The sequence below is a fragment of the Anaerolineales bacterium genome, assembly GCA_003105035.1.
Taxonomy (GTDB): Bacteria; Chloroflexota; Anaerolineae; order Anaerolineales; family UBA4823; genus FEB-25.
Window position 1 is genome coordinate 1 of the sequence record PQAL01000032.1, and the last position, 57,671, is coordinate 57,671.

Annotated in this window: 51 protein-coding genes and 1 riboswitch (1 of these 52 running past the window's edge); of the genes, 44 read left to right on the plus strand and 7 right to left on the minus strand. The window is 47.2% G+C overall.

What is annotated here, in order from left to right; genetic code table 11:
* The 4 genes from C3F13_12735 to C3F13_12750 form a co-directional block, all read left to right on the plus strand.
* The coding region (locus C3F13_12735; protein ID PWB51771.1) for an amidohydrolase at window positions 1-1,338 on the plus strand (1,338 nt) is incomplete at its 5' end.
* On the plus strand, window positions 1,338-2,555 hold the full coding sequence (locus C3F13_12740) for an MFS transporter (GenBank protein PWB51772.1): 1,218 nt from the start codon (window positions 1,338-1,340) through the stop codon (window positions 2,553-2,555). The genes C3F13_12735 and C3F13_12740, both read left to right, overlap by 1 nt.
* 7 nt (window positions 2,556-2,562) lie before the next feature.
* On the plus strand, window positions 2,563-3,345 hold the full coding sequence (locus C3F13_12745; GenBank protein PWB51773.1) for a hypothetical protein: 783 nt from the start codon (window positions 2,563-2,565) through the stop codon (window positions 3,343-3,345).
* A 114-nt stretch (window positions 3,346-3,459) separates the two neighbouring features.
* Window positions 3,460-4,452, plus strand: coding sequence for an aldo/keto reductase (locus C3F13_12750; GenBank protein PWB51774.1), 993 nt, complete (start codon window positions 3,460-3,462; stop codon window positions 4,450-4,452).
* Between the two features lie 71 nt (window positions 4,453-4,523).
* Here C3F13_12750 and C3F13_12755 read toward each other — a convergent pair whose 3' ends face one another.
* Complete coding sequence (locus tag C3F13_12755) at window positions 4,524-5,138, minus strand: hypothetical protein (protein PWB51775.1); 615 nt, start codon at window positions 5,136-5,138, stop codon at window positions 4,524-4,526.
* A 304-nt stretch (window positions 5,139-5,442) separates the two neighbouring features.
* On the opposite strand from C3F13_12755, the gene C3F13_12760 reads away from it, so the two are divergent.
* From C3F13_12760 to C3F13_12830, 15 genes are all read left to right on the plus strand, one after another.
* On the plus strand, window positions 5,443-7,206 hold the full coding sequence (locus C3F13_12760; GenBank protein PWB51824.1) for a protein kinase: 1,764 nt from the start codon (window positions 5,443-5,445) through the stop codon (window positions 7,204-7,206).
* Between the two features lie 10 nt (window positions 7,207-7,216).
* On the plus strand, window positions 7,217-8,167 hold the full coding sequence (locus C3F13_12765; protein ID PWB51776.1) for a hypothetical protein: 951 nt from the start codon (window positions 7,217-7,219) through the stop codon (window positions 8,165-8,167).
* 11 nt (window positions 8,168-8,178) lie between these two features.
* On the plus strand, window positions 8,179-9,663 hold the full coding sequence (locus C3F13_12770; protein PWB51777.1) for a hypothetical protein: 1,485 nt from the start codon (window positions 8,179-8,181) through the stop codon (window positions 9,661-9,663).
* The gene (locus C3F13_12775) at window positions 9,660-10,169 is read left to right on the plus strand and encodes a hypothetical protein (GenBank protein PWB51778.1); all 510 of its coding nucleotides are present in this window, start codon (window positions 9,660-9,662) and stop codon (window positions 10,167-10,169) included. The genes C3F13_12770 and C3F13_12775 overlap by 4 nt, the downstream gene beginning before the upstream one ends.
* 16 nt (window positions 10,170-10,185) lie before the next feature.
* On the plus strand, window positions 10,186-10,428 hold the full coding sequence (locus C3F13_12780; GenBank protein ID PWB51779.1) for a hypothetical protein: 243 nt from the start codon (window positions 10,186-10,188) through the stop codon (window positions 10,426-10,428).
* An 8-nt stretch (window positions 10,429-10,436) separates the two neighbouring features.
* Window positions 10,437-11,207, plus strand: a complete 771-nt coding sequence (locus C3F13_12785; GenBank protein PWB51825.1) for a DNA-binding response regulator — start codon at window positions 10,437-10,439, stop codon at window positions 11,205-11,207.
* 24 nt (window positions 11,208-11,231) lie between these two features.
* A complete protein-coding gene (locus tag C3F13_12790; GenBank protein PWB51780.1) occupies window positions 11,232-11,888 on the plus strand; it encodes a DNA-binding response regulator in 657 nt (218 codons plus the stop codon).
* A gap of 145 nt (window positions 11,889-12,033) precedes the next feature.
* Window positions 12,034-12,531 carry a hypothetical protein gene (locus tag C3F13_12795; protein PWB51781.1) on the plus strand — a complete coding sequence of 166 codons (498 nt, stop codon included), beginning with the start codon at window positions 12,034-12,036 and terminating at the stop codon, window positions 12,529-12,531.
* A gap of 39 nt (window positions 12,532-12,570) precedes the next feature.
* A riboswitch (glycine riboswitch) is annotated at window positions 12,571-12,674 on the plus strand.
* A gap of 205 nt (window positions 12,675-12,879) precedes the next feature.
* Entirely contained in the window at window positions 12,880-13,266 is a 387-nt protein-coding gene (gene gcvH, locus C3F13_12800; protein PWB51782.1) for a glycine cleavage system protein H, read from the plus strand.
* 11 nt (window positions 13,267-13,277) lie between these two features.
* Window positions 13,278-14,627, plus strand: a complete 1,350-nt coding sequence (locus C3F13_12805) for an aminomethyl-transferring glycine dehydrogenase (GenBank protein PWB51783.1) — start codon at window positions 13,278-13,280, stop codon at window positions 14,625-14,627.
* Window positions 14,620-16,083 carry a glycine dehydrogenase (aminomethyl-transferring) gene (locus tag C3F13_12810; protein PWB51784.1) on the plus strand — a complete coding sequence of 488 codons (1,464 nt, stop codon included), beginning with the start codon at window positions 14,620-14,622 and terminating at the stop codon, window positions 16,081-16,083. Before C3F13_12805 ends, C3F13_12810 begins: the two co-directional genes overlap by 8 nt.
* Before the next feature lie 168 nt (window positions 16,084-16,251).
* A complete protein-coding gene (locus tag C3F13_12815; protein ID PWB51785.1) occupies window positions 16,252-17,994 on the plus strand; it encodes a nucleoside kinase in 1,743 nt (580 codons plus the stop codon).
* Between the two features lie 24 nt (window positions 17,995-18,018).
* The gene (locus tag C3F13_12820) at window positions 18,019-19,368 is read left to right on the plus strand and encodes an NAD-dependent malic enzyme 1 (protein ID PWB51786.1); all 1,350 of its coding nucleotides are present in this window, start codon (window positions 18,019-18,021) and stop codon (window positions 19,366-19,368) included.
* Window positions 19,369-19,430: 62 nt separating this feature from the next.
* On the plus strand, window positions 19,431-21,725 hold the full coding sequence (locus C3F13_12825) for a hypothetical protein (GenBank protein PWB51787.1): 2,295 nt from the start codon (window positions 19,431-19,433) through the stop codon (window positions 21,723-21,725).
* Window positions 21,726-21,795: 70 nt separating this feature from the next.
* The gene (locus C3F13_12830; protein ID PWB51788.1) at window positions 21,796-22,368 is read left to right on the plus strand and encodes a peptidylprolyl isomerase; all 573 of its coding nucleotides are present in this window, start codon (window positions 21,796-21,798) and stop codon (window positions 22,366-22,368) included.
* Window positions 22,369-22,422: 54 nt separating this feature from the next.
* Here C3F13_12830 and C3F13_12835 read toward each other — a convergent pair whose 3' ends face one another.
* The 6 genes from C3F13_12835 to C3F13_12860 all read right to left on the minus strand — a co-directional run bounded on the left by C3F13_12835 (window position 22,423) and on the right by C3F13_12860 (window position 32,290).
* Complete coding sequence (locus C3F13_12835; protein PWB51789.1) at window positions 22,423-23,652, minus strand: aminotransferase; 1,230 nt, start codon at window positions 23,650-23,652, stop codon at window positions 22,423-22,425.
* Between the two features lie 76 nt (window positions 23,653-23,728).
* Window positions 23,729-26,848 (minus strand): glycine cleavage system protein T, encoded by a 3,120-nt coding sequence (gene gcvT, locus C3F13_12840; protein PWB51790.1) that lies wholly within the window; start codon window positions 26,846-26,848, stop codon window positions 23,729-23,731.
* Window positions 26,849-27,038: 190 nt separating this feature from the next.
* Window positions 27,039-27,998, minus strand: a complete 960-nt coding sequence (locus C3F13_12845) for a D-2-hydroxyacid dehydrogenase (protein PWB51791.1) — start codon at window positions 27,996-27,998, stop codon at window positions 27,039-27,041.
* 3 nt (window positions 27,999-28,001) lie between these two features.
* Window positions 28,002-29,273, minus strand: a complete 1,272-nt coding sequence (locus C3F13_12850) for an AAA family ATPase (protein PWB51792.1) — start codon at window positions 29,271-29,273, stop codon at window positions 28,002-28,004.
* 231 nt (window positions 29,274-29,504) lie between these two features.
* On the minus strand, window positions 29,505-30,149 hold the full coding sequence (locus tag C3F13_12855; GenBank protein ID PWB51793.1) for a DNA-binding response regulator: 645 nt from the start codon (window positions 30,147-30,149) through the stop codon (window positions 29,505-29,507).
* Between the two features lie 8 nt (window positions 30,150-30,157).
* Window positions 30,158-32,290 (minus strand): hypothetical protein, encoded by a 2,133-nt coding sequence (locus C3F13_12860; protein PWB51794.1) that lies wholly within the window; start codon window positions 32,288-32,290, stop codon window positions 30,158-30,160.
* A 297-nt stretch (window positions 32,291-32,587) separates the two neighbouring features.
* Between C3F13_12860 and C3F13_12865 the strand changes: the two genes are divergently transcribed.
* From C3F13_12865 to C3F13_12985, 25 genes are all read left to right on the plus strand, one after another.
* Entirely contained in the window at window positions 32,588-33,325 is a 738-nt protein-coding gene (locus C3F13_12865) for a hypothetical protein (protein PWB51795.1), read from the plus strand.
* Window positions 33,326-33,523: 198 nt separating this feature from the next.
* Complete coding sequence (locus C3F13_12870; GenBank protein PWB51796.1) at window positions 33,524-33,952, plus strand: hypothetical protein; 429 nt, start codon at window positions 33,524-33,526, stop codon at window positions 33,950-33,952.
* A 207-nt stretch (window positions 33,953-34,159) separates the two neighbouring features.
* Complete coding sequence (locus tag C3F13_12875) at window positions 34,160-34,414, plus strand: GlsB/YeaQ/YmgE family stress response membrane protein (protein PWB51797.1); 255 nt, start codon at window positions 34,160-34,162, stop codon at window positions 34,412-34,414.
* 110 nt (window positions 34,415-34,524) lie between these two features.
* Window positions 34,525-34,743 carry a hypothetical protein gene (locus tag C3F13_12880; GenBank protein ID PWB51798.1) on the plus strand — a complete coding sequence of 73 codons (219 nt, stop codon included), beginning with the start codon at window positions 34,525-34,527 and terminating at the stop codon, window positions 34,741-34,743.
* A 48-nt stretch (window positions 34,744-34,791) separates the two neighbouring features.
* Window positions 34,792-34,989, plus strand: a complete 198-nt coding sequence (locus C3F13_12885; GenBank protein PWB51799.1) for a hypothetical protein — start codon at window positions 34,792-34,794, stop codon at window positions 34,987-34,989.
* Between the two features lie 138 nt (window positions 34,990-35,127).
* Window positions 35,128-35,364, plus strand: coding sequence for a hypothetical protein (locus tag C3F13_12890; GenBank protein ID PWB51800.1), 237 nt, complete (start codon window positions 35,128-35,130; stop codon window positions 35,362-35,364).
* Window positions 35,361-35,888, plus strand: a complete 528-nt coding sequence (locus tag C3F13_12895) for a hypothetical protein (protein ID PWB51801.1) — start codon at window positions 35,361-35,363, stop codon at window positions 35,886-35,888. Before C3F13_12890 ends, C3F13_12895 begins: the two co-directional genes overlap by 4 nt.
* A gap of 409 nt (window positions 35,889-36,297) precedes the next feature.
* Window positions 36,298-36,618: a hypothetical protein gene (locus tag C3F13_12900; GenBank protein PWB51802.1), complete on the plus strand. Its 321-nt coding sequence runs from the start codon at window positions 36,298-36,300 to the stop codon at window positions 36,616-36,618.
* A 292-nt stretch (window positions 36,619-36,910) separates the two neighbouring features.
* Entirely contained in the window at window positions 36,911-38,440 is a 1,530-nt protein-coding gene (locus tag C3F13_12905) for a hypothetical protein (GenBank protein ID PWB51803.1), read from the plus strand.
* A gap of 12 nt (window positions 38,441-38,452) precedes the next feature.
* Window positions 38,453-39,496 (plus strand): oxidoreductase, encoded by a 1,044-nt coding sequence (locus C3F13_12910; protein ID PWB51804.1) that lies wholly within the window; start codon window positions 38,453-38,455, stop codon window positions 39,494-39,496.
* A gap of 2 nt (window positions 39,497-39,498) precedes the next feature.
* A complete protein-coding gene (locus tag C3F13_12915) occupies window positions 39,499-40,104 on the plus strand; it encodes an N-acetyltransferase (GenBank protein ID PWB51805.1) in 606 nt (201 codons plus the stop codon).
* Entirely contained in the window at window positions 40,101-41,219 is a 1,119-nt protein-coding gene (locus C3F13_12920; GenBank protein PWB51806.1) for an aminotransferase DegT, read from the plus strand. Before C3F13_12915 ends, C3F13_12920 begins: the two co-directional genes overlap by 4 nt.
* A 5-nt stretch (window positions 41,220-41,224) precedes the next feature.
* Window positions 41,225-42,094: a hypothetical protein gene (locus tag C3F13_12925; protein PWB51807.1), complete on the plus strand. Its 870-nt coding sequence runs from the start codon at window positions 41,225-41,227 to the stop codon at window positions 42,092-42,094.
* 11 nt (window positions 42,095-42,105) lie between these two features.
* Window positions 42,106-42,780 (plus strand): UDP-phosphate galactose phosphotransferase, encoded by a 675-nt coding sequence (locus C3F13_12930; GenBank protein ID PWB51808.1) that lies wholly within the window; start codon window positions 42,106-42,108, stop codon window positions 42,778-42,780.
* A gap of 72 nt (window positions 42,781-42,852) precedes the next feature.
* Window positions 42,853-44,328 carry a hypothetical protein gene (locus C3F13_12935; GenBank protein ID PWB51809.1) on the plus strand — a complete coding sequence of 492 codons (1,476 nt, stop codon included), beginning with the start codon at window positions 42,853-42,855 and terminating at the stop codon, window positions 44,326-44,328.
* Window positions 44,325-45,821 (plus strand): hypothetical protein, encoded by a 1,497-nt coding sequence (locus tag C3F13_12940; GenBank protein ID PWB51810.1) that lies wholly within the window; start codon window positions 44,325-44,327, stop codon window positions 45,819-45,821. The genes C3F13_12935 and C3F13_12940 overlap by 4 nt, the downstream gene beginning before the upstream one ends.
* Before the next feature lie 161 nt (window positions 45,822-45,982).
* On the plus strand, window positions 45,983-47,272 hold the full coding sequence (locus C3F13_12945; protein PWB51811.1) for a hypothetical protein: 1,290 nt from the start codon (window positions 45,983-45,985) through the stop codon (window positions 47,270-47,272).
* Between the two features lie 34 nt (window positions 47,273-47,306).
* A complete protein-coding gene (locus C3F13_12950) occupies window positions 47,307-48,356 on the plus strand; it encodes a hypothetical protein (GenBank protein ID PWB51812.1) in 1,050 nt (349 codons plus the stop codon).
* 162 nt (window positions 48,357-48,518) lie between these two features.
* Complete coding sequence (locus tag C3F13_12955; GenBank protein PWB51813.1) at window positions 48,519-50,897, plus strand: hypothetical protein; 2,379 nt, start codon at window positions 48,519-48,521, stop codon at window positions 50,895-50,897.
* Between the two features lie 118 nt (window positions 50,898-51,015).
* Window positions 51,016-52,263 (plus strand): hypothetical protein, encoded by a 1,248-nt coding sequence (locus tag C3F13_12960; GenBank protein PWB51814.1) that lies wholly within the window; start codon window positions 51,016-51,018, stop codon window positions 52,261-52,263.
* A 73-nt stretch (window positions 52,264-52,336) separates the two neighbouring features.
* Window positions 52,337-53,638, plus strand: a complete 1,302-nt coding sequence (locus C3F13_12965) for a hypothetical protein (GenBank protein PWB51815.1) — start codon at window positions 52,337-52,339, stop codon at window positions 53,636-53,638.
* Between the two features lie 112 nt (window positions 53,639-53,750).
* Window positions 53,751-54,833 carry a hypothetical protein gene (locus C3F13_12970; GenBank protein ID PWB51816.1) on the plus strand — a complete coding sequence of 361 codons (1,083 nt, stop codon included), beginning with the start codon at window positions 53,751-53,753 and terminating at the stop codon, window positions 54,831-54,833.
* Between the two features lie 24 nt (window positions 54,834-54,857).
* Window positions 54,858-56,063, plus strand: coding sequence for a hypothetical protein (locus tag C3F13_12975; GenBank protein ID PWB51817.1), 1,206 nt, complete (start codon window positions 54,858-54,860; stop codon window positions 56,061-56,063).
* A gap of 44 nt (window positions 56,064-56,107) precedes the next feature.
* On the plus strand, window positions 56,108-57,232 hold the full coding sequence (locus C3F13_12980) for a hypothetical protein (GenBank protein PWB51818.1): 1,125 nt from the start codon (window positions 56,108-56,110) through the stop codon (window positions 57,230-57,232).
* Window positions 57,229-57,671: the 5' portion of a hypothetical protein gene (locus C3F13_12985; protein ID PWB51819.1), read on the plus strand. 121 nt of this gene lie beyond the right edge of the window; 443 of the gene's 564 nt are visible here — the first part of the coding sequence; the start codon lies at window positions 57,229-57,231; the stop codon falls past the right edge of the window. The genes C3F13_12980 and C3F13_12985 overlap by 4 nt, the downstream gene beginning before the upstream one ends.

A 57,671-nucleotide genomic window follows, 5' to 3' on the forward strand; every position in this document is an offset into this window, starting at 1 on the left:
ATCCACTTATCAGAGACCCGGCAAGAGGTCGAGAACAGCCGAAAAGAATTTGGGATGCCAGTGATCCCCTATGTTAAAAAACAAGATGTGTTTGAAGCCAGGGTCCTGGCAGCCCACTGCGTGCATGTTGATGATGGAGAGGTGAAGACCCTTCAGCATCACCACATCGGAGTGGCTCATAATCCTTCATCCAATATGAAATTAGCATCCGGATTCGCACCAGTGAATAAAATGCTGGCTGCTGGGCTGCATGTTGGCATCGGAACGGATGGTGCTGCTTCTAACAACGACCTGGATATGTTCGAAGAGATCCGCCTGGCTGCTTTCCTTGCGAAAGGTATCAGCGGAGATCCGACCACCTTGCCGGCGCCGGTAGCATTAACCATGGGTACCCGCATGGGCGCCGACGCCCTGCAATTGGGTAAAATCACCGGTTCTTTGGAACCGGGTAAACGGGCTGATTTGATCCTGGTGGACATCTCGCGGGCTCACAATACCCCTCGCTTTAAAAGAGAACCAGAGGCTATCTACGCACAATTGGTATACGCTACCCATCCATCAGATGTGACGGACGTTATGGTGAATGGGAGATGGCTAATGCGGGATCAGCAATTACTGACCATTAACGAGCCTGAGCTGCTTGCTAAAGCTGAGATATATGCCCGAAAGATCGATGCATTCCTTCATGAACGTGAACACTCAGTATTGTCGAAACTGATCGCCATCGGTGGAGCATCTGAAGAGGAAAGTTACGAGGTGCAGGTAAAAGTTGCCCTTGAGGATCCTCAGATCGTTATCAATGCAGTGCATCAACCCGGCATTGAGGTTCTCCATCACCGCCACTACCATGAATACGATACGTATTTTTCTTTTTCAGATGCTTCTCAGGGTTACTTACGCTACCGTGAAGATGAAGCCATCGATGTCAATGACAAGATCAGCAGTATACGGTATCGCCTCACCTTGCTTGGCCCTACTCGAGAAGGAAACTTATCCAGTGACGCCTTATTATCTCGTAGCCGGTTTATTGCGCCTGCCAATCATAGCTTGCGTTTTTATCGCGAATATTTCAAGCCTGCTCACGAAACCGTGATCGAAAAACATCGCCTGAGATGGCGCATCCTCTATCATGGTCTGGAATTTTTTATAAACCTGGATCGAATGGACCAGCCTGCGTTGGGCCATTTCCTTGAAGTAAAAAGCCGGACCTGGAGCCGCAGAGACGCAGAGCATAAAGCCCAGGTATCCCGTGAATTAATCAAATCACTTGGAATGACCAACGAGCCTTCAGTTTCGCAGGATTATATAGAGCTCGTCAGCTCAAGCCCCACCGGATAATGGGAGAAATTACTTCATCTCCATTGACCCTTGATCATCCGCAAGTATCAAGGTTTCGGCTGGATCGCGTCTCGGTAATTGTCGGCGGTCATCTCGTCCAGGATACGTATTCGGCATTTCTGGCTCCCCTGCTTCCAAGCCTGATTGAAAAACTAGCTCTATCCTATACTCAGGCTGGTGTACTATCAGCGGTTACCCAATTGCCTTCCCTCCTAAATCCGTTGATCGGCTATTTGGATGATAAAGTAAACCTGCGCATCTTCATCATCCTCGCTCCGGCGATCACTGCCACGATGATGAGCTGTTTGGGTGTTGCTCCAACTTATCCCAGCTTGTTATTCCTGCTTCTGATTACCGGGGTAAGCATTGCTTCATTCCATGCGATTGCTCCCGCGATGGTCGCCCGTGAATCGGGTAGCCAGGTGGGTAAAGGGATGAGCCTTTTCATGGCAGCAGGTGAGATGGGCCGAACGATTGCCCCATTGGTTGCTGCCTGGGCACTACTCACCTTAACCCTGGAGCACATGTTCCCATTAGCTGTGTTTGGTTGGATTGCCTCGTTGATCATCTTTATCCGCATCAAGGGAATTCCCGTCCATATTGGAAATCGGGTTCAACTTAAAGCGGCTCTGCCGGTTGCACGGCGCTTATTTATTCCCCTGTTCGCATTTTTGTTTTTTCGTAGTTTCCTGATCACCGGAATGGGTGTTTATTTGCCCACCCTTCTGCAAGGTCAGGGTGCCAGCATATGGATGGCCGACATCTCTCTGACGATCTACCAGCTGGCAGGTGTATTTGGAGCCTTATTCGGAGGCACCATCAGCGATCGGTATGGACGAAAACCAGTACTTTTCATTGCTTCTCTCCTTGCCCCTTTAACAGTGATGTTCTTCCTCAGAACCAGTGGATGGCTGGCATTGCTCGTATTGATCTTTGCCGGTATTTTTAGCCTTTCGTCGCAGCCGATCATGCTTGCTATTGTCCAAGATCATCTTCCTGACCATCGCTCGGTAGGCAATGGTCTGTTCATGGCGATTAATTTCATCTGCTTATCTGTTGCCGCAGTTGGCATTGGCGTAATAGCAGACCGAATGACACTATTCCAGGCATTCCAGGTTACGGCGATATGTGGATTAATCGCCGTTCCGTTGATTTTTTGGTTGCCCACCCCGCCTGCTGCTCGAGTCAACCCGCAAACAGTAGAGGTCAAGGATTGAAATATCCATGAATCAATATCTATCTTTTGCAACCAGCCTCGCTATTGAAACTGGCGGATTATTATCAAGTTTCTTCAGTGAATGTGGCATCCAGGCTTCCCCGAAACCTGATCAGACGGTTGTTACAGAAGCAGACTTTGCTGCAGACAGGCTGATCACAGATAAGATTCATCAACACTTTCCCCAAGACGGCATCATCACTGAAGAATCCGCCCACCTCGTCAATGATATTCATGCACCGATCTGGGTGGTCGATCCTTTGGATGGGACGACGAATTTCAGCCTCGGACTACCCGTATGGGGAGTATCGATCGCTCGGCTTGTTCACGGAATCCCAAATCTAGGCGTGCTGTATTTTCCGCGGATTAATGAGCTGTATACTGCGGTGGCTGGGTCAGGAGCAGCACTAAACCACCAACCCATCGCCACAAAAGCACCTGATCCAAACCAGCCGATGTCTTTTTTTGCCTGTTGTTCGCGCACTTTTCGGACATTCGATGTATCCATACAATATAAACCGCGTATCTTCGGTTCTTGTGCCTATTCCTTCTGTATGGTTGCCCGTGGGTCGGCGTTATTGGCCTTGGAAGTAACCCCGAAGATATGGGATCTGGCTGCCGCCTGGCTGCTTGTTGAAGAAGCCGGTGGCATGATCAATGCCTTGGACAGTACACCGATTTTTCCGCCACAGTTAAATTTGGATTACGGTACAGCAAGCTGGACAGTGCTGGCAGCTGCCACACCGATGCTGATGGAAATGGGAAGAAGTAGGATTCACAGAAAAGCTTAAGTAACTTAGATCTTTCTCCAAGGGTTATACTTCTTGCGCAATCATAAAACTTAATAGTACGGTCAACATACAGCGGATTTCTTAAGATAAGAGCATCAGGAGGACATAATAAATATGGAATATCATCGTTTAGGTCAATCGGGTTTACAAATATCTGCATTATCATTCGGCGGATGGGTGACAATCGGGGGACAGATCGGTGAAGACCTCTCTCACGAATGCATGCAGGCTGCTTATGATGCTGGAGTCAATTTCTTCGATACTGCTGAATCCTACGCCCATGGGAACGCTGAGATTGTGATGGGCAATGTGATCAAAAAAGCGGGTTGGAAGCGTAGAGATTTGGTGATTTCGACTAAATTGTTTTGGGGAGGGCGGAAGCCAAACTACACGGGACTATCGCGCAAGCACATCATCGAAGGAGCCAGAGCCAGCCTTGCCAGGCTGCAAATGGATTATGTCGATCTCATTTTCTGCCACCGACCTGACATTTACACACCGATCGAAGAGACCGTGCGGGCCATGAATTTCCTGATCGATCAAGGGCTGGCTTTTTACTGGGGTACTAGCGAATGGAGTGCTGACGAGATCATGCAAGCGTATTCAATTGCCCGCCAGTACAACCTCATCCCACCTACCATGGAGCAACCTGAATACAACATGTTCAGGCGCGATAAGGTTGAGCGTGAATTTCTCCGTCTTTATCAAGAGATCGGCCTTGGAACAACCATCTGGAGCCCACTGGCCAGTGGGATGTTAACTGGAAAATATAGCCAGGGTGTTCCTCAGGGAACGCGCATTACCCTTGAGGGGTATGATTGGCTGAAGGAAGGCTTTGAAAATGAAGAAGGCAAACAACGAATTGAAAAGGTAAAGAAGCTTGCCCCGATTGCCGAAATTCTGGGAATATCATTAGCACAGATGGCTATTGCCTGGTGTCTGAAGAATCCAAATGTGAGCAGCGTGATCACGGGTGCATCAAAACCTGAGCAGGTCATAGAAAATATGAAAGCCTTGGATGTGACTGATAAAATGTCCCCGGAAGTATTTGAGCGGATTGAAGCTGTGCTGCAGAATAAACCCGAGCCCATATCGGATTATCGATAGATACTGACCACAGGAACCTGACCTGTTATGACTTATACAGGTCAGGTTTACTTGGAAATGAGTTTTTAAGGTTATCTTTTGCTAATCGGCTGGCGTAGGATCGTTCGCAGCTTTTCGGGGGGTGTCTTACGAGCATCGCTTAAATATATCTCATGGTGTTTCCCATCAGGTCGATACCCATTCCTTTCGATAAACGCATGCATATCGGCTATCGTTGCCGCTTCTTCTGCATATGGACCGATATATAAGATCTGAACGGCACTCCCTTCCGAATATCTCTCAAACCTGGTTTTATTCAGAATAGGATTGTCACTTTTGTCGTTCACCTTGAGCCTGATTTTTTCAAAATTTTCCTGAGTTACCCAATCGGGCTGCATGATCATCATCGTCCATTTCCATCGATATTTATTTGCGAGTGTGAATTCACGCATGTCATCCATCCACCACAATCCTTCCAGAGGTGGAACAACATGGTCAAATCCTTCAGTTTTCAAGGCAAACTTTATTCCATAGGAGATCGAATAAAGTGCTTCGATCGATTGCTGATATTCAACGGTTGTATTTGGATCACCAACTCCGTCAAGCATTAAGAAATTCATCGATGGCACTTCGACTATGTGAAAACCTTTGATTTTCGGATCGTAAAGAGATTTTTTAGATTTCTTGAAATCGACTTTGATAGCCATTAATATTCTCCTATCAATCCGGCATGATAAATGTATCTGCGATGGATAATATAGTTAATTATATACTTGAACGTATAGGTAAATATCCTTCGGACGACTTGACGAGCCGATTAATTGTCATTTTGTTATAATGATGGCTATAATATCCCAATGCTAGTGCGACGGAGGCGCTAATCTGGAAAATCACCGTTCAACTCATCCCTTAGCCGATTCCTTGGTACCAAGAAAACAATCTGACCAGTTACAGCCAGGTTCCGTCCTGATTAATCGTTATGCCATCCAATATGTGGTTGGTGTGGGTGGGATGGGTGCGGTCTACTGCGCACGTGACCTACACTTCCCGAATGTTGTAAAGCGGGTAGCGGTGAAGGAAATGATCAACGTGGTCCGCGATCCAGCCATTCGAGAGACCATCGTCAAGAATTTCGAACGTGAAGCAAATATCCTCGCCACTTTAGATCACCCATCCATTCCTCGCATTTACGATTACTTCACAGCAGATGATCGCTCATATCTGATCATCGAGTTCATTGAAGGAAAAGATCTGGAAGCCATTGTCAGCGAATCGCAGGATTTTCTCCCAGAAGAGCAAGTAATGAATTGGGCTATTGAACTGTGTGATGTCATCAGTTACCTGCACAACTATAAGCCAGAACCGATCATTTTTCGTGATATCAAGCCATCCAATATCATGATTAACACTCATGATCATATCCAGCTGGTTGATTTCGGTATCGCCAAGACCTTTCAACCTGGGCAAAAAGGAACCATGATTGGCACAGAAGGATACTCACCTCCCGAGCAGTACAAAGGTGAAAGTACCCAGCGCGCCGATATTTATGCCCTAGGTGCAACCCTTCATCACGTATTAACCAGACGTGATCCACGTCTTGAGCCACCTTTCTCATTTGATCAGAGAAAAATCCGGGCGATAAACTCATCAATCTCCCCAGAGCTGGAAGCAGTGATCTATACAGCTCTTGCCTATGAGCCGGAGAAACGCTTCTCGAGTGTAGAGGTAATGAAAGAAGCTCTGCTTGCGTCTGCGAAGAAGACTGGATTGCTGCATAAGCTACCTGCTGCGATCAAGTCGGTTTCGCGGGAGAACGCAGAGATTTCCACGGCATGGAAATTTGAGTGCGAAGATGAGATTCGCGGCACACCTACATATGTCGCAGGGACGATTTATGTTGGTTCTTATGACAATAACCTTTACTCCTTGAACGCCGCAACCGGAGAATTCAACTGGAAGTTCGCAACGGAAGGTGGGATCGTCAGCCGCCCTGCTGCCCATGAAGGAAATATATATATAGGCTCTGAAGACCAGCGTTTATACTGTATCAATATGCGCTCAGGGCAGGAAATTTGGTCTTATTATTCCAATGGACCGATTCGCTCCTCCCCTTATATCGCTGAAGGGCATGTCTTCATCGGATCAGATGATGCATTTCTCCATGCTGTGAACGCCTTAAGTGGCCGGCGCGCCTGGAGAATTGACGCAGGTTCGCAGGTACGATCGACTCCGTTATTACTCGGCGAATTGATTTATTTCGGTACGGAAGCTGGTGACTTGTTCTGTGTCGACTTGCGAGGCAATGTAAAATGGCGTTTTAAAGCCAAGCGAGCATTAACCTCGTCACCTGTCCATGCCAATGGGATTATATATATCGGCTCAGTGGATACCCTGCTATACGCCCTGGACGCAAAATCAGGTTACATAATCTGGCGTTTCCGTATGGCAAAGGCTTCCATTTCAACGCCTTTTATCGCCGATAATTACATTTTTACCGGTTCGGTTGATTCCCACATCTATTGCGTTGATATCCATTCGGCCAAGGAAGTATGGACCTATGCAACCGAGAACCAGGTGACCAGCTCTCCCATATCGTATCAGGATTCTGTATATTGTGGTTCTGTCGATGGGTCAATGTATTGCCTGGAATTTCGTTCAGGCCGCCTGCGATGGAAGTACCAGACCAAGGGCCCGGTCACCGGCAATGCGGTTATCGCCAATGACGTGCTTTATTTCGGTTCCAACGACCACAAGATTTATGCAATCGCCTTATAAGTGAAAAGGTATTGGAGGCTTCTGCGTGCCGTCATTCTTCCGAAAAATCGTCAATAAAAATAAAACTGAAGGTGATTCGAGATCACCATCCAGCGCTAGAGATGAAGTGAGGCTACCGGGCGATCCCGAAGCGCCAGCCAGTGCGAAAATAGAATCTGGCGGTCAAAATTTAGCAGAATTTCTTGGATTGGAAGTCCCTCAGATCGTGGTTGGTGTCGCTCAATCGAAAGGTATTCAACGCACAAATAATGAAGATGCCCTATATACGCTTGCTGGGAATGTGTTATCCGATGGACGGGCGATAAAATTTGGTCTCTTCATAATCGCTGACGGAATGGGTGGGCATGAGAATGGCGAGTTGGCCAGCAGCCTCGCAATCGAGATATTTTCTGAACATATCGTCAAGGCGATTTACGTCCCTTTGCTTGCCCAGACTGGCAACCAAATCGATCGTTCTATCCAGGAGATAATGGGCGAGGGGGTGATCATGTCTCACCAGGCAATAAAACGAGCAGCGTTAGGTGGAGGGACCACCCTGACAGCATTGCTCGTCATAGGTGACCAGGCTACTCTTGCCCACGTAGGTGATAGCCGGGCATACTCCTTATCTGTTGATGGGAAGCTGGATTTGCTGACACATGACCATTCTTTAGTAAAACGCATGGAAGAAATTGGTCAGCTCTCACCGGACGAAGCTTCCGTCCATCCAAAACGGAATCTCCTTTATCGGGCTGTTGGTCAGGGAGACAACCTTGAAGCGGATATTACCAGTTTCTCTCTCGTAGAAGGTTCTACACTGATGCTGTGTAGCGATGGTCTTTGGGGGGTAGTTGACGAAAATGTCCTCGCAGATGCGCTCCGGAAATCAGCTGAGCCGCGCATCTTGTGCCAGTCATTGGTTGATGCTGCCAATACAGCTGGTGGACCAGATAACATCTCGGTGATCATGATTCGATTATAAGGTTGATCCCTATGGAAGACCTGACACTCTATGACTACTTGTGTATCCCCAGAGATGCCTCCCAGGAGGAAATTCGGCGTGCATACCGCCAGCTCGTCTTGCACCTGCATCCCGATACCAATGTCAATAAGGGTGATACCCAGCTTTTTCTGGATATTCAACAAGCCTATGAAAGTTTGTCAGATCCGATCAAGAAAGATGATTACGATAGGCACCTGCCGGCTGAGTCTCCACTTGATTATCCCATTGCGATAAAAACAAGCTATAGCCAGCCAGTCGTGGCTCGTTTACCAGAACCGCAGCTGGTTTATGCACTACTCGATTTGACCTTGATCGCAGACACGAAGGAATGGGTTTCTTCAACTCCCTTGAATATTTCAATGGTTGTTGATTGTTCCACATCAATGCAGGGTATCAGGTTGGATGCGGTAAAAATGACAGTCATTGACTGCCTGCGCAAGCTTCAGCCAAGTGATATTTTCTCCCTGGTTAAATTTAACGATTTTGCTGAGCTGCTCCTTCCACCGGTAAATCAGGCAGACATAAAGTCTGCGGAGATGAAAGTGCAGCTGCTCCGAGCAGAAGGTGGCACGGAGATTTATAAAGGGTTGGAAATGGGTTTTACCCAGGTCAATAAAAATTTTTCTACCCAGAGAATTAATCACATCATCCTGGTAACGGATGGTCGTACGTACGGGGATGAAGCCCAATGCCAGCAGCTTGCTGAACAATGTGCAGCTTCACAGATTGGTATCAGCGCACTCGGCATCGGAAATGAGTGGAATGATCGTTTCCTCGACCAAATCACCGCGAATACAGGTGGAATTTGTAAATACATTCCTGATAGTGGTGATATCCGCAACACAATCCTTGATGAAATTTCTCGCCTCGGCTCATGCTTAACCGAACAAATTAACTATAATATTCACATACCTGAACATATCGAGATATCCTCCATCTACCGCCTCCAACCAGATGCATCTCCACTTGAGCCACGTTCACCAATAAATCTGGGGAATCTGCCACACTTTGGCAATATGAATGTCTTGTTTGAGTTTACAGTCAAGGATATTCCGTCCGGTACAGCTGACCTTACACTTTCTAAAGGTTTTATCTACTACGAGATTCCTCGCCACACCCGCAAAACCAGGTATGTCAATCGCTTGGCTTTCTCCCTGCCGGTAAGTTCCGAGCCTGTAAAATCACTCCCACCCACATCGATCTTGAATGCGATAACATTCCTATCGCTTTACCACATGCAGGAGCGCGCAAGCGTCGAGATGAACAAGGGCAATCACACCTCAGCAGCCAGGTACATGGAGAATATGGCTACTCAGCTTTTACAGAAGGGTGAACGCAATCTGGCACAATCAGTGCTGACTGAAGTGACGAACCTCCGCAATAATCAATCCTTCAGTGAAGATGGAGAAAAAAGGATAAAATATGGTACTCGGGCTTTGCTTCTCCCGCCAGGGGGCAAGCCGAATAAACTATGATCAGCTGTCCAAACTGTGGGAATAAAGAACTACCCGGCGCACTTTTTTGTAAAGAGTGCGGCACTCAATTTACTTCTTTCCGTGAGCCAACCCTGGTGATACCTACCAGCCTCGGAGATCAGCTTCGCAAAAACGCTGATCATGATCCTGACCACGCATTGCCAATGAACCCTGAAAATCCTCGCTTGTCTTTGTTTCTGGTGGAATCAGGTGAAGTAATTACTCTCGAGGGGCTCACTGAGTTCACTATCGGCAGGTCATCGGAAGATCAACCCATCCTGCCCGATGTTGACCTGGCACCTTATCACGCATATGAGTATGGAGTATCCCGTTTGCATGCTTCCATTGAAATCAACCAGTCATCAATAATCCTGATCGATTTCGGTGCAGCCAATGGGTCGTCACTAAATGGCCAAAAAATGACTCCGAATAAACCATATCCGATCACACACGGCGATATATTTTCCTTGGGAAAAATGAAGATTCAGCTTCTCGTGAATCGCTAAGAAATGTGAGGTAGCTATGCCCTACACAATCATCCTACACCCTGCCGGTGAAGAGCCAATTATAGGCGAAGTGGAAGAGTTACCACTGCCAACCGACATCACCATTACCGTTAATTCCCCAAGACGGATTGATGGGAAAGAGCTGCATTACCTATCTGAAAGTGTTCTGACTGTGATTTGGCCGATTGCCAGGTTGAATTTTATTGAAATATTACCGACTAAAGCAGAAGAAGAGATCATTGGCTTTGTTCGAGAATGAACGAAATGATGCCAGATACTCATTTTAAAAACTATCGCATCCTGGTTGTCGACGACGAACAAAGGATGGCAAAATTCATCCGTTTGAACCTGGAACACGATGGATTCCGTGTCGCGGAAGCATTCACCGGCACTCAGGCAATGGACCGGCTACGTACCTCCATGCCTGACCTGGTCCTGCTCGATGTGATGCTGCCTGATCTGGATGGCTTTGAGGTGCTAAAAATGATCCGCGCCATAAGCACCGTGCCAGTGATCATGGTGACAGCTAAAGGGGAGGAAGAAGAACGCATCCATGGGTTAGAGCTGGGTGCCGATGACTACGTCACCAAACCATTCAGTCCACGCGAATTGGTAAGCCGGGTCAGGGCTGTTTTGCGACGTACCGAGCTGACAACAGATAGCACGCATGGGTTGATTGAAGTCGATGACCGGTTGAAGATCGATTTCGACCGGCATGAAGTATGGTTAGAAGGAAAGCTGGTTAATTTACGCCCGACCGAATACCGTTTGCTATATTATCTCGTGCAGAATGCTGGCTGGGTGGTATCCCATGATCAAATACTTACCAATGTCTGGGGCTATGAGTACCGCGATCAACCGCATTATGTTCGCCTTTATATAAATTATTTACGTCAAAAAATCGAGAAAGATCCAGCTCTACCGGTGTATATCCAAACTGAACGGGGTTTAGGTTATCGTTTTGTTGACTTCCGGCGCGAGCATCCTCAGGAACCACCGGATAAATACCCTGCTCAAGCCGATGGAAATCCTTCCTGATATTTGTAGTTAAAGGTGGAAAATATGACCAATAAACAAAGGATATTGCTGGTAGATGATCACGAGGTTGTACGTTTGGGTTTGAAATCCTTACTTGAGCGCCATCCAAGTTTTGAGGTCGTTGCTGAAGCGAGCACAGCCCGAGAAGCAGTGGAACGCGTTGCTGCCTTTACCCCGGATGTGGTGGTCATGGATATCCGCTTGCCGGGTGGCTCAGGAATCGAGGCTTGCCAGGAGATCGTAGACAAGTACCCCGATACGAAAGTCATCATGCTTACCTCCTATGCCGAAGATGAAATGCTCTTCTCAGCGATCCGCGCTGGAGCTGCAGGTTATGTGCTAAAGCAGATCGGGGGGGAAGATCTGATCAAAGCCATCGAGGCGGTTGGCCGAGGGGAAGCTTTGCTTGATCCTGCAGTAACCCAACGAATCTTCCAGGAAGTCCGCAAAGCTGCCAGGGAAGAAGAAGCCTCTGCCTTTTCTGCACTCACTCAGCAGGAACGGCATGTCTTGATGCTTGTGTCGGAGGGCAAAACGAATCGTGAAATCGCCAAGGCACTCTTCCTGGGAGAAGGGACAGTGCGAAATTACGTCAGCAGTATTCTTTCCAAGCTTGGCGTCAGTAACCGTGCTGAAGCAGCTGCATATGCGGTTGAGCATAATTTAAAGGATTATCTATAGCAATCTTTATGAATATTTTTGTTTCACACTGCCAGTTTCGAATGCTCTGAAATCCTCCAAAATAGTATAGTTCCAGCAGGTTTTACGTAACCAAATCCAATTATTTCCGTATACAGAACTAAATCGTTACTAAAGGAGATATGCAATGAACGAAATACAACCTTCAGAAAATATGCCTCCTGTTCCGCAGGAAGAAGTACTCCCTCCCCAGGCACCCCCTCCTCAAGCATCTCCTCAAGGATTGAGCACTTCGGAGGAACATACCTGGGCTATGCTTGCCCATCTAAGTATCTTGCTCAATCTAATCACTGGCTTCCTGGGTGTGATTACTGCCCTGGTGATTCACTTGGTCTATAAAGAACGCTCAAACTACGTTGCCTACCAGTCGATGCAAGCCTTCTTATTCCAATTAATTTGGTGGGTCGGCGGAGGCTTGTTAGTGGGACTTACTTGGGTTATAGCTGGCACTCTTACCGCAGTTATTGTAGGGATTTGTTTGTGGCCGGTTGCTTGCCTGATTACTTTCATACCTGTTGCCGCTTTGGTTTACGGGATCATTGGTGCCGTTAAAGCCAATTCTGGTGAAGATTTCAAGTATTGGCTGATTGGTGATTGGGTGCGTGGCGAACTGACCCGCTCTTGACTTTTGCCTGATAAAACCTTAGAATTAGCCGGCTGCAGTCAAGGAAACAAAGAAGAGACCTGGTGATCACCAGGCACCGAAGGGGCAAGCCTCATTTTGATGATCGAGGTGAAACTCTCAGGTAGAAGGACTTTGTTTCTAGAAAGCTCTGAAGAGCCAGTTTTATTCGATCGCTGGCACCGTTGGGGCAAACGCTCTCGCAAGTCTACAACTTCGAAGCGCTAATCTCTCAGGTAGAATACAGAGACGCACATGTACGAGTGCGTCTCTGTTTATTTACATTTTATGCCTTGTGTATATGCTAGTTCGTATTAAAATCTACCTACAACCTTTCATTGGAGGCATCTCATGAACATTCCCAGTAACTTGAAATATTCCGAAAGCAACGAATGGATCAATTTTGAAGGAAAGACCGGCACAGTTGGCATATCTGATTATGCTCAAAATCAGCTATCAGATATCGTCTTTGCTGAAGTCATCGTTAGTGAAGGGGATCAGATAAAAAAAGGTGACACGATTGCTACAGTTGAATCAGTCAAAGCTGCCGCGGATGTGTATTCTCCGGTATCCGGTACAGTCACGAGCGTCAATGAAGATTTGGGCGGTGCACCCGAGGTGATCAATACCGATCCGTATGGTGCTGCCTGGATCATTAAAATCGAGCTGGCAGATCCTGGTGAACTGAATGCCTTGTTGGATGCTACTGCCTACGAAAAATCGATCCAGGAAGGATAATAGGAGCAATTATGTTTATTCCTCATACAGATGCCGATCGGCAGGCAATGCTGCAAACGATCGGCATTGACAGGCTGGAAGACCTGTTCAGGGATATTCCAGCCAAGCACCGGTTCCCAAGTTTAGACCTACCGCCTGCCCTAACTGAGATGGAAGCTTCAGCCTCGTTACAGGATATCGCCCAGGCGAATGAAAGTGTGCGAGAATTATCCTGTTTTCTGGGCGCAGGTGCATATAACCACTATGTTCCGGCTGCTGTTGATGCGATCATTAGACGGGGAGAATTCTTGACGGCTTATACACCCTACCAACCCGAATTGTCTCAGGGCACCTTACAAGCAATTTTCGAATACCAAAGTAATGTCGCGGCTCTGACGGGTATGGAGGTCTGTAATGCCTCCCATTATGATGGTGCGACTGCAGTGGCTGAGGCTGTCAACATGGCTTACGCAAATTTCCGGGGGAAACGCAACAAGGTCATCCTTTCTCCGGCACTCCACCCGCAGTACCGCCAGACTGTCCGGACTTATGCTGAAGGAACACCACTCCAAATCGTCGGTGATGAGCCTGGTGCAGATTTGCTGGCTGATCCCACCTACCTGATACCCCAGGTCGATGTGAATACTGCCCTGGTGGTGGTCCAATATCCCGACTTCTTTGGGCGAATTTATGACTATACGAACCTGGCAGAAGCGGTGCATTCCATGGGCGCCTTGCTGGCCGTTTCCGTCAACCCAATCGCTTTGGGATTGCTCAAAGCCCCAGGATTTATGAATGCTGATATTGTCACAGGTGAAGGCCAACCTTTGGGAATACCCCTATCTTTCGGTGGGCCATATCTGGGTTTATTTGCTACCCGCAAAGAATATGTGCGAAAAATGGCTGGACGCCTGGCAGGTGAAACGGTTGATAACCGCGGCCAGCGAGCTTATGTTTTAACCTTAACTGCGCGTGAGCAGCATATCCGTCGCGAAAAAGCAACCTCGAATATCTGCACCAACCAGGGATTAATGGCCCTGGCCTCCACAGTATATATGAGCCTGTTGGGCAAAAACGGTCTGCGCCAGGTCGCCGAGCTCTGCTACCACAAGGCGCACTATGCTGCGGAAGTCATCTCCCGGCTGCCTGGATATTCCCTGTGGTCTAGCACGCAGTTCTTTAACGAATTCGTAATTAAGACCCCTGCACCAGTTTCAGAAGTAAATGATCTACTGCTTGACCATGATATCCTGGGAGGATACGACCTGAGCCAGGATTATCCTACCCTTCCCAACCATCTGCTTGTGGCAGTGACAGAAATGAATTCCCGCGAGGATATTGACCAGTTCGCGGAAGTGCTGTCGGAGGTGTCAAATGGGTGAGCCTCAATTATGTGAGATCTCCGTGACTGGTCGCCAGGGGGTCAGCTACCCTGCTCCTGACGTGCCACTCAGCCCCCTACCGGACGGTTTGCTTCGTGACGATCTGCCCATGCCTGAGTTGTCCGAGCTGGATGTGATCCGCCACTACACGCGCCTCTCTCAGCTGAACTACAGTATCGATACAGGATATTATCCATTGGGTTCCTGCACGATGAAATATAACCCGAAGATCAACGAAGAAACGGCTCGCTATTCTGGTTTTGCTCTCACCCATCCGCTCCAACCTATCGAAACCGTCCAGGGCAACCTTGCACTGATGTACACCTTGCAGGAGTGGCTAAAAGAGATCGCCGGATTTGCCGGGGTAACTTTACAACCAGCTGCTGGTGCACACGGTGAGCTGACCGGTGTGCTGATGATTCGAGCCTACCACCGCTCTCGCAACGATAACAAGCGGGATAAGATCCTCATTCCCGATTCAGCTCATGGCACTAACCCGGCTACATCGGCGATGAGTGGGATGCGGGTTGTTGAGATCAAGTCGGATGCCCGCGGCAATGTGGATCTGGAGGCACTCCGCCTTGAATGTGACGACACCCTGGCGGGCTTGATGTTGACCAATCCCAACACCCTGGGTCTCTTTGATGAGCACGTGGAGGAAGTCATCCGCCTGGTCCACGCTGCTGGTGGATTGGTGTATGGAGACGGAGCGAACCTGAATGCGTTACTTAGCATTATTCGGCCAGGAGATGTGGGTTTCGATGTGATGCACTTCAATTTACATAAGACCTTCTCCACGCCTCATGGCGGTGGTGGACCAGGGTCAGGCCCTGTAGGTGTTGCCGCTCACCTGGTCGATTTTCTCCCATCACCGTTAGTAGCCATCCTTGAAAAAGGGGACGATGAGCTGCCACCCTTATACGGTTTTGTCACTCCCTCGAAAACCATTGGCAGAATGAAGTCATTTCACGGCCACTTCGGCATGCTCGTCCGTGCATTTACCTACATCAGCATGTTTGGCAGTGCTGGCTTGCGTCAAATTGCCGAGCATGCAGTACTGAACGCCAACTACCTGCTGGCCTTAATCAAAGATACCTACCACCTCCCATATGACAGGCTGTGCATGCATGAATTCGTTGTTGAAGGTCAGTGGCCCGATGCCCCAGATATCCATGCCCTGGATATATCCAAACGTCTGATGGACTATAAGTTCCATCCACCCACCAACTATTTCCCATTGATTGTTCATGAGGCGTTGATGATCGAACCCACGGAATCTGAAAGTAAGGAAACCCTGGATGCATTTGCAGACACGTTGAAGAAAATCGCCGAAGAAGCCCATAAAGAACCAACACTGCTTAAGGAAGCCCCGCATATCACCCCAGTGGGCCGGCTTGACGAAGTGAAAGCTGCCAAAGAATTAGTGTTATGTTGTGGAGTGGGTTCCCTGGAATAGCAAACCATCGAAAAAGCCTGGTTTTTAGAAACCAGGCTTTTTTCTTGCAACCCAAAGCATGGCCAAAGGATGAATGGTATCCGCTATTGTCACCTTACAGATTCCTAATTAAGCTAAGCTGGAGTTAATGTTACAATTGCCATTCGATTCCCTTACCGGTGATGATTTATGGATAAAATAAATCCCGTAGAATTCGAATTCATCACACCCCGCCCAACCGTTGAGATTCATTTGCCTGATGGACGGGTTATATGTGGTCAGCGCGGGGCAGCGGTTGGGAAATTTCTCTCAATTCTGGAGTCTTCCTCTTCAGCTCCCATCGTTGGCGCAATTGTGAATGGTGAGTTACGTGAGCTGACATTCCCGGTTCGCATCGAAGCCAAGGTAACGCCTATTTCGATGGAAGATCCTGATGGGATGTTGATTTATCGGCGATCGCTCACATTTTTGCTGGAAGCAGCTTTTGAAGAAAAATATCCAGATGCTACCCTGACCATTGATCATTCTGTTTCCTCAGGTGGGTATTACTGCGAAGTCAGCGACCACGCTCCGTTGACCGATATAGAGCTTAATTCTCTGGCTGATCATATGCGGTCTATTGTTGAGGAAGACCTGCCTTTTACCAAGCGTGAAGTGCCTTTAGTTGAAGCCATTGCTTATTTTGAAGCCAAGGGTTTTGAAGACAAGGTCCGCCTGCTAGCCCACCGCCAAAAAGACTATTTAACCCTATACCGCCTCGGTGACCATCAGGACTACCACCATGGTTATATGGTCCCTTCAACGGGTTATTTGAAGTGGTTCAACTTGATTCCCACCAATGGCGGCTTCACCATTAATTTCCCCCGCCGGAAGCTCCCCACTCACCTACAACCCATGCCAAGCTACCCCAAATTGCTGGCAACTTTCCGCCGTTACGGGCAGTGGCTGGATAGGTTGGGTATTGCCAGCGTGGGTACGCTGAATGATGCCATACTGGCGGGCCGTATCCATGAGATCATCCTCGTTTCCGAAGCCTTGCACGAGGAACACGTGGCTGACATCGCCGAGCAGATCACTGCACGGGTTAACCTCTCCGATCCTACGAGAGCGGTCCGAATTATCCTGATCGCCGGACCTTCATCAAGTGGTAAAACCACCCTTTCCAAGCGCCTCACCATCCAGTTATTATCCCAGGGGCTATCACCCTATCCCCTTGAAATGGATAATTATTTTATCAATCGGGATTTAACTCCAAAGGACGAAGAAGGAAATCCTGATTTTGAATCACTGGGAGCGGTGGATACACACCGGCTTGCCCAGGATATGCGTCACCTGGTCGCGGGTGAATCCGTCCGTATGCCACACTACAACTTTAAAACCGGCCAATCGGAACCGGGTGACCTGATACAGCTTCAACCTGGGCAGCTGGTTATCTTGGAAGGTATCCATGGATTAAATCCTGAGCTTTTACCGGATTTTCCCATCGAACAGACCTTTCGCATCTATGCTTCTGCCCTTACCCAACTTAATCTCGACCGTCATAACCGCATCTCCACCACCGATACGCGCCTGGTCAGGCGTATCGTCAGGGATGCTCGCGAGCGTGGATATACTGCCCGCGATACCATCCAACGCTGGGAATCGGTCCAACAAGGGGAGAAAACCTTTATCTTTCCCTACCAAGAAAATGCTGACATCATGTTCAATTCTGCCTTGGCCTATGAGTTATCTGCACTAAAACCATATGCTGAACCCTTGCTCCGCCAGGTTCCCTTCGGGACCCGTGAGTACATCGAAGCGAAACGCATGCTGGCTCTATTGGAGTGGTTTCGACCGATCTCATCCGAGTTAATCCCCGACAATTCCATCCTGCGCGAATTCATTGGAGGTTCGATCCTGAAAGAATTCAAGCTTTGGAACGCGGCCGGGTAATATACTTTTTGGGACATCATCGAAATGGATATATCAGATAAATTCATGCGCACCATACGGGTGCGCAATGAACAGCAATTGGGTACACTCGGCCGACTTTTAGTTTCCGTAGCTGAGGCTGGCGGAGATGTCGGTGAAGTTCGCCTGATCCAGGAAACTTCCCGATATACGCTCAGAGATATCTCGATCTATACCCAAGACGAAGCCCACATGGAACGAGTGTTGCAGGCCATGCAAGCCAATCCCGGCACACGCATCCTTGCCATTCGTGATGAAGTACTCGAGCTGCATCAGAAAGGGAAAATCGCCATTCGCAGCCGGATTGCTGTGGATAGTCTTTTTACCTTACGCCGGGTCTATACCCCGGGTGTGGCTGAAGTCTGTTTGAGAATCGCCAACGACCCATCCCTCGCCCGCCAGTACACCGCCATCAGCCACCTGGTAGCCATTGTAACGGATGGCACCGCCATTCTCGGCCTTGGGGATATTGGCCCCGTCGCCGGGATGCCCGTGATGGAAGGCAAAGCCATGCTGATGGAGACCCTCGTCGGGCTTTCTGGTGTGCCGATCCTGTTAAATACCAAAGATCCTGATCAGATTATTCAAACGGTGGAAAATATCGCTCCCACGTTTTCAGCCATTCAGCTCGAGGATATCTCAGCTCCACGCTGCTTCGAAATTGAAGAGGAACTGCAGGCGAGCCTGGACATTCCTGTGATGCATGATGACCAGCATGGGACCGCCGTAGTGAAGACCGCTGCGCTAACCAACGCCTGCCGGATCACCGGTCTCCCGCTCGATAAAGTGGTGATCGGCCAGATCGGGCTGGGTGCTGCAGGGAATGCAATTGGCCGCATGTTGATGAAGCTGACCGGTAACCCAGTTCTGGGGGCAGATTTATCCGAGGCTGCACTAAACTTTTTTCAACAGTCGGGGGGTAAGCGCTCCAACCTCAAGGAAATCATGCAGGAATGTGATGTGGTGGTAGCAACCACCGGGGCTGCAGGCTTGATCAAACCGGAGATGGTACGCAAGGGTCAGATTATCCTTGCGCTCTCGAATCCCAACCCTGAGATCGATCCGGACCTGGCGATCAATTCTGGCGCAGCCTTCGCAGCGGATGGAAAATCAGTCAACAATGTATTGGGTTTTCCAGGTATCCTGCGCGGTGCGGTGGATGCTTATGCCAAACGCATCAGTGATGAAATGTACCTGGCTGCAGCGAATGCGATCGCTGACCAGACCTTACCCGATGAGCTGGTGCCTAACCCTCTGGATAAAAAAGTGCATCGTGCGGTTGCACGCGCGGTCGCACAAAAAGCGATTCAACAAGGCTTGGCTCGTGCCGAATTTATTCCCTATGCGGAGGAATAACTAACCCAAAGAAGTAAAGAATCAAAAATTTCAGGCACGCAACGAAGAAGGAGAATGGTTGGATGACAAGTAAACATCGTTTTCTCATCGCAGCAATAGTTATGGCAGTGGTCATCCTGATTGGTGGTTTATTTCTCGATCAAAATCGACGCACATCAGCGTCTGAGTTGCCAACGACCGATATATCTTTGGGGGTAACCAAATCGGATCAGCTCGTTATCCGATTTTACTATGACAGTCAGGATCAATTGAATGCAGTTGCTGGATTATTGGACACCTGGGAAGTGCATCCATTACCTCGTATAGGCTCGAACGCAGGTTATGCAATTGCAGCAGTCTATCCGTCACAAATGGATTGGCTCGAATCACTTGGATATCGGGTCGAGGTGGACCAAGAATATACAGCTCTTCTCCAATCATCCCTGGCCCCATTAGATCCCCGCTATTATTATTTTGATAACTATGTTACGAATGGTAACGACCTATACATGGTGGATTTCATGCGGGGGATAAGCGATACCTATTCGAGTATTGCAGAACTGATTGACATCGGAAATGCCTGGCAGGCAGCGCAAGGTGGACATATCCGCGATATGTGGGTGATGCGGATAACGAGCGAAAATCCCAACTTCGGCCCTATCGAGGATAAACCAGCTTTTTTCTTATTTGCCAATGTGCATGCCCGCGAAGTCACAACCCCTGAAATGGCGATTCGCTATATAAAATACCTTACATCTGGATATCTTAGCCAGGGCGGATATGAGATCGATCCTGATGTAACCTGGCTGGTAAACCACCACGCAGTATACATCTTAGTTTCGCAAAATCCCGACGGACATGCGATAAATGAAGCAAATTGGTCGCTCTATAGGCGAAAAAATATGGATACTGCTGGCTGCACTTACGATCCAAATAATTGGGGTGTTGATTTGAATCGGAATAGCAGTTTTAAGTGGGGATGTTGTGGTGGTTCGAGTGGGAGTCCATGTGCTGAGACATATAGGGGTCCAACAAGAAACTCAGAACCGGAAACCCAGGCTTTTCAAACCTTTTTTGCCTCAATATTCCCCGATCAAAATGGTAATAATGGTGATGATCAGATCCCCGGCGCAGCACCGAATAATGCAACAGGCATTTTTCTCTCCCTGCATTCTTATGGAGACGAAGTATTATGGCCATGGGGTTTTGATGATAGCTTGAACCCACCCAACGGCGCACAATTAACTACAATTGGCAGGAAGTTGGCTTATTTAACCTCCTACTATCCCCTTCATAATCTATATACCGTTGATGGTGATAACGCTGATTGGGTTTATGGGAAGTTTGGTGTACCGGCTTTCACTTATGAAATAGGAGCGGATTCTGGTACATGTGGAAATTTCTTCCCATCATATACATGCCAGGATGGAGAAGGAGTACCTAGAAATTTTTGGGCTGAAAACCGTCCTTCTTTCATCTACCTACACAAGATTGCACGCACACCTTATCTGACTGCGTATGGTCCTGATTCGAACTCACTTTCAGTTACCCCAGCTTCAGTCATCGCTGGTGACCCGGTCGAGCTAACAGCTTATATTCGGGATTACCGATATGCTGGCGATCCGGCAGCGAATATTGGTGGAGCTGAATTTTTTATTGATACGGAAGGTACTGACGGAGCTGGCATAGCATTGTCTCCCAGTGATGGCAGCTGGGGTGGTTCTTTTGAAACTGTTGAATCTATTGTCGATACCACAGACCTATCTGTTGGCCAGCATTACATTCTTGTCCACGGTAGAAATGTAAACGGTGATTGGGGTCCATTTACCGCAATTTTCTTGACCATTGCTAGAGAAGATGCACCGACTGCTGACTTTACCAGTAATAGTCCAGTTGTGTTGGGAGAAGAAATGCTGTTCACTAACACCACCACTGGCACTGAACCCATCACTTACGAGTGGGATTTCGGTGATGGAGTGACAACTACGGAGGTTAGCCCTGTTCACTTGTATTTGGGTGATGGTGATTTCATCGTTACTTTAGTTGCCACAAATACCTATGGCACAGATGAAATAAGTATACTAGTTTCGGTCTTCCCACCTGCTCCAATAGCTGATTTCACTAGCAATAGCCCGGTTGAGTTTGGTGAGCAAGTTGTCTTTACCAACACAACCACAGGCACTGGACCCATCACTTACGAGTGGGACTTCGGCGATGGAATAGGAACGTCTACTGAAACCAATCCAACCTATTTATATACCGCACCAGGAATTTTCACCGTAACCCTGGTCGCCACGAACCCTGGCGGATCTGACCTGGTCACACAGTTAGTTATTGTTAATAAGCTCAAGATATTCATTCCCATATCATCGAAATAGGTTCACAGGGTGAGGTAAATTTCGAGTACAATTTGCACCACCCAATCGATATAATTTTTCGGAGGTTCACATGACCAAAGCAGCTTTACGCGAACAACGCCGCGCCGAACGCATCGCCCGCAGGAACCGGCAGCGTGCCATCCTCGCCGCAATTATCATCCTGGCTGTTGCTGTCGTTGCTTTCCTGGTGATCAGGGATTACGTCAATAAATCAAATGCCGCAGCAACCCCAACCCCAGCAAGCGCATCCAGTGGCTCATATCCCATCGGTACTTTGGATTCCACACCACCCGCACCATCCGCGAATGCAGTGACCACCACCTCCGGTCTCGTTTATGAAGACCTGCAAGTGGGCGATGGCGCTGCCGCTAAAGCCGGCGATACTGTTTCAGTTAATTACACCGGCTGGTTGGAAGATGGCACTAAGTTCGATTCATCCCTTGACCGTGGTCAAACCTTTGACTTTCCGCTTGGCTCAGGTCAGGTAATCCCCGGCTGGGATGAAGGTGTCCAGGGCATGCAAGTGAACGGTACCCGTCTACTGGTCATACCTCCGACATTAGGATATGGATCGCAAGCCAACGGACCCATCCCAGCAAATTCCACCCTGATCTTTGAAGTCCAGCTGGTGGGCATCCAGTAAATAAAACCGGGCGTTCAAAAAACACGCCCGGTTTTCATATTAATTTACCATACGCTATTTATTAGCGATGATGGTCTCTTTCAGAACATTAGCTAAACGTTCAACGCCTGTCTGGATCTGATCAGGGTTGGAATACGAGAAATTCAACCGCATCGTGTTTTCTCCACCACCCAGGGCGTAAAATGAGGTCCCTGGAACGAAGGCAACATTGCGTTTTACTGCCACCTTGAAGATTTCTGTCGTGTCCAAGCCTTTGGGCAGCATCCCCCACAGGAACAAGCCTCCCTTCGGTTTGGTCCACGTTACTCCAGGGGGAAATAATTCTTCCATTGCATCCAGCATTATGTTTCGCCGTTCACCGTAGATACGCCTGATCAACCAGATGTGCCTGTCAAGGAAACCACCGCGTGCCACTTCATACGCCACAATTTGGTTGAAAGTAGCGGTATGCAAATCGGCTCCTTGCTTCGCCTGAACCAGCTTGCGGATTACCTGCGTCGGAGCAATCACCCAGGCAAGGCGTAAGCCAGGCGCCAGTGTTTTCGAAAATGTGCTTAGGTAGATCACATTACCGGCATATTCGTTTGTGCCATTCTTTCGAAACTCATTATCCAGGTATACGATAGAAGGTAAATTTTCACCCTCATAACGCAACTGTCCATATGGATCATCTTCGATGATCGGGACGCCATAACGGTCAGCGATCTCGATAAGCTGTTTCCTTCGCTCAAGCGAGAGTGTCACTCCGGTCGGATTCTGGAAATTCGGTAGGACATAGATGAACTTCACCCCAGACCGCAGGGCGTTCTCCAGCTCATCGGTGATCATCCCATTTTCATCCATGGGGACAGTCACATACTCCGCCCCATATGAGTTCCAGGCTTGTAATGCACCCAGATAAGTTGGCTCCTCCACCAGGATCCGGTCACCCCGGTTAATGAATACCTTACCGATCAAATCCAGGGCTTGTTGGCTGCCACTGGTGATGAGGATATTGTCAGATGAAACGCTTACTCCGTAACGCGCCGTGTGACGAGCGATCATCTCCCGCAGCGGTCGGTATCCTTCCGTTGCCCCATATTGGAGCGCCTCAGCCCCCCATTCTTTTAATACAGTCTCACAAGCTGCAGAAAATTCATCTACCGGGAAGACATCAGGTGCTGGCAGGCCACCCGCGAAAGAGATAACTTCTGGGTTTTCGGTTAGCTTAAGTAATTCACGAATTGCAGAGCTTTTCATCCGCTGTGTCCGTTGGGCATATCGATGGTCCCAAGGTGTTTCCATTCAGTCACTCTCCTTTAAGGCTTGTATTTGAAGGAAGACCGTCTTGCTGTAATGAGCAGGTGCCGGTCTTCAACGTTTACAATTTCGGAAAACGACGCATGATATGAGCGGGTGAAGGTAGGATTACTCGCTCACCCACTTTCAGTGCTCCTAATACTTTACTGCTATCCTTTGGTGCTCCCTGGTAAATATAGATAATCGTCCCTTTCTCAGCGCTCTTCGAGTCAATATAAGCTTGTCCTGTCAGGTAGCCATCCATGTCAACCGCGCAGCTGGTGACGTACCCCAATACCTTACCACGCCAATCTACCACTGGGTCACCCAAATGGGCCATCCTGACACCTTTCTCATCGAAGCGGAAGCGAACCAGCTCGCCCTTGCGCTGCTTTTCCTTCACCAGGAAAGCCTCACGACCTATAAACCATGGCTTGTATGTCTTAACATACTGGCCGAAACCAGCTTCAGCCACTCCCAGCTTGAGCTCTCCACCCATCTCGTGCCCATACAGAGGCAAACCGGCTTCCGTACGGAGTGAATCGCGTGCCCCCAGGCCACAAGGTTTGAGCCCGTAATCCTTGCCAACTTCCAGGAGAGCATTGAACAGGTCATCCGCCCGGGCTGGATGCACGAATATTTCGTAAGAGAATTTCTCACCAGTGTATCCCGTGCGTGATATCACCAGGTCGAAGCCCCCTAAAGACACTTCGCATATCCTGGTCCTCGTAAGGTATCGTATGCAACAACGTGTATCTTCATCGCACCCCAGCCCCATTAGGATTTTTCGAGCCATTGGGCCCTGCAACGCAATGTCTACACGCATATCACTGCCTTCTTTAGGATCCTTTAAATTACGCAGGATGGCGTGATGGCCAAACACCCTCGTCCATGGGCGGTGATTGTCGACTTTAACTTGCCCATTCTTGACGGCATTTAACCAGGCCCAATCCTTATCGAAGTTGGCTGCGTTGACCACGATGAGCATTTTTTCTGGGCTGCGCTTATAAACGATCAGATCATCGATCACGTTAGCCTCAGGATCAAGCAAGTGGGTATAGCACGACTCACCTACTGCCAGATAACTGATGTCATTCGCCACCACGCTGTCAAGGAAGGCTGCCCCATCCGGTCCTTCCACTTGCAGCACGCCCATGTGGGCAACATCGAACAGTCCTGCGGTCTGCCTGACCGCCAGATGCTCTTCCATCACCGATGTGTACCAGACAGGCATCTCCCAGCCGGCATAGGTGATGATCTTGGCACCCAGTCTCTTGTGGGTGTCAAATATGGGGGTGCGCTTGGGTGCACCTTCCTTTTCTTCCCAGTTGAATACCGGCAGTGCTTCGCCTTTTCCATCTTCCATACCGATATAATACGGTTTTGGGGCAAACACATCACCCTTTATCGGGATATCTGGATCAACCTCGGCTACCTGGACTACAGTCAATCCCGGTAGCTTTTTCAATGGGTCCGGATCGAAGGCAACATACCCATCAGATAGATCTCTAAGCCATGCTGCTATGAGTGCTAGCTTTTCGGAAGGGATTGTCAGGTTATATTCATGAGTATCCACACAACGCAAGGTCCCATCGATTGCGCCGTTTGGAGTACTGATGCGTGTGGGTTGGGTATTGCCAGGTTCAAGTATCTCAACATCACTGGCTAAGGCTTCGCTCAAGAAAAGCCTGACTCGCTCACCCGAAAGCTTCAAGACGGACCATGCTCTCTTAGGTGCAGCATCATCCAGGTAATAAAAGTGGGGGTAACCATGCCGGCTGGCGGTAAAATCGATTCCTGCGCTTTCTGCCAGATTACGAACCTTTATTTTTGCTTCCTCCAGGGTTTTAAAGTCGACCTTTGCCCGCCGTAGGATACCATTAGCACCCATACGTCCATGGGGTTGTGTAGAAAACAGGATATCCGCTATGATATCCGCCAATTTCTTCATTTCCGCTTCTTTAAATCCACGCTGCGTGACCCAGGGTGTACCCATGCGTATACCCGATGGATCGGATGCGTCTTTATCACCAGGGATGGTATTGCGATTGACCACGATCCCGGCAATATCCAGGATGCGCGAAGCCATATCACCTGATAAAGCGGTGCCATCTTTCCCCACCACAGTTGTGCAAGCCAGGTTCATTAAGTGGGTATTGGTGCCACCGTATGCGATCCGGAACCCTCGTTGGCGCAAATCGTCTGTAAATGCAATGCAGTTTTTTACCACCTGGTGCTGCAGTCCCTTAAATTTCTCGGTCTTGGCGACTTTGAAAGCAACTGCCATCCCGGCATACGAATTTACGTGCGGCCCTCCCTGTTCACCGGGGAATACTGCGCGATCAATATCACGTGACATCTTCTCATCAAATGTCAAAATGCACGCCCCTCGCGGTCCACACAGCGATTTATGGGTGGTGAAGGTCACAACATCAGCGTATCCAACCGGAGAGGGATAAGCCCTCGCTGCCACCATGCCAGCAATATGGGCAATGTCGGCAAATAAGTATGCACCAACCTCGTCTGCGATCTTCCGGAACCGTCCCCAATCCACCGCCCAAGGATAGGATGAGTATCCCGCAATGATGAAGCGTGGTTTATGTTTTTTGGCCAGCTCCTCGACTTCATCATAATTAATCTGCTCAGTTTGCGCATCTACCGAGTAATGCACGGCGTTGTAATACTTCCCCGACCGGTTAACTGGCGAGCCATGCGTTAGGTGACCACCATGAAGCAGATCCATGCCCATGATCGTAGCACCAGGCTCAACCAGGGCATGATAGACCGCATTGTTTGCTGGCGCTCCCGATAACGCCTGCACATTCACATAAATGTCATCTGCATCGACGAGATCATTGGCAAAAAGCTCAGCACAACGGCGGCGAGCAAGCTCTTCGATCGTATCTGCGTACTCAACGCCCTTGTAGTAGCGTTTATCAGAGTAGCGTCTAAAATTGACCAGGCGAGCAGGAAAATCCATGATCTCTTTCTCAATCATGGTTCTTGTTTCTTCACGTGGATATCCTTCTGCGTAGATGTTTTGAAACGCTGAAGATAACGCTTCGCGCACTGCCATGGGAGCCTGGCTCTCAGACGGGATTAGGATAATCTTTCGATATTGTCTCTCAGATTCGAGTTGGGTTAATTCGAAAATAGCGGGGTCCAGCTCTGCCAGACTACCGCGAAACAAAAAGTCATCCATGATTTTCTCCTAGGTGCATTTTGGATCTTAATAACGCCATGTAAATTGTAGTCGCTTGCATTGCTTGGGTCAAGTAGTCACCTTCTGTTAAATAGAAAAGTGGACTAGGAAGCTTGCTTTCCCATCCCGTTGGATAACATTTAACTCGATTAATCACGTGTACAATGTCTATGCGAATCTTCGATGAAGGTCAATACCCACGGATGAAATCAACCTGATATAAAAGTGGTTTTCCTTCAATAGAGCGGCGATAGTTCTCGATAAATATCTTGGCAATATCCGGTGGATAATTTTGGGCAGCACTATGGAATGTGAGGTAGGTATTTGGTGTTGACCATAACGGATGCCCGGCAGGAAGTGGCTCCACCGCGTTCACATCCAACACAGCACCTGCCAGCTGATAGTCACTTAATCCCCGGATCAATGCTGTCTCGTCTATTGTACTGCCTCTACCGATGTTCAACAACCATGCCTTGGGCGGTAAACTAGAAAGAAATCCTTCATTTATTAGATGAAATGTTGCCGGGGTACCCGGTAGACAGCACACCAAATAATCTAACCCACAAGCAAATTCGGTCAATTCCTCTCCATGGAAATATCGATCCACTGCCGGGCAATCTTCACTTTGCCTGGTGTACCCAAATACTTGCATACCAAAATCATGAGCGGTATTTGCCAGTTGGGATCCGATGCTTCCTACACCAAGTAATCCTAAGGTTTTTTCCCGCAGAGTCCCATTCGGCCGGTTATCCCACTTTTCAGTCAGTTGTGACTGCCAGCGAACCAGAATTTTCCGCTCGATCATTAGCAAATAGCCAAAAACATACTCTACCATCGCCTGACCATATACATTACGAGCATTTGTGAGCTGATAATCCTGCCGCATACCAGGCACCAGCAATGGTTCCACGCCTGCCCAGGTCGATTGAACCCAATGAACTGCAGGCATATTGGGTAATACTTCGCTTATCAACGAAGGTTCACCAAAAATAATGTCGATAGGTTCGCCTGTATGGACTATTTTTATTGGTTCTTTTACTGCACTGACCAATAAACCGGGCAGTTGTTCACAAGCAATCAATTGCTTATAGATCTCATCGTGTTGTGACAAAATGAGTAAATGATGTTTAGTATTCATCGAAAGAGGCAACGATCAATGTTTTACGAAATATATCTCGCAGGCCTCATCAATCAACTCAGGAGATAAATATATTGCTTTTTCCTCATAAACACATAGTGCTCTGAGGATGGTTAAGATGTCTCTCGGATGAACTGCTTGATAGGGCCTGTCACTTTGATGGTACCAACGATCGATCAGGTGCTGATAACTCTCTTGATCGAAATAAATTCCCAGTTGCTTGCAAACACGTTTAAAGATTTGCTTGTATGATGCTTCATCGGGGGTAAAAATTCCGACCTTCATTTGAATCCGGCGGAAAAAGGCTTCATCGGCCAGGTTGTACGGGTCGAGGTTCGTACAGAAAATGATCAGTGCTCGGAACGGTATGACCAGGGTCTGTCCGGTGCGTAAACGTAGAAAATCCACACCATTTTCCAATGGCATGATCCAGCGATTCAATAGCTCGATTGGACTGGCCTGTTGCCGGCCGAAATCATCAATCAAAAAAACTCCTCCATTCGCTTTTATTTGTAATGGAGCTTCATAAAAATTCGCTAGCGGATCCCACCGAAGGTCGAGTGCCTCGATCCTCATCTCACCACCGACCACAACAGATGGCCGTTTAAATAATCCCCAACGCCCATCTAGCTGATTTTTTTGCTCTCGTTCAATCTCCTGGTGGAACAATCGATCATAAATTTGGATAATCTGCCCGCCTGCAGTCAATGCATAAGGCAACCAAATTGGATCGGTGCCACTGATCAATTTCGAGATCTGCATGGAGATGGTGGTCTTCCCATTTCCAGGAGGACCATACAGGAATAACGACGCAGCAGAATTTATCGCTGGACCGATTTTTCGGTGAAATTCAGCTGGTAACACCAATTCATTGAGTGTATCCTTAACCTGGGCAGGTTTTACCATACGCGGACCAGTGGTCTGCAACTCAATCGCTTCATTATATCGGTTCACTGGCACAGGCACTGGCCCGATATACTTGCAGCGATCCATGGCCTCACGGGCACGATCTTCACCAGCCCCAGTCAGCTTATAGATGTAATTCAACGGGCCATAGGAGGTTGAAGATTGAGATACTTCGATCAAGTGTTCCTTACGTAACCAGTCTAACACCTGCTCCAATGCGTGCGGAACCCTCATCACCTGTGACATACGCTTGAAATCCACATATCCTTCGGTGTACAACAGGCGAAGAAGGATGTCAATTAAGATATTTTGGGGGATATCCAGCTCTTCTACAGATTTCGGTTGTGTAAGAATATCATTGATGGTCCTGTTATCTTGCATTCCATCCTCCATAGCATTGGGTTGGTGTCATTATACAATGCATTGATTAATGACCGCCCACATCTATCGATTCTGTAAGTTTCTTGCAGGGAGGTTGCCATCGAAAAATTAGATTAGCTGGAAATTGATCATCCCATCCAGTGCATTTAGTTGTTGTGATTAAAGATGGTTAAGCTGGATATTGGAATATAAGATATTTTTCCCCATTGTAAGGACGAATACTAAAATACATCAGGCGAGATCTTCCATCACAAGGTGATTCTGGATTGCATAATGGGTTAGCTCAGCATTCGTTCTCATATCCATTTTGAGCAGGATTCGTGCTCGATAGGTGCTGACCGTTTTGGGACTCAGAGACAATTCACTAGCGATTTCCCTGATCTCCTTGCCCGAGGCGATCAAGCACAAAACTTGATATTCCCGGTCAGATAGTGCTTTATGCAGCGGTTGATCGCTATCACGTCTGGCATAACTGACAAGTTCTTCAGCCACCGCCGCACTGATATATTCGCCTCCCGAAAGGATTTTTTGGAATGCTTCGACCAGCTCTTCAGGAGCACTCTCTTTATTCAAATATCCAGCTGCCCCCACACGGATGGTCCTGAGTGCATATTGGTCTGCTGGGTAAATGCTCAGGACTAAGACCGGGATACTTGGGTGCTCCTGTTTTATTTGTTTGAGCATCTCGATGCCATTACCTTCTGGCATGGCTAGATCCAAAACCAGAATGTCCCATGCCTCAGCATTAATTTGATCCCTCAACTCGTGAAAATTTTGCGCTTCACCAAAGATTGCTTGAGGGTAAGCTTCGCTGAGGATTTGCTTGATGCCCTTTCGGACGACTGCATGATCATCAGCCAGCAGGATTTTAATCAACTCTCACCTCAATTGATAGGTTTTTCTTCATCAGTAGATAGCGGAAATGTAACTCTCAAAGTCGTTCCATGTTGCGGATCTCCATTTATCTCGAATGTTCCGCCAAATTGTTTTGCTCTTTCACGCATTCCGAGGAGCCCCAATGAATGATTGTTATTGATTTCGTCAGCCTTAATCCCCTTGCCGTAATCCTTAAGCTCAAGCAATATCTGGTTACCGTCGGTTATCATACGAATATCCAGCTGGTCGGTCTCAGCATGCTTGGCTACATTCGTCAATCCTTCCTGCAGGATTCGGTAAATCGCCAGGGCTTGTTCACTCGATAAATTCTGTTCATCATCCAACTGCGAGATCGTACACTTTATCCCGCTCCTCCTCTCGAAATCGCGCACCTGCCATTCGACCGAAGCTGCCAATCCCAGGTCATCCAACATCCCGGGTCGCAATTCTGCTGCAATCTGTCGCACTGACACGATTGTGTTGTTCAATTGAGCCAGAATATCCTTGGTCTTTTCACCCAAGGTTTCATCTTTTTGTCCAATTTGCGTTGAAATCCAGGCCAGGTCGAATTTTATGCCGGTTAAGGATTGACCCAGCTGGTCATGCAGTTCACGAGCAATGTTGATGCGCTCTTCTTCCCTTGTCGACTGGAGACTGGCAGCAAGCTCTTGAAACTGATGGGCGGACCTCTCAAGGTCGGCTAGTGTTGTTAATCTTTGCTGGTAAGCGAGGGCATTCTGAATCGCAATCGATGCAACAGGCGCGAGTGTCAGTAGCATTTCCTGGTCATTAATTGAAAAACCTTCCGAATCTTGCTTGTTGCGAATGTCAAAATAAGCGATTACTTCTCCAACTGTATCAAGAATCGGAGTACAAATTACTGACCGAAGGTCATTATTAATTTCCAAGTCCCTGCAAATCAATGGATCATTTTCAGCATCGCTGGTTCCATAAGGAACCTTATATTTCAATACCCACCCTGGGATACCTTCACCAATAGCCCAGGTATGGTCAAAGGGGATTTCCCGTCCCTGCTGGAAATACTTTTTAACCCTCATCCCATCACTGGTACGCAATCCTGCAAAGCCACTTTCGCCACCGACCATTTGGATAGCTTCTTGGGCAAGGGCATCCAGGATCACATCCACGTCCAGGGTGGCATTTAATTTGCTGCTGATCCTGAAGAGAGTCTGAAGCATTGCTTGAGATTGATCAACGGGTTGTCCTGTGACAGGTGTCCCCATTGCTTGCTCACTGACTGTATGACGATCGGTTTCTAAATAACCAGGTATGATTCGTTTGATGTGAATTGCCAGATGTAACGCCAGATTCTCAGCCAAAACCAGCGAGTTCTGATCAAAATGCCGGCCAGATTCCGCATAAATGAATATGCTTGCTCCGATGGGTTTGCCATAAAAATTTAGCGGAACGATCATATAAGAGGTTATACCTGCTTGCGCTGCCCGGCGCATTGGATTTACTTCCACGACCAACTTCGCTCTTCCTGATTGTAAAACAGCCGGCAGCCCATCAACCTCATCATTGGTCAGATCATTCTCGAACCATTCATACACCGCAGGATTATTGAGCACTTCCTGTGGTGTGATTACCTTTTGTTCTGGCAAACCTTCAGGATCAATAACATACACACCACACCAGTCTGTAAAAAGTGGGGCAAGAGAATTTGCGATGCGTCGAATAGCCTCGCTTATATTTCCACCATCTTCAGAAGTTGTATAGGTTTGAGCCAGGATTTGATTAATCATCCTGACCTGCTCCACTCGGGTTGCGTCGGATGGGGACCAAACAATAAAAAATAATTTCTGCGATCCAACCTGGGCTGGCACTATGATCGAGTCAATGATAGCTGTGATGCCGTTTTCGTTTCTTATTTGGAGGATGCTGAACCTTAAGTTATTTATTGGTGGCAAGTCGGTGTTTGGTCGAATTACATCGGTATAAGAGGATGATGTAATGATATCTGAAATGCTTTTCCCTACGAGCCTGTCTGTACCATCTCCATATTGTGCTTTGGCCAATATATTCGCGCGTAAAATAATCCCTTTTTCGTCTACGACGAGTAAAGCATACTCGATTGCATCCATCAATCTTTCTGCTAGCGTAAGTTGTTCACTTTCCATAGCACATGCTTCCGAAGTTATGCATAACCAAATGAAACCCCATCAATTATGAACCAAAAATCCCCACCCAATATATAGGAAGATTATATCCTCAGATATCCGTTTGGAATGACAAGATGAAAATATTCTTATGTAGGATAAATTCCTACAACAGTTTTCTTAGTTTACCTACAAGACTTTCAGTCCTCTGCTGATTGCTGCCGCTGTTTGTGTCAGATATAGTGAATCTCATGGTTAGCAGGATTGTCCGAGACAGTCCTTGCTGTTAATGATCATAGTTCAGAAAAGGAGATAAGAATGTCTAAAGCATATGAAGTTATGACCCAATCACTAGCCACCTGCTCACCCGATGACAATGCCGCCCATGCAGCTTCAATTATGTTGGACAGAGACATTGGAGATGTGCTTGTCGTTGAACAAGGAAAACTACGTGGAATTGTCACGGATCGAGACCTGGCACTCCACACTCTGACAAACCACAGCGATCCCCATACACTCCAAGTAAGGGATATCATGTGTGATAAGTTGATTGTTGGTAATCCAGATTGGTCGATGGCAAGAGTAGCCAGGACGATGGCAAAGCATCAGATAAGGCGTCTACCGATTGTGGAAGATGGCCAATTGCAGGGGATCGTCTCTCTGGCAGATATTGCTCGCAATGAAAACCGCAGAGGTGTGATCGCCAGCTCCTTGAAGGCAATTTCATCACCTATGGTTGAATCAAAAGCGAACGGAAAGGCTCACATTGGAGCGTTAGTGGGTTTAGGAATTGCTGCATTAACTTCATCCGCGTTGATCTTCCTTACCTGGAATCGCAGTGGGAAAGAGCTTAGAAAGCAAGTCGCAGATACCAGGCTCTATCACTCGACCCAGCAAGCAGTTGAGTCTGTAAGAGACAAGGTTGACGAAGCTGCCTCAAGTAAGGCTGCAAAGGATTTTCGTCAGCGGATGCGGTCCAATATGAAAGACCTGTCATATCAGCTTCCGAGGATTGAATATAAACAACCAAAACGAAGACCTGCCTGGTTTCAATAACAAGTAAATTGAACTTCACTTAATACCAATGTTTTGCCTTGCATAAACTACAGGCTAGGCAAAATGAAGTGAAATACTCAAATTTGGGGTCAGGTAAATCGTAAATATCGACCAGCTTATTACAGGTTTATATCTAAGCAGGGGTTTGTTCTCAGCCCCTGCTTACCTGGGGGTTGATTGTAAAGAAAGGAAGCAACGATGGCTGAAACAAATCAAGTTTCTGAAATAAGGTCAGAAGAGTGGGAACCTGACTTAACCCACCGGAGTAGAGCCCAAATAGCCACGCAAGTGGTGGCGTTGCTTGTTTCCATACTTGAGGCACTACTCGCATTGCGTTTCCTGCTAAAGTTGATAGCAGCCAATCCACACAGCCCGATTGCGGTATTCATCTATGCAGTCACCGATTTGCTCCTCACGCCATTTGCAGGGTTAACTGCTACCCCTTCAGCTGACGGCATGATTCTGGAGATATCGACTCTTATCGCTATGCTGGTCTATGGCTTGGTCGGATGGTTTCTCCAAAGGTTAACCTGGATCGTCTTGTACCGACCACGCGGTTCAAAAATAGAAGTCACTCGCACCCGCAAGCATGAAGATCGTTCCAGGAAACATCAGACTCAATCATAGCAGTGGATCTTTTGGTAAGTAATAAATCGAAACGCTAAGAATTCAGACAGACTGTTAGACATGTGTATTTGTAGGATAAATCATTACAAACATACTCACAATCGGCTGACGATAAAATCATCCCCCCACTGATTGCCACCAATAATATACGGAGATATAGTGGGTATGTAAGCAGATTGAACAGGGGTGGATTGAAAGGAGAAAATAATGAACATTATCATATATTTACTTGTCGCTGCTGTAATTGGATGGATTGCCACAGATTTGATGCATGACCGATCAAACCTTCTGATCAATATCGTTGTGGCAGTCATCGGGGCGTTCGTGGCAGGCTATCTGCTAAGCCCTATCTTTAAAGTTGGTACCATCAATCAAGCTATCACGATACCGACGATGATCGTCACATTACTAGGGGCGATCATATTACTGGCGATCCTAAGGTTATTCCGCCGAGTTTTTTAGATCGGATGGGTTGAGAGAAATCACAAGGTATTCGACATCTCAGGATATTCAATGGCTCTGCCAACCGAGGACCTCGGTTGGCAGAGCAACAATGGAGGTTTGATTTGGCTATGGCACTTGATAATATTAAAACAAAATGGTCGATACTCAAACCGGATGTACGCAAACATTGGGGGAAAATCACCGAAGATGATCTTACTCATATTATCGGTTCTCAAGAAGAGCTGATAAATATCCTTCGGAAGCGTTATGGTTATGGAAAACAACAAGCGGAAATTGAGATTAATGACTGGTTACTCCAACACCACGAGCATCATGTGGGAGAGTAATTGATCGACCTATCGACATTTCCGTTTATCGATAATAGGAGGTAATCCATGAATATACAAACTTTAATACCTGTATTGATTGTAGTCCTGGTTGTTCTTGTGGTCGTGGTGATACTTGCATTCTTGATACTAAGAGGCCGTAGCCAGCGACTTAAAAGCAAGTTTGGTCCGGAGTACGATTACACTGTTCAAAAACTTGGTGATCGCCGCCAAGCTGAAGCCGATTTGAAGGACAGAGAAAAATGAGTAGTAAAACTAGATATCCATCCACTGGGGGACGAAGTAAATAGAAAATATCATGATGAATGGAAATCTATCCAATCAAAAATCGTCGATGATCCTTCTGAAGCTGTTGAGCAGGCCAATCGATTGGTGACAGAAGTGATGATTGCCCGCGGTTTTCCAGTGGCAGACTTCGAGCAGAGATCCGCTGATCTGTCAGTTATCTACCCAAACCTTGTGCCTGGTTACCGAGACGCACAAGCTATCCTAATCAAAAAACGAGATGGAGGCGCTTCAACTGAAGAGCGTAGGCAAGCAATGGTAAACTTCCGTACGTTGTTTGACGAATTGGTCGGCATTGCCCATCAAAAAGAATCTAGCATGGAGGCAGTAAAATGAAACCGAATGAAATCCCAGACGATCCGCGCGAGGATATTTCTACTCCACAAGAACCTGCTTCGTCCATCAATCAGAATAGGATGAACGAACCATCGGATATGCCTGGTCAAATGAACACACCTCAGACTTCAATTCCAATCACTCGCTCAGAAGGACATATCAGAGGAGCTATTCAAAATCAGCCCACAATAAATGCTATGTTTGGTGCTGAGCAGGCAGTGCCACCCAAGCAGAAGCAAGAAGAACCTCACGCCGAAGAAACATGGTTCTTAAAAGCTGATGCGGATGAAATGCGATCACGCTGGAATACCATACAGATACAGTTCGTCGAATCACCTTGCACAGCAGTCGAACAAGGTGATGCTTTGATAGGCGAGGTAATGGAGCGCTTCTCGCAGATGCTGTCTGACCATCAAGAGTCTTTAAACCAACAGTGGATCAACCATGATGATATTACGACAGAGGAGTTGCGTATGACCTTACTAAATTACCGTATTTTGCTTGAGCACTTGCTAAAGCTTTAAAAAACCGAGCCTTCATGATCCTGGCATATCTAATAACACCATGATCTGAAGCTTGATGAGCTAAAGCCTGCATCGATGGGAATATTCCAAGATGCAGGCTTTTCGTATTTAAATCGATGAGAAACTTCAGGGAATCATGTCTGTCTGATTATTAGATTGTGTAGAAACATAAATCTCAAAACATTAATAGCAAATATTAAAATATCGTCGTTTATGGCACAAATGTGCCTGTCAAATAGTCGGAACCTGCTCAAAATACACTCATGAAAAATAGTCTATTTGGTATACACACATTTGGATAATTCAACGATGTGTATTTAATCATTCTCTAATATATTATTGATTAGTAATCGCCCTGTGGTCGCGAACGGATCATCGATGGTATTTTTATGATAATGTCAGGTGCCATATGAACAATAACGCAGATCGAAGGATTAAGCCACGCGTCAGCTGCGTTTACCCTGCACTTGTTGAGGGAATTGATGCAGACGGTAACCGGTATAACGAAAACGCTCGGTTGGCTAACCTGAGTGCCAGTGGGCTCTATATGAAGGCAAATCGTTATATTGAAAGTGGCTCAAAACTATCTGTAACCGTGCTACTCACGGCTGAATCTATCGAAAGAGACACTCCGAAAATCGCCACCAATGGTGTTGTAGTTCGAGTCGAACCACAGAATGACGGAACCTGTGGTATTGCAGTGAAATTTAATAGTTATCGTTTTCTTTGAAGAGATGACGAAGATCGGCTCAAGACTTAATTAATGGTATCACTGGTGAGAAATCAGGGGAAAAGCAGGAAATTTTGTCAATCCTGCGTTTCTGATTTCGCTGCGAAGTGAAACAGGATGCTGAGCAAAACCAGTCTGGGTAAACCAGGTAAATGACGTAAGCTGACTGATCGCAGATACATTCGCATTCCGATAACAAATACGATGTCGGAATGGCGGAGCATAAATTAAGCAATTATCCTAACATAATCGTTGGTTCATTACTTCACAGTTGATAGTATAAAAAGGTTTTATGGATATTAAGTATTATTTAACGATTTTGTGGGGGAACAAATGGATCATCGTGACCACCCTTGTGGTTACCTTGATCGTTGTCACGTTAGGGACCTTACTCATCACACCGATCTATTCAGCTACGTCCACTTTACGCGTGGCAACAGCTTCCACAGGCTCACTTTCCTCAGCGGATTACGCTTATGCTGAACGGTTAATGAATACGTATACGAAGATAGCATCCAGTGGACCTGTTCTACAGGAGCTGGCAAATAAGCTCAACCTGCAGACCATCCCAGAGGTAAAAGTATCGACAATAAGCTCAACCGAGCTCATTCAAATCTTAGTTAAAAGCCCCGATCCGATCATCGCCCAAAATGCAGCAAATACACTTGCAGAAATCTTGATCGAACAGAGCCAAAAACTATATGCTGGGGGAGTGAAGAGCACTACTGAAATCCTGGCTGAACAGTTGAGTATGGCTGAGAGTGACCTAAACCAGGCGCGTGCTGATTATGAAGCCTCTGTCGCAAAATCACCCGCAGATACCGAGGCAATTTCAAAAGCCAGTATGATCGCGGATTTAAAAGAAAAGACCTACGAGACACTTTTGGATCAATATGAGGCTGCTCGGGTCAAGGAGGCGATCAGGGCGAATACCATAACCTTGATTGACCCTGCGGTCCTTCCCTTAAAACCATCCCAGCCCCAACTCCTGATGAATATTACCCTCGGCGTGATCATCGGTCTGGTCCTCGGTGTGGGTTTAGTCTTCCTCATTGAAAATCTCAATCCCCGGCTATATACTCTTGATCAGATCGAAGCTGTAACTGAGCTAGATGTCATCGAAAAAATCCCATCAATAAAAACCAAAGGTTTCACTGGATTATTCAAGAAAAAAGTCCCACTAAACCGCCCTGCATTTAAGAGCTCATTCCAAAAATTGCAAACAAAGATTGCGCAAATCAACTCGGGTGGTCATCCGATGAAAAGCCTTCTATTCACGAGTGCAGTCCCGGGTGAGGGAAAATCGACCATCGTCGCTAACCTGGCAATAGCTATCGGCAGAGCAGGTCAGAATGTCCTCCTTGTAGACTGCGACATGCGCTTGCCTACTCAGCACAAAATATTCAACTTACCGAACGCACAAGGGTTAAGTACATTATTGACTCATCAAGCCAGATTGATGGATGTCATCAAGAAAAACCGTAATCCGAATACCTGGATATTAACCAGCGGGTCAGTTGTCCCCAATCCAATGGAGCTTTTAGCATCAGCCCAGATGAAATCAGTTCTTGAGCAATTAACCCAAAATTTTGATTATGTATTGCTCGACACACCCGCACTCCTACCTGTCGGTGATGCAATGGCACTTGCCACCATTGTGGATGGAATCGTTCTGGTTACCCGCCAGTTTTATTGCAAGGAAGATGACCTGCGCGAGACGCACAAGGCTTTGGCAGATTTAAATACTCGCATTATTGGTGTCGTGGTGAATGATGTTAAGCATTCGCGCAGCTACAATTATACGAAATATAAATATTCATAAAACCCAATACCAATGAGACAAACATCGGAGGGTAAATTGGATGGACAGGTAAAAATCGGGGTGATTGGTTTGGGTCGCATGGGGCAGCATCACTGCCGAGTATATTCAAATCAAAAGGATGCTCGCCTTGTCGGTGTATATGACATAGATACTCATACGACGAAGGATACTGCTGAAAAATATGAGGTTGAGGGATATTCTCGATTAGAAGATCTTTTGGATCAAGTGGATGCATTAACCATTGCAACACCAACCCCAACTCACTACGCAATTGCAAGCCAGTGCCTGGAGAGACGGATCCATGTGTTGCTTGAAAAACCTGTCACGGACAATATCAAAGATGCCGAAGCTTTAACCAGCCTGGCAGATAATTGTGGCTCGGTCTGCCTTATCGGGCATATTGAGCGCTTTAATCCTGCATATGTCGAATTGAAGAAAGTACTGGATAGGTCGAGTGTGATCGCCATCAATTTCCGCCGTTTGAGTCCGTATCGGGTGAGTAATACCGATGTTGATGTGGTACTCGACCTGATGGTGCATGACCTGGATCTTGCTTACGATATTACCGGAAGGGACCCAGAGTTTACATACGCCAATGGATTAATGCCTTTTAGCTCCAGCCTCGACCACGTGGTTGCCCAGCTTTTTTTCGCCAACGGGCCTCTGGTAACGTTAACAGCATCGCGTGTCACTGAGCAGAAAATCCGCTCGGTTGATGTAACTTGCGAGGATTGCTTCATTGAAGTTGACTTTATGAACAAGAGCATTTCCATCCATCGAGGCTCAACTGGAGAATTTTTAGGGAAAACCAGGAATGGGGTCAGCTACCACCAGGAAAGTATTATCGAGCGTATACTGGTACCGAATACTGAACCTCTATCAGCTGAGATAAGGAGTTTTCTGGAATGTATCAAGCAAAATCGGCCCCCACGCGTATCTATCCATGACGGTCTCAAGGCTTTACGCATGGCGCAAAACATAAGCATGCTTGCCAGCGAACAACTCAATCAATTTTCCATCAATTCTCTCCTACCTGACCGGGTTGCCGCCCACTAATTATGAAGATCCGCATCCACCCAACTGCTGATGTATCTCCCAGGGCTGTGATCGGCGATTCAACCTGCATTTGGCACCAGGCGCAAATTCGAGAGGATGTTGTCCTCGGTCAGAATTGCATTATTGGGAAGGGGGTTTACATTGATGCCGGCGTAAAGATAGGTAATAATGTAAAAATCCAGAATTACACTTCTGTCTATCACGGTGTAACCATTGAAGATGGTGTATTTATCGGTCCACATGTGTGCTTTACAAATGATTTGAAACCCCGCGCCATTAATCCTGATGGCTCGTTGAAGGATGCTGATGATTGGATCCTGACAACCACCCTGGTTCAAAAAGGTGCTGCCTTAGGAGCAAATTCAACCATCCGATGCGGGGTCACGATCGGTGAATGGTCTATGATTGGATGTGGAAGCGTCATCACCAGAGACATCCCAAATTACGGATTGGCATGGGGTAATCCAGCCCGACTGCATGGTTTCGTTTGCCCCTGCGGCACTCAGCTTGAAAAAGTTGCTATCGAAGACGGTTCTCAGCAGGCGGTCTGCCCTGCTTGCGGTATAAAGCTGAGTATTCCCATGGCAGCTTGGGAGTTAGTCCGATGATCAACATCGCCAAGCCGCTTATCGGTGAGGAAGAGAAAAAAGCAGTCCTGGAAGTGCTCGATTCTGGGATGATCGCCCAGGGACCTCGGGTAAAAGCATTCGAGGAATCTTTCGCGAGGATGTGTGGTGTGAAGTATGCCGTTGCTACTACTTCCGGGACAACCGCTCTACACATCGCCCTTCTCGCAGCTGGCGTCGGAGCAAGTGATCAAGTAATCACCTCTCCCTTTACCTTTATAGCTTCAGCGAACAGTATTCTTTATACTGGGGCGCGGCCGGTTTTCGTTGATATTGACCCTGAAACATATAATCTGGACCCAACCAAGATTGAAGCCGCGATAACCTCGCACACCAAAGCAATTCTGCCTGTCCACCTTTTTGGATTAAGTTGCGATATGGATCCGATCATGGAAGTTGCCGAGAAGTACGGCCTATCCGTGATCGAAGACGCCTGCCAAAGCCATGGCGCAATGTACAAGGACAAGCGGGTTGGTTCGTTTGGTATTGGCACGTTCTCTTTCTATCCAACCAAGAATATGACATCCGCTGAAGGTGGCATGATCACGACCAATCATGATGGGATCGCTGAACATTGCCAGGTGATACGTCAGCATGGCATGCGTCGGCGTTACTATCATGATGAGCTAGGCTTTAACTTCCGCATGACAGATGTTCACGCAGCAATCGGCATAGAGCAACTTAAAAAATTAGCGGCCAACAACGATATCCGCCGTATGAACGCCAGCTATCTAAGTCAGCATCTGCAGGGTGTGAGCACTCCCGTGATCCCTCAAGGCTGTCAGCATGTCTTTCACCAGTACACGATTCGTGTCCCTGGCGGTAAAAGGGATGAATTGCGTGCTTTCCTTCAGACAAATGGCGTAGGCTCAGAAATATATTATCCAGTGCCAGTGCATCAGCAGTTTTTTTATGCTGAAGCATTAGGATATGCCGGTGTATTTCCTGAAGCTGAACGTGCAGCTGGAGAGGTGCTTTCCTTACCAGTGCATCCTTCTTTAAGTCGTGCGGATTTGGAGAAGATCGTCGAATCAGTAAATCAATTTTGTTTATCTGCTGGCAGACAGTCGGATTTGCGCACTAACCTGACGGGATAATATTAATGAAGCAATTACGCGTTCGAGCTTTGGTGTTAGCGATCTGGCTGATAGGCTTATATCTACTGGCTCATTTTTCGAAGCTTATCAGCCTGAGTCCCTTAGTTTACTTATATACACTGGTTCTGGTTGTCATCTTTTTTGCAGTTCCTCACTTGAGCAAGGTGAAGAGAGGTTGGTTGCTGGCCATCCCACCCGTAACTTATTTAAGCATAAAAGGCTTGCTCGGTGAGCCCCTTCTCGGGATTGCCCTCCCCACCGCGGTAATTGAAACCTGCAGTATCGTGTTTACTTCACTCATCCTGATCTGGGTGCGTGAGCCAGTTCATGAATTCGAAAATGCCGTCGCTGATCTGACATTTGGTCATTCACAGAAAGTCATTGAAACAGCAGAAGAAGGGCAGAGTATTCTCTATCGTGAAGTCAGGCGTGCTCGAAACCACCAGCGTCCATTGGCGATCATGGCCATCGCAATCAATGAATCCACGATCGATGGTTCCCTGGACCGCATGGTTAAAGATGCTCAGCAGAGTATCCTTCGGCAGTTCACTGTGACAAGTGTCAGTCGTACCTTATGTGAAAAACTCGAAGATTGTGACATCGTTGTTCAAACCAACAACCACTTTGTGGTGGTATTACCGGAAACCAAACCAGAAGACCTGCCTGGTTTGACTGAACGGATTCGTAAACAAGTCGCTGACCAGGTAGGGGTTGAGATCAAAATCGGCACTGCCTCGCTTCCCGAGGATAGTTTTACACTGGAAGGGTTGATGGATAAAGCTACCATGGAGCTGCAAGGCTCATTGGGATCCGAGCTATTTATTAAGCCCGAACAGCTGTTTGTCAAGCGAAAACCACTGGATCATTCAAGTTAAGAAGGTATTCTATGGACTATGTAATCATTAAGCAACCTCGCCTGATGCCCCGCTCTGGTATTTATCACAAGATAAAGCGCTTGATTGATATTGGCGTCTGCCTGGCAATGCTACCGGTCATAATACCGATCATGTTATTCTGCGCCATCGCCATTTTGCTTGATTCTCCCGGTCCTATCTTATTTGTCCAGGAACGTTTAGGTAAGGGTGGGCGGCTATTCAAAATGTATAAATTTCGCACAATGAGGACCGATATTGATCAACGCCACGTCCAAGACTATATGAGAGCATATGTCAGGTCCGAAATCATCACCCTTGAAGATGGTCGCAAGACATTCAAGCCAGCCAGCGATCAGGCCTTTTTCCCATTTGGCAGGCTGTTACGCAAACTCAGTTTGGATGAGCTACCCCAGATCATCAATGTCCTAAAAGGTGAGATGAGTATTGTTGGTCCACGGCCGAATGTGCTCTGGGAAGTTGAAGCTTACCGTCCATGGCATTATGAGCGCATGGAGGTATTGCCGGGGATTACCGGTCTGGCACAGGTGCGTGGAAGGAGCAGTATTGATTTTGCCCACCTGGTTCGAAATGATATTGAATATATCGAAAAACAAAGCTTATCCCTGGATCTTAAAATAATGTGGTGGACTTTCATCTCTGCCCTGACTGGAAAAGGCGCAGCCTGATATGGGAAGCAGGATAGGATAAAAATTTTTAGCAAAAAACTGCTCCAATATAGACCGTTCTGGGGATGGAAATTGGTCTCCCCAGAACGTTCTGTTTTAGAATTGGCTATAGCGATTTTATTAAGCCTGGTCTTTGGTGCTCTGGTGGTGTTATCACCCTATCTACCAGTCCCGTCTGCTTTTCAAAAACTCATCCTTGTTATTCCCTTCATTTTTACTCTCGCCATTCTAATCAACAACCTTGAAAGATTGATTTTATTTATCATCGCCGTAGGGATACCGCTAAATTTAGATATATCTATCATTATCAGCCCTTTAGCGCGTAATGTGGCTAATATTGCGAGCGGGAGAACCATAGTTGCCTTAACCGAGCTCCGTATATCACTCATCATGATCATCGTGATAGCCGGTTATTTATTATGGCTGGTGGGCCGGCGCGGCATGGTTCGTTATCCTATTCGCTACTTCCCAAGCATCACCATCCCAGCGATTGGTTTAATTGTCATCTCGCTTCTCTCCATCACACAAGCTCAGGATACGCAGCTGGCTTTCTTCAAGATCATGATGCTCATTGAGCTGTTCCTGATTTATTTCTATGTTGCCAATCACCTGCGGACAAAATCTGATCTTCAGTTCTTTATGCTCGTTTTTATGGGGGCATTATTAGCTGAGAGTATTTTGATGGTGCTTCAATGGCAGACGGGGTGGAGTTTTTCTGTGGCTGGGATAAATGCCATCATTGATCCAGACAGCCACCGTGCGGCGGGGACGTTAGGAACAGCAAATTCTGCTGGGGTCGTAATTACTGGATACTTAGCACTCACCTGCGCGATGTTCTGGCTCTTTCCTAGGCGCACTCAAAAGGTGTTCGCGGTAATCTGCTTCGTGTGCGGTTGTGTCGCCTTAATCAGCACAGCCGGTCGAGCAGCTTGGGGAGGCTTCATCGTAGCGTTCTTAGCCTTTATTTTGATCGGAACACAACAAGGATTGGTGTCACGTAAAGCTGTGATTTGGCTTTTTCTCGCACTCATCCTGATCAGTGGGCTGTTCTATCCCGTGATTTCTCAACGCCTGACCGCCAATGACAGTGGCTCTGCCGCCAGCCGTTTGGTTATGGCAAAATTAGCCTGGAACGTGATCCGCTCCTCGCCTACTCACTTCTTTATAGGAGTTGGCGCCAATAATTATGCCTTGATTGCACCAGCGTATTACTCAACCGATGTTGGGCGCCTGGGATATATCATAGATTCATCCGTCCATAATGCTTATCTACTCGCCTGGGCAGAAACAGGTCTAATTGGCTTGATTTTTTATCTAATTTTTCTATTTACACCTCTCTTACACGCATGGAAAAACATCTTTTCGCATGACAGGTTTGTTTCATTAATGGCGCTCGGTTTAGGCTGCGCTCTACTGGCAATTTATATTCAGATGCTGGTCGATCCTTTCATTGCTCGACCAAAGATGATCATTGTTTGGTTGCTCATTGCTCTCATTGCCAGCCTGGATAATATGCATCCGTCTAAAATATCTGTAACAAAACTTTGATGGGATTAAAAAACCTGAATTTAGCCAATCGAATTTTTAATAACACCCTTGCCCTGACGATTGCCAGCGCAGGACAATTGGTTGGCAATATCATCCTGTTTTTCTATCTCTCGCGTCTGCTCCAAGCTGAAGGGTTGGGGATTTATTCGACCGTGATCGCAATATTCCACACTGTGATCCTCGGTTGTGCCGTAGTAAACCCTTATATACCCAGGGAGCTGTCAAAGGATCTCTCCCAGACTAATCGTTACCTGATTCATGGAGGCTTGATTTCCGCCGCGATTGCGTTGATCCTCACCATCGGCCTGGATCTTTTAGTACCCTTCTTGGGCTACCTGCCACAGACGGAGATTGGTTTATACCTAATTTCTCTGGCAATTTTCCCTGAAGCCATGAATGTTGTGCTTTTCACGATGTTCATCTCCCATCAGAAAGCCAAATTCATCTCTTTTACCAGCCTCGTGGTAATTTTTGGGAGAATACTTATCAGCCTTCTAGCTTTATATCTCGGATACGGTGTAACCAGCCTGATCATCATCTATGCTGGATTCAGTTATCTTTCCTTGCTGTTAAATTTTATTTTTCTGCGGCGTTTCATCCTCGCGCCTCGCTGGGAGTTTAATTTTCCATTTCTGACTAAGATGGTTCTCGAGCTGAAGTATTTCGCTGGCACCACGATATTAAATATGCTTTTTTCACAATCAGAAGTGATCGTCCTCTCCTTGATCGGTGGAGAGACACAGGTCGGATTCTACAGCGCAGCCCTAAAGCTGGTCACAGTCTGGGCAATGCTTCCAACCAGTTATGCCACGGCAATTTTCCCTGTATTAAGTTCAACATATCAGGAATCACGCAGCAGGGCAGTTGACTTACAAAACAGGTCACTCAAGTACCTGATGGCCTTGGCCTTCCCACTGGCGGTCGGTATTTGCCTCACAGCCAGTCTGATAATTCCATTGTTCTACGGGCCTGGCTTTGAAGGTTCAATATTTACATTACAGCTTCTCGCCTGGTATTTACCCCTCGCTTTTTGCAACATGATCCTATATAGGATGCTGTATGTTCGCGGCGAGCAGCACATTGTTTTCCGCATACAATTCGCTTCAGAGATCATTCAAGTCGTTTCGGCTGTGGTTCTGATACCGATTTATGACTGGAATGGTGCAGCAATTGCCCTTATACTCGGCAACTTCAGCTATTCTGTGTTGTCAATCTTCTTCGTTGCCCGAGATAAGTCACCGCTACCCCTGCTCCAAATTAGCTGGCGATTCATCCTGGCATCTTCTTTAATGGGTGCTTATGTCTGGATTTGTACACCAGTGCTCAACCTATTTTTCCTCATTGCTGGCGCAGTAGTCATTTATCTTGCCTTGTTATTGATCCTGCGTGCTTTCTCGAACGAAGACCGATTGCTTTTTAAACGCCTACTTTCATTCTCCAAAGATTCTCCCCCTGGACAGCCTTCGACAGTTGTGTTCGATATTAAAGAATAACCGTTCTCCTATTTATGCTGCTCACCTGATTAAATAAAAATATGAACGAAGCTGTGCCGGTTCAACGGAGTGAACCTCAGAAACCGAAGAAAATTTGGTGGATGAATATCCGATATATTCTCCGCTCAAGGTTGCGTACCTTTCCGTCGTTGGAGAAGCTGGTGTTGACAATCTGGCACCCGCTCAAGTATTTTTATTGGAAAAATCGCTGGGGATTGGAAACACAGTTACGTAGTTTACAAGGTGAACGAGAACGCTATATTGATGCTGATCGGATTTATTATGTGTCCCCGGACAAGATAGTATTTTCGTCGCTGCAAGAATTTAACTTTAATTATTTTAAAGGCCATGTGCTTGCTGGTGATTGGGATCGCCTTGATAAGAGAATCGAAGACCTGGATATCTACCTCGCCATAAAACAAGTCTGTGTTGATGGCAAACAGTGGAGTGATACTATTTTCTTTCAACGCATTCTCAAAGATATTCAACATGGCCGCATCCATTACGCTTGCCGTAATGAAAAAGACTTAATCAAACATTGCTATGCGATTGAAGCTCTTTATATAGATATCCAGCAAAAAGGTTATAAATCTCAAAAAGAGTTATTCGCCGAAAAACTGATCAATGACCCCATGCAAGCCGAGGAGGAAATAGCAATAAGCATCGGCCGGGATGGTGACTTTCTATTCAGTGATGGTGCACATCGCCTTATAATTGCTAAATTATTGGGCCTGCCTTCAATCCCTGTCAAAATTGCTGTCCGGCATAAAGAATGGATCGACTTTCGTGAAGAATTGGTGCTGTATGCCAGGGATTCGAAAATCTCAAAAAATAACAAGCTTTACCAACCGGCTACGCACCTGGATTTAACTGATATACCTTCTTCGCACGAAAGTCAAAACCGTTTCCAGATTATCAAAAGTAGTACTTCATTTACTAACGGGAGCATGTTGGATATTGGTGCTTGCCTGGGATACTTCTGTCATTGCTTTGAAGACCTGGGATTTGATTGCGTTGCCATCGAGAATGATCAACAGACTGTCTACTTTTTGCAACGCTTGAAGCGAGCTGAGAATCGCCACTTCAAAGTTTTCAGTAACTCTATACTGGATAATCTTGAGATCAGGGATAATCACTTTAATATTGTACTGGCATTAAACATCTTCCACCATTTTCTGAAAACTCAAGGAGATTTTGAGCGCCTGGTCGATTTGTTGAATAATTTACACATGGACGAGATGTACTTCGAATCACACCTCCCGGACGAGTCACAGATGGAAGGCGCATATCAAAATTTTTCTCCGGAAGAGTTTGTTCAATTCATCTTGGCCAATTCGATGCTTGACCGATCCATCTTAATAGACCGGATGAGTGATGGCAGGCCGATTTACAAGCTGTATCGCAGCGAACGAGAATCGCCACATGGAATACCGGTAGGTATGTTTTCTTAATCGAAAATTTTTCTGTATCTACTCAATATTGTTTATGTGCACAATATTCGATAATCAACACGCTGAGACGGCATTATCCATCATTATCATCGCCAGAAATGAAGCCAGGAATATCGCCCGTACAATAGAATCAGTCCTTTCAGCAACGAAAAACTGGCCGCAAGCTGAGATATTGTTGGTCGATTCAGCTTCCACAGATGAGACAGTCGAGATCGCAAAGCACTATCCTATTGGTATTGTCCGCCTGGATCCTTCCTGGTTTCTTTCGGTGCCTGCCGGGCGCCACATCGGCATGCATTACTCACACGGCGATTTAGTTCTGCACATGGATGGTGACATGGAGCTAGACCCAGAATGGGTGGATCGTTCGACCACGTATTTACTTGACCATCCACAGGTTGGTGCAGTAGGAGGATACTACCGGAACATTTATTCGAAAAATGGTCAGGTCGTTGGTGAGCAGGACATTCACCGCGACTTGCAAGATAGGATTCAAGAAGTCAGATATGTAGGCGGGGCTGCGCTGTACCGCCGCTCTGCTATTCAAGCCATGGGAGGCTTCCAGCCGTACATTCGGGGAGAAGAAAGTGTTTATATCAGCCTGGGTATTCGGAAAGCTGGATATAAAGTAATTCAATTACCCTACTTAATGAGCAAGCATTATTGCGTCCCACCTCAATCAATGGCTTACAGCTTGCGCCGGTTAAAATTGGATATGTGGCTTGGCTTCGGCCAGGTGCCGCGTTATTATTGGGGTACGCCTTTATTTTGGACTTACTTGAAGGAACGTGGGGCATTTTTGGTGTACCTTGCCTTGGTGTTGATAACCCTTCTTACACTTTTACTTACCCTATTCACAGGTAAAATTATTTACCTCACCACCTGGCTGCTGATCGAAGTACTCTTTTTAGCCGTATATTTGATCAAAAAGCGTAGCCTGCGAAAAACGATCGTCAGTCTCATTGCTCATACTGGCATCACAATCAGCGCAGTACGTGGTTTTTTAATCAAACCCCGCTATTCAAACATGTATCCGACCAATGTTGAAATCATACAGGTTCAAGCCCGTAACGGAGGCAATTAACTAAGCTCACACCTCTGATGATTATTTCTCCTTAAACTAAACAAACCACACCTAACAAAACTGTAAGGTCCTCCAATCCGCACGAAGTTATTGAGATGGTAGAATTGACAAGAATAAATGATTTATTGGTAAGTATTAATAACTTTGTTTGCGGAGAGAAATGTGAAAAGGGTTCTGTGGCTGACAGTAATCTTTTTCTTCTTGTTACCCCAGGGTGCGGTATTGGGGGCGGACATCAGTCAGCCTGAGAGTATTAGTATTCCAAACGCCGGCTTTGAATTAAATCCAACGGATCCCTACAATGGATGGATTTGGTCGGGTGGAAATTGGACTTGGGACGGGACGGCACATAGTGGTGCCCATTCAGCCCGTATCTACCGCAATGGTGGCGATGAAACGTCAAGTCTATGGTCAGGGTACATTCCTATCCAAGCATCTTCAATTTATACATTCTCTTTCTGGCTACGGAGTGAATCAGCCAGTAAGAATCCCTCGGTGGTAATTTATCAGTATACGAACGGGGAAGCGCAGACCGGTCCCAGGCAGATGGTCTATTCAAACGTTGGCAGTGGAACCAATGGGTGGTTTCAGGTCAATTACCGCTTCCAGACTCTACCCAATACCGCCAAAATAAAGATTCGCTTATATCTCTACACGGATACCACCGGAACATTCTGGTTCGATGATTTCATGCTAGACCAAGGAAATCTGGCATTATTTCCGTTTTCAAGCGGATTTCCAGTGGTGTCATCGGGTTGGGTTTATATGTCCTCCCCATCCGTTGCTGATATCAATAATGATGGCAGCAATGAGTTGTTGATTGGGGCGGATGATGCGGTCAATGGCTGGACCCGCACCGGGAACATCCTGCCTGGTTATCCATTACCTACTAGCGACCGTTATATCTACAACCACCTGGCTGTAGGTGACCTGGATGGAGACGATCGGATGGAAATCGTTGCAGGCACTCGTACGGCAAACCCTCCTGAAGGTCAATGCCGTGTGTATGCCTGGCAGGATGACGGTTCGTTGCTCAGCGGATGGCCTATCGCTGTTGATTGGAATCCATACTACTCAAACAACGACTGCAAGATCACCTCAGTAGTCATGGCGGATGTCGATGGTAACCAACAATTAGAAATTCTCGCCAGTACGACCAACAATGCTTCAGGCAATCCCAATGCGGGCATCTATCCTGTGAATTTATATGCATGGCGAGTAAATGGTACCCTTGTAAATGGCCTGTGGCCCAGCAAGCTCACCGCCGCTGGTTTTTATGGTGCGATTGCTGCTGGCGACATAAACGATGATGGACGAGCGGATGTCATCACCGCACGCGACCATCACCGTCTCAATGCCTATAATGGCTATGGCTATACCCTGAATGGCTGGCCGATCGAAACCTATCTCAATGGCAATGAGGGTGATTATCAAACTGATCAACGCATTGTCTTTGGGAGAAGTGCTCCCGTCTTAGCCGATCTCGATGGGAATAGAACTTCTGAGTTTATTGTCATCGGGAATGTCACCGGTCCAGGTAACATCACCGAGGCACAAAATACTGCCCTGTTGGTGCTTAATTCAGATGGCACGCGCATGTCTGGCTGGGAGATGCCTGCCCTGGGAACTGGTATCCTGACCCAGGAGGATTTACCTCAGAAATCCCCTGCTATCGGTGATATAAATGCAGATGGCTTGCCAGAGATCATTGCCACGACCACCGACGGATGGATTCGTGCATACGATTTGCAAAAGAATGTCTTATGGGAATTCAATTACACACAAGGAGCAACCCTGTTCGCTACTGAGCCTGTCATCGGTGATGTGGATGGTGATATTGCTCTGGAGGTAGTCTTTGGAACCCATGTGCCTGTTGCTGGTACTGATTGGGATGGTCCTGTCGGATTATGGTCGCTAGAAGCAAATGGCACGGTAACATCTGGCTTTCCATTACCCATACCCACCCCAGGCATGGATGCAGCGCCGACCCTGGCTGATTTGGATGGCGATGGCAACCTGGATATCCTTGCTGCCACCATTACCGGGCAGGTGTTCTCTTGGGATACTTCCAACCCGACTTATCCAGCTCGCCTTCCCTGGCCAACTGCACGTCACGACCTGATGCGGACCGGAACCTATTCCGATCCGAACTCGTTTGGGAACAGCCATATCTTTGGATCACCAAATACAGTTCAGCAGGGTGATGTCGCCACCTTTAATATTCATGTGTCGAGCCTGACACCGATATTCGATACGGTGACCCTTGTAGATACCATCCCTTCAGGGATCAGCTATATACCTGGTACGCTCTTCGCCAGCGCAGGAACAGTGACAGAACGACATGGTGTGATTCAGTGGAGTGGCAGCTTATCAGAATCTCTGAGCGTTGATATTTCCTATCAGGTGACAGTAAACACTCGCTCGCCAAAGTTCATTGTGAATACCGTGACCATCGATACGACCATCGAGGGTCTGGTGTATCGCAAGGGATATCTATACGCCAATACCGAAGCGGTTTATCTACCCGTCCTTCAGCCTTGATTGATAAGAATAGCACCAAACCCTGTAAAGCGAATATCCTAAATTTATTGTGAGTCATCAGCGGTGAAGCCAGTTTTTCTGCCTCACATTTCCTCCTTTCGCGTTCAATGGTTGCTAGATGAATAAACCATTCAAGGTAGCTTATTACTTGTCACGCTTTCCACGCTTGTCGGAGACATTCATCTTGCGCGAGATGTGTGCGCTGCGTGAAAAAGGCGTGGATGTCGAGATATTTTCGATCATGTCTCCCCCGCCCACCACCACAATGCATCCACAGGTGCAGACTTTACTCCCTCATGCACACTACAGTGCTTTTTTCTTATCGTTGAAACTAATTTTCGCTCAAATCTATTTTCTTATTAGATCCCCTCGAAGGTATATTAGTGCACTTCGGCGGTTAGCCTGGCAGACTTCGCATGAATTAAAATCATTGGTGATGGCGCTGTTTCTCTTTCCAAAATCTGTGTATTTTGCCTGGCTCCTCAAAGATATGCAGGTAGATCATATTCATGCTCACTTCGTATGGTTGAATGCCGTAGCAGCTCAGGTGGCAGCAGACCTTCTCGGCCTCCCCATCAGCCTGCATGCGCATGCCTGGGATATCTTCCGACGCAACCCAGAATGTGTCAGGCGGCAGATACAACTGGCAACATGCGTCATCACCGTTTCAGAATACCATCGCCAGTTCCTGACTTCGCTTGTGCAGAATCATCTTCTCGATATCCGGATTGTCCATTACGGCCTGGATCCGAATGATTTTATTCGAACAAACCCTGTTCCAAATAACCAGACAGTTCAGATTATTTCTGTTGGCAGGCTGGTTGAAAAGAAAGGTTTCGAGTATCTAATTGAAGCTTGCAAGATGCTCGGCGATAGAGGTATACCCTACCGTTGCCGCATCGTGGGAGAAGGACCTGACCAGCGAATTAACGCGATGATCAGAGAAACCAGCCAAGATGGCAGTATCTCAATGGACGGAGCAAAGAATATTACCGACATCATTGCCTACTATCAAATGAGTGATATTTTCGTCTTGCCCTGTGTGGTGGCGAAATCAGGCGACCGGGATGGCATGCCGAATGTCCTCCTCGAAGCAATGGCAATGCAGCTACCAGTCATCACCACACCTGTGACCGGGAACACCGAATTGATCCAGGATCGTCTGAATGGATTGTTGGTGCCCGAAAGGGATCCTAATGCGCTCGCAGACGCAATCCAGCGATTGATCGGTGACCCAGGGTTGAGAATGAGGTTAGGCGCTGCCGGGCGCCAAACCATCTTGACAGGTTTTGACATCCATTCCACAGCGGTTCTGCTACTGGAGACCTTTAATACTCTACAGAAGTCAGTGCGCAGTTCGAGCTAACATCGTAGTTTTTCTCGTCTCGTCCGATTTTTCTGTCGCCTGAACACAATAGATCATTCACCTTTTGCCACTTATGCCATCAAACCATCTATCATATGCTATTAGAGCAAAGGGGTTGCCTGCATTCAATAACCGTATACGCTCTATCTCCCAGCGCTACGGCTTCTCTCCTGTTAAGATGGAGAATTCTTTACGCCAGTTCATTGGTATTCTCCAACAATACCAGTGTGGTGCGAGTTTCCCTTTAACAGCAGTTGCTTTGAAAAGATACCCTGATTCCATCCAGGCCTTTCAACAAGCACCCGTCGAGTTTTGCGTTCATGGCTATACGCACAAAGATTTCTCTTCCCTGGATCCAGATAAGATCGTTGACCAGCTACACAAGGCCCGCCAGGTTTTTTCCAACACCGGGCTAACAACCACAGGATTTCGCTCTCCATATTTAAGCCGTAGCTCTGACATTTCAAAAGCTCTAGAGACGACCGGGTTTTCTTTTTCCAGCAACCAACCCATTCTCTGGGATATTATTGATGCTACCTCCCTTACCGCCTCTCAAACTGCCAATTTTGGTCATGCAGTCGCCTATTATCAACCCTGGCTGGCGGACGCTCGCTTATCCTTACCCTACCAAATCTATGGTCTGGTCGATATACCGGTGTCACTCCCTGATGATGAAATGTTATTTGATAGGCTCAACCTGTCACACGCTGATGTGGAAAATGCCTGGCAGAATATCCTGACCCAAACTTATCAGCGAGGGGAGTTGTTCACCCTCCAGGTACATCCTGAACGAACCTCCTTGTGTGTCGAGGCTCTTTTAGCGTTGTTATCTCGGGCACAAAGCCTTTCGCCGAAGATATGGATTGCAAAGCTAAGTGAAATTGCTGCCTGGTGGCGAAATCTATCAGCTGCATACATTGAGTTAATCGAGTTGTCAAACAATCAATACAAAGTGAGGATAAAAAGCCCGGTAAGTGCGACTGTGCTCGTCCGTTCGGTCGAGGCTAACGCCCCAACAGAGGTATTCTTCGACAATTATCGATCGGTAAATTCTATCGATTTTACGGTCCGATCTTCTGTGCGTCCGATCATTGGCCTATCACCGAATACTTCTCAGGTATTGGCAAATTTTCTCCGTCAGCAAGGCTTGATCATTGAATTCAACCCACGCCGCGAGCAGTACTCGCTGTATTTCGACCAGGAATCGTTTGATCATTCTCAAGAACGATCAATCGTTGCCGCGATTGATTCCTCTCTGCAACCGCTTGTCAGGCTCTGGCGCTGGCCAAACGGCGCGAAAAGTGCACTGGCGATAACTGGAGACATTGATGCTCTGACTCTATGGGATTTTGGTCTCCGGCTAATCGGAAGCTGAATCTGGTCTTTTCTTAAACATATCTTAAGGAATTGTTAAAGAACACAAAGGTTGCTCGAGAATTCACAGGCGAGCCAGAAGTTTACCCAGGATTGGTACTACACTAAGGGACATGTTGAATAGCACCGTTATTTTACAAGCAAGCCAAGATGCTGAATGGGATAGCTTTTTATCCGCGCATCCAGCTGGTCATTACACACAAAGCAGCCTGTGGGGGCAGCTCAAGGCCAGGTTTGGTTGGCAAGTGATACGCATCCTGATCAAGGATACTGACCAGATAGTTGGCGGAGCACAAATCCTGACACGTCATCTTCCGATCTGGGGGCATATCGGTTATATCTCCAAAGGCCCTGTGGTACATCCAGATCATCCGCAAGTGATTCAGCTGATTCTTGATGAAATCAGTACCCTTGCCAGGAGAGAAGCAATCTTTCTGGTCAGCATTCAGCCACCGGTTGACACACAAACATATTTAGACATCCTTATAAAAAATAGCTACAAGGTAAGCAGCTATTACGTTATTCCACCTTGTACGGTGGTCATCGACCTGACCCAATCAGAAGACGAGCTGCTCAGCCACATGAAACGGACGACCCGCCAGAATATACGCGCAGCCCAAGCCAGGGGTGTAATAATCAAGGAAGGTAGTTCAGCTGATCTGCCGGCTTTCTGCCAGCTTAAGCAAATGACCGAATCACGCAGTGAATTTGTCCACTACGACCAATGCTATTACGAGGAGGCCTGGCACCAATTAGCTCCAGGTGGCAACATGAAGCTTTGGCTGGCATACTTTGAGGAAGAGTTGTTGGCCGGCTTGATGGCGATCTACTTCGGTCAGTGGGTGGTGTATGCCTGGGCAGGCTCGACCCGCCTTTATCCTGAAAAACGACCCAACGATTTGCTCTTCTGGCATGCTATGCTCTGGGGCAAGGAACAGGGTTACCATTATTGCGATCTGGGAGGAATATCACCCATCGTCGCAGATGCGCTGTTGCAAGACCGAGAACCACCGGATTGTAAGGAAAAAGGGATCGCACGCTATAAACTGGGTTTCGGTCCGATGCACACCTTTCCACCAGCTTACGACAATATATTCCTCCTCAAACCGAAATGGATGGTTCGTAAAGCCATTGCCTTCGCGTGGGGTAAGGATCGGAAATTCGTCAGCCAGCTGATACGTGGTGTGAAGCGTTAATTGTGGATAAACCTTAAAAAAGTGATGCGAGCTCGACGCCATTGTATGATCGTTTTCAATGAATATCCGCTGGGAGAGACCCGCGTTCAACGCCAAGCCGAAGCCCTTTTAAGAAACGGTTTTGAAGTAGATGTAATTTGTAAGCGTTTAGCTGGCCAAAAGCCTGTGGACAGGTATAAAGGGGTGCGGATATTTCGCGAGAAGTATCATCTCGCCATGCCACTATTAAAAACTGGAAGCTTATGGCAGAGATTCCTGGATTATTTCCGTTTCTATTTTTCTGCGTCCGCCCGCTTGAACTTGTTATCTTCTCAAGAGCAGTACGATTCAATCCAGGTCCATAACTTGCCCGATTTCCTGGTCTTTTGTGCTTATAAACAAAAAAAGCGTGGCGTACCAATTATTTTAGATTTGCACGACCTGATGCCCGAGTTTTTCGCTGGCAGGTTCAGTGAGAGCAGCGCCTTGTTATCCAGGCTTATCCTCTGGCAGGAGAGAAAATCCTGTAACTTCGCCGACCATGTGATCACCGTCAGCGAGCATTGGCGCCAGGCTTTGATCAAGCGCGGTGTGCCTCCTTCAAAATGTAGCCTGGTGATGAATGTGGCTGATAGCACCATCTTCCATCCCCGGGATAATCTGCCATATAAAAAGCAGCAAGGTCATGGATTTCGTCTTATCTACCATGGCAGCATGGTACGCAGATACGGAATTGACCTGGTAGTGCAGGCGGTAAATCAGCTGCGTGAGGAAATTCCAGGTATTCACTTATCCCTGATCGGCCAGGGTGAGTTCCTACGCGATGTCATTGCAATGCTAGATGAGCTGAAGCTTCATAGCCACGTTAGCATCGAGCCAAAACACCTTGCTGAAGAGCTACCTCAGATGATCCTGGCCTGTGACTTGGGAATCGTGCCTTACCGCAATGATGTTTTCACCGATGGGCTGCTGCCAACAAAATTGATGGAATATGCCGCCTTAGGGCTACCCGTCGTGGCCTCCCGGACAACTGCTATGCGTGATCATTTCAGTGGTATGAACGTTGATTTCTTTGAGCCGGGAGATGTTGCCGACCTGTGTCGAGTAATCCGCTCGCTCTATCAAAATCCGGCTCAGCTCGCAGACCTGCGAAAAGGGTGCCGGGGTTATCTTGAACGCTATGATTGGTCGAAGATCAGCTCAGAATATGTCAGCCTGGTCAAAAACATTGACACTTACCAAGCCGTTTGATCAGAGAATTTACAAGCATAGGTCATCTGAATTCACCTTAAGCCATGCCAATAAAGATAGTTAATACCCTGAACGACCTCATCTGGCGAGATTTTATTGAAGCGCAACCACAGGCGAACGTCTATCACACACCAGAGATGTTCCAGGTGTTTTCCAATGCTGAGGGTCATCAACCTGCGTTATGGGCTGCGATCAAGGATGATGGTACTCTTTTGGCAATGTTGCTGCCAGTTCAGGTAAGTTTGCAAAATGGTTCACTTCACGCTTGGACTACCCGAGCAGTCGTCTACGGCAGCGTCCTTACCATCCAAGGGGAAGACGGGGCAGATGGACTACGTTTTTTGTTGCGCGAATACAATACATTCGCACGAGGGAAATTCCTCCTCACTGAGCTGCGCAACCAGTCACCAATCGACTCTATCCAACCCGTTCTCAGCGAGTGCGGTTATGCTTTCGAGGAGCACTTAAACTACCTGGTGAATCTCGACGTTTCAGAAGATGTGCTCTGGCATGGTCTGTCAAAAAGCTGCCGGCAAAGAGTGCACATTTCGATTGACAAGGGCACAATTGTACAAGAAGTGTCAGATTCTGATCAATTGGAAGCTGCCTATGGTAAATTACAAAGCGTTTACCAGCGTGTCCATGTGCCATTGGCACACATTAGCCTGTTTAAAGCAGCATTGGATATATGCAGCCCACTTGAGATGTGTAAGGTGTTTATCGCTAGTGTGGATAATACATGTATTGGAGCTTGTTTCAACCTCATCTATAACGGCCGAATGCATGCCTGGTATTCAGGGTCAGATCGGGCATATGCTGCGTATAATCCTAATGAATTACTAAAATGGCACTCCTTTTTGTGGGGCAAGGCGCATGGATGCCATACCTTCGATTTTGGCGGTGCGGGAAGACCAAATGAAGCGTACGGACCGCGTGCCTTCAAAGCAAAATTCGGCGGTGAATTGGTCAATTACGGTCGCAATGTCTGTGTCCATTCACCACTACGTTATCAGATCAGCAAAACGATTTACCGTGTAGCAAGAAAAATATCAACGACAAGCCCGAAGCCGTGTCAACCATTCGCTAAGCAGGTCAATAATATATTCATGTATTTAGCATATAATCGTCCCAACCCACCATTTATTGGTATAACGAAGGGTAACCAATGAAACATTCGACCTCTGAGCTCAAGAGTAAGGAATGCCAGGTGCTGTCTATCCCAAATATCAGAACGGAGAAGGGCGTTCATTCTGGTAACAATCTGCCCCTTCTCACCCAAATTCGATTATTCTTTCGAAGGCATCTAGACCTCGAAGCCAGGCGTAAGATAAAACGGGTTTTATTTCTTAATCGCTTATGGCAGCCAGAGCAAGTAAAAAATCATAATGCAATCGATCAGGACCAGATCCTACTTGAACGCCTCAACCTCCAAGCAGGTGATCGGGTTAGAATACGCTCGAGGGAGGAAATATTGGCGACTCTCGATGAGGAGGGTAAGCTGAAAGGTTGCAGCTTTATCGACGTTATGTGGCAGTATTGTGGTACAACCCAGAAAGTATTCAAGCCTGTACATCGCTTTGTGGACGAGCGTAATTACCAGGTGAGAAA

Coding starts and splice junctions, on each gene's coding strand:
- C3F13_12740 (PWB51772.1), top strand. CDS start 1,338: ATGGGAGAAATTACTTCATCTCCATTGACCCTTGATCATCCGCAAGTA.
- C3F13_12745 (PWB51773.1), top strand. CDS start 2,563: ATGAATCAATATCTATCTTTTGCAACCAGCCTCGCTATTGAAACTGGC.
- C3F13_12750 (PWB51774.1), top strand. CDS start 3,460: ATGGAATATCATCGTTTAGGTCAATCGGGTTTACAAATATCTGCATTA.
- C3F13_12755 (PWB51775.1), bottom strand. CDS start 5,138: ATGGCTATCAAAGTCGATTTCAAGAAATCTAAAAAATCTCTTTACGAT.
- C3F13_12760 (PWB51824.1), top strand. CDS start 5,443: ATGGGTGCGGTCTACTGCGCACGTGACCTACACTTCCCGAATGTTGTA.
- C3F13_12770 (PWB51777.1), top strand. CDS start 8,179: ATGGAAGACCTGACACTCTATGACTACTTGTGTATCCCCAGAGATGCC.
- C3F13_12775 (PWB51778.1), top strand. CDS start 9,660: ATGATCAGCTGTCCAAACTGTGGGAATAAAGAACTACCCGGCGCACTT.
- C3F13_12780 (PWB51779.1), top strand. CDS start 10,186: ATGCCCTACACAATCATCCTACACCCTGCCGGTGAAGAGCCAATTATA.
- C3F13_12785 (PWB51825.1), top strand. CDS start 10,437: ATGCCAGATACTCATTTTAAAAACTATCGCATCCTGGTTGTCGACGAC.
- C3F13_12790 (PWB51780.1), top strand. CDS start 11,232: ATGACCAATAAACAAAGGATATTGCTGGTAGATGATCACGAGGTTGTA.
- C3F13_12795 (PWB51781.1), top strand. CDS start 12,034: ATGAACGAAATACAACCTTCAGAAAATATGCCTCCTGTTCCGCAGGAA.
- gcvH (PWB51782.1), top strand. CDS start 12,880: ATGAACATTCCCAGTAACTTGAAATATTCCGAAAGCAACGAATGGATC.
- C3F13_12805 (PWB51783.1), top strand. CDS start 13,278: ATGTTTATTCCTCATACAGATGCCGATCGGCAGGCAATGCTGCAAACG.
- C3F13_12810 (PWB51784.1), top strand. CDS start 14,620: ATGGGTGAGCCTCAATTATGTGAGATCTCCGTGACTGGTCGCCAGGGG.
- C3F13_12815 (PWB51785.1), top strand. CDS start 16,252: ATGGATAAAATAAATCCCGTAGAATTCGAATTCATCACACCCCGCCCA.
- C3F13_12820 (PWB51786.1), top strand. CDS start 18,019: ATGGATATATCAGATAAATTCATGCGCACCATACGGGTGCGCAATGAA.
- C3F13_12825 (PWB51787.1), top strand. CDS start 19,431: ATGACAAGTAAACATCGTTTTCTCATCGCAGCAATAGTTATGGCAGTG.
- C3F13_12830 (PWB51788.1), top strand. CDS start 21,796: ATGACCAAAGCAGCTTTACGCGAACAACGCCGCGCCGAACGCATCGCC.
- C3F13_12835 (PWB51789.1), bottom strand. CDS start 23,652: ATGGAAACACCTTGGGACCATCGATATGCCCAACGGACACAGCGGATG.
- gcvT (PWB51790.1), bottom strand. CDS start 26,848: ATGGATGACTTTTTGTTTCGCGGTAGTCTGGCAGAGCTGGACCCCGCT.
- C3F13_12850 (PWB51792.1), bottom strand. CDS start 29,273: ATGCAAGATAACAGGACCATCAATGATATTCTTACACAACCGAAATCT.
- C3F13_12860 (PWB51794.1), bottom strand. CDS start 32,290: ATGGAAAGTGAACAACTTACGCTAGCAGAAAGATTGATGGATGCAATC.
- C3F13_12865 (PWB51795.1), top strand. CDS start 32,588: ATGTCTAAAGCATATGAAGTTATGACCCAATCACTAGCCACCTGCTCA.
- C3F13_12870 (PWB51796.1), top strand. CDS start 33,524: ATGGCTGAAACAAATCAAGTTTCTGAAATAAGGTCAGAAGAGTGGGAA.
- C3F13_12875 (PWB51797.1), top strand. CDS start 34,160: ATGAACATTATCATATATTTACTTGTCGCTGCTGTAATTGGATGGATT.
- C3F13_12880 (PWB51798.1), top strand. CDS start 34,525: ATGGCACTTGATAATATTAAAACAAAATGGTCGATACTCAAACCGGAT.
- C3F13_12885 (PWB51799.1), top strand. CDS start 34,792: ATGAATATACAAACTTTAATACCTGTATTGATTGTAGTCCTGGTTGTT.
- C3F13_12890 (PWB51800.1), top strand. CDS start 35,128: ATGATTGCCCGCGGTTTTCCAGTGGCAGACTTCGAGCAGAGATCCGCT.
- C3F13_12895 (PWB51801.1), top strand. CDS start 35,361: ATGAAACCGAATGAAATCCCAGACGATCCGCGCGAGGATATTTCTACT.
- C3F13_12900 (PWB51802.1), top strand. CDS start 36,298: ATGAACAATAACGCAGATCGAAGGATTAAGCCACGCGTCAGCTGCGTT.
- C3F13_12905 (PWB51803.1), top strand. CDS start 36,911: ATGGATATTAAGTATTATTTAACGATTTTGTGGGGGAACAAATGGATC.
- C3F13_12910 (PWB51804.1), top strand. CDS start 38,453: ATGAGACAAACATCGGAGGGTAAATTGGATGGACAGGTAAAAATCGGG.
- C3F13_12915 (PWB51805.1), top strand. CDS start 39,499: ATGAAGATCCGCATCCACCCAACTGCTGATGTATCTCCCAGGGCTGTG.
- C3F13_12920 (PWB51806.1), top strand. CDS start 40,101: ATGATCAACATCGCCAAGCCGCTTATCGGTGAGGAAGAGAAAAAAGCA.
- C3F13_12925 (PWB51807.1), top strand. CDS start 41,225: ATGAAGCAATTACGCGTTCGAGCTTTGGTGTTAGCGATCTGGCTGATA.
- C3F13_12930 (PWB51808.1), top strand. CDS start 42,106: ATGGACTATGTAATCATTAAGCAACCTCGCCTGATGCCCCGCTCTGGT.
- C3F13_12950 (PWB51812.1), top strand. CDS start 47,307: ATGTGCACAATATTCGATAATCAACACGCTGAGACGGCATTATCCATC.
- C3F13_12960 (PWB51814.1), top strand. CDS start 51,016: ATGAATAAACCATTCAAGGTAGCTTATTACTTGTCACGCTTTCCACGC.
- C3F13_12965 (PWB51815.1), top strand. CDS start 52,337: ATGCCATCAAACCATCTATCATATGCTATTAGAGCAAAGGGGTTGCCT.
- C3F13_12970 (PWB51816.1), top strand. CDS start 53,751: ATGTTGAATAGCACCGTTATTTTACAAGCAAGCCAAGATGCTGAATGG.
- C3F13_12975 (PWB51817.1), top strand. CDS start 54,858: ATGCGAGCTCGACGCCATTGTATGATCGTTTTCAATGAATATCCGCTG.
- C3F13_12980 (PWB51818.1), top strand. CDS start 56,108: ATGCCAATAAAGATAGTTAATACCCTGAACGACCTCATCTGGCGAGAT.